The 56,820-nt window shown below is 68.8% G+C and carries 49 protein-coding genes and 3 pseudogenes (2 of these 52 cut by a window edge); 26 read left to right on the forward strand and 26 right to left on the reverse strand.

The features are described from left to right. Both ACZ7EG_RS10950 and ACZ7EG_RS10955 read right to left on the reverse strand, forming a co-directional pair. Positions 1-38 carry the 5' portion of an ABC transporter permease gene (locus ACZ7EG_RS10950; RefSeq protein ID WP_471075372.1) on the reverse strand. It extends 880 nt beyond the left edge of the window, so the window shows 38 of its 918 coding nt (coding positions 1-38); the start codon lies at positions 36-38; its stop codon lies beyond the left edge, outside the window. Beyond that, positions 28-996, reverse strand: coding sequence for an ABC transporter ATP-binding protein (locus ACZ7EG_RS10955; protein WP_471077039.1), 969 nt, complete (start codon positions 994-996; stop codon positions 28-30). The genes ACZ7EG_RS10950 and ACZ7EG_RS10955 overlap by 11 nt, the downstream gene beginning before the upstream one ends. A 168-nt stretch (positions 997-1,164) precedes the next feature. Between ACZ7EG_RS10955 and ACZ7EG_RS10960 the strand changes: the two genes are divergently transcribed. The 4 genes from ACZ7EG_RS10960 to ACZ7EG_RS10975 all read left to right on the forward strand — a co-directional run bounded on the left by ACZ7EG_RS10960 (position 1,165) and on the right by ACZ7EG_RS10975 (position 5,736). Then, positions 1,165-2,922 (forward strand): SDR family oxidoreductase, encoded by a 1,758-nt coding sequence (locus tag ACZ7EG_RS10960; protein ID WP_471075375.1) that lies wholly within the window; start codon positions 1,165-1,167, stop codon positions 2,920-2,922. 174 nt (positions 2,923-3,096) lie between these two features. After that, positions 3,097-3,645: an RNA 2'-phosphotransferase gene (locus tag ACZ7EG_RS10965; protein WP_471075378.1), complete on the forward strand. Its 549-nt coding sequence runs from the start codon at positions 3,097-3,099 to the stop codon at positions 3,643-3,645. 110 nt (positions 3,646-3,755) lie between these two features. Further along, entirely contained in the window at positions 3,756-4,658 is a 903-nt protein-coding gene (locus tag ACZ7EG_RS10970) for an LLM class flavin-dependent oxidoreductase (protein WP_471075380.1), read from the forward strand. 208 nt (positions 4,659-4,866) lie between these two features. Beyond that, positions 4,867-5,736, forward strand: a complete 870-nt coding sequence (locus ACZ7EG_RS10975; protein WP_471075382.1) for a Cof-type HAD-IIB family hydrolase — start codon at positions 4,867-4,869, stop codon at positions 5,734-5,736. Positions 5,737-5,755: 19 nt separating this feature from the next. On the opposite strand, the gene ACZ7EG_RS10980 is transcribed toward ACZ7EG_RS10975, so the two are convergent. From ACZ7EG_RS10980 to ACZ7EG_RS10995, 4 genes are all read right to left on the reverse strand, one after another. Continuing rightward, positions 5,756-6,823, reverse strand: coding sequence for a M23 family metallopeptidase (locus tag ACZ7EG_RS10980; protein ID WP_471075386.1), 1,068 nt, complete (start codon positions 6,821-6,823; stop codon positions 5,756-5,758). A gap of 101 nt (positions 6,824-6,924) precedes the next feature. Then, positions 6,925-10,440 (reverse strand): thiol reductant ABC exporter subunit CydD, encoded by a 3,516-nt coding sequence (gene cydD / locus ACZ7EG_RS10985; protein ID WP_471075389.1) that lies wholly within the window; start codon positions 10,438-10,440, stop codon positions 6,925-6,927. A 12-nt stretch (positions 10,441-10,452) separates the two neighbouring features. Beyond that, positions 10,453-11,457 carry a cytochrome d ubiquinol oxidase subunit II gene (gene cydB / locus ACZ7EG_RS10990; protein WP_471075392.1) on the reverse strand — a complete coding sequence of 335 codons (1,005 nt, stop codon included), beginning with the start codon at positions 11,455-11,457 and terminating at the stop codon, positions 10,453-10,455. 20 nt (positions 11,458-11,477) lie between these two features. Beyond that, on the reverse strand, positions 11,478-12,986 hold the full coding sequence (locus ACZ7EG_RS10995) for a cytochrome ubiquinol oxidase subunit I (protein ID WP_471075395.1): 1,509 nt from the start codon (positions 12,984-12,986) through the stop codon (positions 11,478-11,480). Positions 12,987-13,137: 151 nt separating this feature from the next. Here ACZ7EG_RS10995 and ACZ7EG_RS11000 point away from each other — a divergent pair. Continuing rightward, positions 13,138-13,600 (forward strand): annotated as a pseudogene (locus tag ACZ7EG_RS11000) (cyclophilin-like family protein). A 52-nt stretch (positions 13,601-13,652) separates the two neighbouring features. Here ACZ7EG_RS11000 and hisC read toward each other — a convergent pair. After that, complete coding sequence (gene hisC / locus ACZ7EG_RS11005; RefSeq protein WP_471075398.1) at positions 13,653-14,732, reverse strand: histidinol-phosphate transaminase; 1,080 nt, start codon at positions 14,730-14,732, stop codon at positions 13,653-13,655. A gap of 432 nt (positions 14,733-15,164) precedes the next feature. On the opposite strand from hisC, the gene ACZ7EG_RS11010 reads away from it, so the two are divergent. From ACZ7EG_RS11010 to ACZ7EG_RS11020, 3 genes are all read left to right on the forward strand, one after another. After that, the gene (locus ACZ7EG_RS11010) at positions 15,165-16,277 is read left to right on the forward strand and encodes a LacI family DNA-binding transcriptional regulator (protein ID WP_471075401.1); all 1,113 of its coding nucleotides are present in this window, start codon (positions 15,165-15,167) and stop codon (positions 16,275-16,277) included. Between the two features lie 276 nt (positions 16,278-16,553). Then, positions 16,554-17,642, forward strand: coding sequence for a metallophosphoesterase (locus ACZ7EG_RS11015; RefSeq protein ID WP_471075404.1), 1,089 nt, complete (start codon positions 16,554-16,556; stop codon positions 17,640-17,642). Positions 17,643-17,825: 183 nt separating this feature from the next. Next, entirely contained in the window at positions 17,826-18,689 is an 864-nt protein-coding gene (locus tag ACZ7EG_RS11020; RefSeq protein WP_471075407.1) for a hypothetical protein, read from the forward strand. Between the two features lie 113 nt (positions 18,690-18,802). Here ACZ7EG_RS11020 and ACZ7EG_RS11025 read toward each other — a convergent pair. After that, positions 18,803-18,922 (reverse strand): annotated as a pseudogene (locus tag ACZ7EG_RS11025) (thiamine biosynthesis protein ThiC); the annotation flags it as partial. Between ACZ7EG_RS11025 and ACZ7EG_RS11030 the strand changes: the two are divergent. Further along, positions 18,899-19,561: a protein kinase family protein gene (locus ACZ7EG_RS11030; protein ID WP_471075410.1), complete on the forward strand. Its 663-nt coding sequence runs from the start codon at positions 18,899-18,901 to the stop codon at positions 19,559-19,561. The pseudogene ACZ7EG_RS11025 and the gene ACZ7EG_RS11030 overlap by 24 nt on opposite strands. 673 nt (positions 19,562-20,234) lie before the next feature. On the opposite strand, the gene ACZ7EG_RS11035 is transcribed toward ACZ7EG_RS11030, so the two are convergent. Both ACZ7EG_RS11035 and thiC read right to left on the reverse strand, forming a co-directional pair. Continuing rightward, a complete protein-coding gene (locus ACZ7EG_RS11035; protein ID WP_471075413.1) occupies positions 20,235-20,945 on the reverse strand; it encodes a hypothetical protein in 711 nt (236 codons plus the stop codon). Between the two features lie 317 nt (positions 20,946-21,262). Next, complete coding sequence (gene thiC, locus ACZ7EG_RS11040) at positions 21,263-23,065, reverse strand: phosphomethylpyrimidine synthase ThiC (RefSeq protein WP_471075416.1); 1,803 nt, start codon at positions 23,063-23,065, stop codon at positions 21,263-21,265. 530 nt (positions 23,066-23,595) lie between these two features. Here thiC and ACZ7EG_RS11045 point away from each other — a divergent pair. Further along, positions 23,596-25,119 carry a YibE/F family protein gene (locus tag ACZ7EG_RS11045; RefSeq protein ID WP_471077042.1) on the forward strand — a complete coding sequence of 508 codons (1,524 nt, stop codon included), beginning with the start codon at positions 23,596-23,598 and terminating at the stop codon, positions 25,117-25,119. A 127-nt stretch (positions 25,120-25,246) separates the two neighbouring features. Here ACZ7EG_RS11045 and ACZ7EG_RS11050 read toward each other — a convergent pair whose 3' ends face one another. The 4 genes from ACZ7EG_RS11050 to ACZ7EG_RS11065 form a co-directional block, all read right to left on the reverse strand. Further along, positions 25,247-25,681 carry an SsgA family sporulation/cell division regulator gene (locus ACZ7EG_RS11050; protein WP_033309865.1) on the reverse strand — a complete coding sequence of 145 codons (435 nt, stop codon included), beginning with the start codon at positions 25,679-25,681 and terminating at the stop codon, positions 25,247-25,249. Between the two features lie 98 nt (positions 25,682-25,779). Then, positions 25,780-26,517: an IclR family transcriptional regulator gene (locus ACZ7EG_RS11055; RefSeq protein ID WP_471077045.1), complete on the reverse strand. Its 738-nt coding sequence runs from the start codon at positions 26,515-26,517 to the stop codon at positions 25,780-25,782. Positions 26,518-26,834: 317 nt separating this feature from the next. After that, positions 26,835-27,047 (reverse strand): DUF5326 family protein, encoded by a 213-nt coding sequence (locus tag ACZ7EG_RS11060; RefSeq protein ID WP_020271174.1) that lies wholly within the window; start codon positions 27,045-27,047, stop codon positions 26,835-26,837. 165 nt (positions 27,048-27,212) lie between these two features. After that, a complete protein-coding gene (locus ACZ7EG_RS11065) occupies positions 27,213-27,530 on the reverse strand; it encodes a cupin domain-containing protein (protein ID WP_053670113.1) in 318 nt (105 codons plus the stop codon). A 60-nt stretch (positions 27,531-27,590) separates the two neighbouring features. Here ACZ7EG_RS11065 and ACZ7EG_RS11070 point away from each other — a divergent pair, with 60 nt between their 5' ends. From ACZ7EG_RS11070 to ACZ7EG_RS11090, 5 genes are all read left to right on the forward strand, one after another. Beyond that, positions 27,591-27,968, forward strand: a complete 378-nt coding sequence (locus ACZ7EG_RS11070; protein WP_471075420.1) for a phage holin family protein — start codon at positions 27,591-27,593, stop codon at positions 27,966-27,968. Positions 27,969-27,974: 6 nt separating this feature from the next. Continuing rightward, entirely contained in the window at positions 27,975-28,466 is a 492-nt protein-coding gene (locus tag ACZ7EG_RS11075; RefSeq protein ID WP_471075423.1) for a low molecular weight protein-tyrosine-phosphatase, read from the forward strand. Continuing rightward, complete coding sequence (locus ACZ7EG_RS11080; RefSeq protein WP_471075426.1) at positions 28,463-29,686, forward strand: cystathionine gamma-lyase; 1,224 nt, start codon at positions 28,463-28,465, stop codon at positions 29,684-29,686. Before ACZ7EG_RS11075 ends, ACZ7EG_RS11080 begins: the two co-directional genes overlap by 4 nt. Before the next feature lie 194 nt (positions 29,687-29,880). After that, entirely contained in the window at positions 29,881-30,777 is an 897-nt protein-coding gene (locus tag ACZ7EG_RS11085; RefSeq protein ID WP_471075429.1) for a LysR family transcriptional regulator, read from the forward strand. Positions 30,778-30,908: 131 nt separating this feature from the next. After that, positions 30,909-31,391: an NUDIX domain-containing protein gene (locus ACZ7EG_RS11090; RefSeq protein ID WP_471075432.1), complete on the forward strand. Its 483-nt coding sequence runs from the start codon at positions 30,909-30,911 to the stop codon at positions 31,389-31,391. 9 nt (positions 31,392-31,400) lie between these two features. Here the strand turns inward: ACZ7EG_RS11090 and ACZ7EG_RS11095 are convergent, their stop codons facing one another. Next, entirely contained in the window at positions 31,401-33,038 is a 1,638-nt protein-coding gene (locus tag ACZ7EG_RS11095) for a globin domain-containing protein (RefSeq protein ID WP_471075435.1), read from the reverse strand. Between the two features lie 570 nt (positions 33,039-33,608). Between ACZ7EG_RS11095 and ACZ7EG_RS11100 the strand changes: the two genes are divergently transcribed. Then, complete coding sequence (locus ACZ7EG_RS11100) at positions 33,609-34,472, forward strand: GNAT family N-acetyltransferase (RefSeq protein ID WP_471075438.1); 864 nt, start codon at positions 33,609-33,611, stop codon at positions 34,470-34,472. A 70-nt stretch (positions 34,473-34,542) separates the two neighbouring features. Here the strand turns inward: ACZ7EG_RS11100 and ACZ7EG_RS11105 are convergent. Together ACZ7EG_RS11105 and ACZ7EG_RS11110 are read right to left on the reverse strand one after the other, a co-directional pair. Further along, positions 34,543-34,626 (reverse strand): annotated as a pseudogene (locus ACZ7EG_RS11105) (heme-binding protein); the annotation flags it as partial. A 68-nt stretch (positions 34,627-34,694) separates the two neighbouring features. Beyond that, positions 34,695-35,903 (reverse strand): MFS transporter, encoded by a 1,209-nt coding sequence (locus ACZ7EG_RS11110; protein WP_471075441.1) that lies wholly within the window; start codon positions 35,901-35,903, stop codon positions 34,695-34,697. A gap of 143 nt (positions 35,904-36,046) precedes the next feature. Here ACZ7EG_RS11110 and ACZ7EG_RS11115 point away from each other — a divergent pair, with 143 nt between their 5' ends. Both ACZ7EG_RS11115 and ACZ7EG_RS11120 read left to right on the forward strand, forming a co-directional pair. Beyond that, positions 36,047-36,511: a MarR family winged helix-turn-helix transcriptional regulator gene (locus ACZ7EG_RS11115; protein WP_471075443.1), complete on the forward strand. Its 465-nt coding sequence runs from the start codon at positions 36,047-36,049 to the stop codon at positions 36,509-36,511. A gap of 61 nt (positions 36,512-36,572) precedes the next feature. Beyond that, the gene (locus tag ACZ7EG_RS11120) at positions 36,573-37,025 is read left to right on the forward strand and encodes a GNAT family N-acetyltransferase (RefSeq protein WP_471075446.1); all 453 of its coding nucleotides are present in this window, start codon (positions 36,573-36,575) and stop codon (positions 37,023-37,025) included. A gap of 57 nt (positions 37,026-37,082) precedes the next feature. Here ACZ7EG_RS11120 and ACZ7EG_RS11125 read toward each other — a convergent pair whose 3' ends face one another. Then, positions 37,083-38,468 carry a serine hydrolase domain-containing protein gene (locus tag ACZ7EG_RS11125; protein ID WP_471075449.1) on the reverse strand — a complete coding sequence of 462 codons (1,386 nt, stop codon included), beginning with the start codon at positions 38,466-38,468 and terminating at the stop codon, positions 37,083-37,085. 71 nt (positions 38,469-38,539) lie between these two features. Then, complete coding sequence (gene dnaB / locus ACZ7EG_RS11130; protein WP_471075452.1) at positions 38,540-40,021, reverse strand: replicative DNA helicase; 1,482 nt, start codon at positions 40,019-40,021, stop codon at positions 38,540-38,542. A 460-nt stretch (positions 40,022-40,481) separates the two neighbouring features. On the opposite strand from dnaB, the gene ACZ7EG_RS11135 reads away from it, so the two are divergent. Next, on the forward strand, positions 40,482-41,819 hold the full coding sequence (locus tag ACZ7EG_RS11135) for an MATE family efflux transporter (RefSeq protein WP_471075455.1): 1,338 nt from the start codon (positions 40,482-40,484) through the stop codon (positions 41,817-41,819). Between the two features lie 168 nt (positions 41,820-41,987). Here ACZ7EG_RS11135 and rplI read toward each other — a convergent pair whose 3' ends face one another. The 4 genes from rplI to rpsF form a co-directional block, all read right to left on the reverse strand. Then, complete coding sequence (gene rplI, locus ACZ7EG_RS11140; RefSeq protein WP_062927880.1) at positions 41,988-42,434, reverse strand: 50S ribosomal protein L9; 447 nt, start codon at positions 42,432-42,434, stop codon at positions 41,988-41,990. A gap of 18 nt (positions 42,435-42,452) precedes the next feature. Beyond that, positions 42,453-42,689 (reverse strand): 30S ribosomal protein S18, encoded by a 237-nt coding sequence (rpsR, locus tag ACZ7EG_RS11145; RefSeq protein WP_003949403.1) that lies wholly within the window; start codon positions 42,687-42,689, stop codon positions 42,453-42,455. A gap of 44 nt (positions 42,690-42,733) precedes the next feature. Next, on the reverse strand, positions 42,734-43,324 hold the full coding sequence (locus ACZ7EG_RS11150; RefSeq protein WP_471075458.1) for a single-stranded DNA-binding protein: 591 nt from the start codon (positions 43,322-43,324) through the stop codon (positions 42,734-42,736). 71 nt (positions 43,325-43,395) lie between these two features. Then, complete coding sequence (gene rpsF / locus ACZ7EG_RS11155) at positions 43,396-43,686, reverse strand: 30S ribosomal protein S6 (protein WP_030847098.1); 291 nt, start codon at positions 43,684-43,686, stop codon at positions 43,396-43,398. 262 nt (positions 43,687-43,948) lie between these two features. Between rpsF and ACZ7EG_RS11160 the strand changes: the two genes are divergently transcribed. The 3 genes from ACZ7EG_RS11160 to ACZ7EG_RS11170 all read left to right on the forward strand — a co-directional run bounded on the left by ACZ7EG_RS11160 (position 43,949) and on the right by ACZ7EG_RS11170 (position 46,656). Beyond that, positions 43,949-44,254 carry a hypothetical protein gene (locus tag ACZ7EG_RS11160; protein WP_471075461.1) on the forward strand — a complete coding sequence of 102 codons (306 nt, stop codon included), beginning with the start codon at positions 43,949-43,951 and terminating at the stop codon, positions 44,252-44,254. Positions 44,255-44,421: 167 nt separating this feature from the next. Continuing rightward, positions 44,422-45,543, forward strand: a complete 1,122-nt coding sequence (femX, locus tag ACZ7EG_RS11165) for a peptidoglycan bridge formation glycyltransferase FemX (protein ID WP_031137685.1) — start codon at positions 44,422-44,424, stop codon at positions 45,541-45,543. 81 nt (positions 45,544-45,624) lie between these two features. Continuing rightward, positions 45,625-46,656: an alanine racemase gene (locus tag ACZ7EG_RS11170; RefSeq protein WP_053670130.1), complete on the forward strand. Its 1,032-nt coding sequence runs from the start codon at positions 45,625-45,627 to the stop codon at positions 46,654-46,656. Between the two features lie 102 nt (positions 46,657-46,758). Here ACZ7EG_RS11170 and ACZ7EG_RS11175 read toward each other — a convergent pair whose 3' ends face one another. Both ACZ7EG_RS11175 and ACZ7EG_RS11180 read right to left on the reverse strand, forming a co-directional pair. Continuing rightward, positions 46,759-48,270, reverse strand: a complete 1,512-nt coding sequence (locus ACZ7EG_RS11175; RefSeq protein ID WP_471075466.1) for a glycosyltransferase family 87 protein — start codon at positions 48,268-48,270, stop codon at positions 46,759-46,761. A 165-nt stretch (positions 48,271-48,435) separates the two neighbouring features. After that, on the reverse strand, positions 48,436-51,087 hold the full coding sequence (locus ACZ7EG_RS11180; protein WP_471075469.1) for a transglycosylase domain-containing protein: 2,652 nt from the start codon (positions 51,085-51,087) through the stop codon (positions 48,436-48,438). Between the two features lie 415 nt (positions 51,088-51,502). Here ACZ7EG_RS11180 and ACZ7EG_RS11185 point away from each other — a divergent pair, with 415 nt between their 5' ends. From ACZ7EG_RS11185 to ACZ7EG_RS11200, 4 genes are all read left to right on the forward strand, one after another. After that, positions 51,503-52,186: a PadR family transcriptional regulator gene (locus ACZ7EG_RS11185; protein ID WP_402704911.1), complete on the forward strand. Its 684-nt coding sequence runs from the start codon at positions 51,503-51,505 to the stop codon at positions 52,184-52,186. Between the two features lie 44 nt (positions 52,187-52,230). Continuing rightward, entirely contained in the window at positions 52,231-53,313 is a 1,083-nt protein-coding gene (locus tag ACZ7EG_RS11190) for an inositol-3-phosphate synthase (protein WP_471075474.1), read from the forward strand. A gap of 89 nt (positions 53,314-53,402) precedes the next feature. Beyond that, the gene (locus ACZ7EG_RS11195) at positions 53,403-54,665 is read left to right on the forward strand and encodes an MFS transporter (protein ID WP_471075477.1); all 1,263 of its coding nucleotides are present in this window, start codon (positions 53,403-53,405) and stop codon (positions 54,663-54,665) included. A gap of 121 nt (positions 54,666-54,786) precedes the next feature. Continuing rightward, on the forward strand, positions 54,787-55,299 hold the full coding sequence (locus ACZ7EG_RS11200; RefSeq protein ID WP_471075480.1) for an LppU/SCO3897 family protein: 513 nt from the start codon (positions 54,787-54,789) through the stop codon (positions 55,297-55,299). Between the two features lie 119 nt (positions 55,300-55,418). On the opposite strand, the gene ACZ7EG_RS11205 is transcribed toward ACZ7EG_RS11200, so the two are convergent. Then, positions 55,419-56,820, reverse strand: the 3' portion of a protein-coding gene (locus tag ACZ7EG_RS11205) for a CCA tRNA nucleotidyltransferase (protein WP_471075482.1). Its footprint extends 44 nt past the window's final position; only the last 1,402 of its 1,446 coding nucleotides appear in the window; its start codon lies beyond the right edge, outside the window; the stop codon is at positions 55,419-55,421.

Below are 56,820 nucleotides of genomic sequence, written 5' to 3' on the forward strand. Positions count from 1 at the left end.
GCCGGGGCGGCTGCCCCCGTGCGGTGCTCAACCGCCATGGCCGACCGCCTCCTTCCGCTGTTCGCGCTCGTCGCTGCCGGTGAAGACCTCGGAGATGTGGTGCCGGCGCTGCTCCATGCGCACCAGGCCGAGTCCGAGGTCCGCGATCACGTCCCGGACCACGTCGTACGTCTCCTCGCCCTGCGCGGTGAGCAGCAGGACATGGCCGGCGCCCGGCAGACCGCTGCCGTCCTCGACGCTCACCCCGCGCGCGTGCAGCGCCTCGCGGACCGCGCGGGTGCCGTCCGGGTGCTCGTCGGTGTCCGTGACCTCGATGGCGAGGGTCGTGGTGGTCTGCGTGAAGTCCGTGGTGGAGCTGGAGCGCAGGAGCTTGCCGCCGTCCACGACGACGACGTGGTCGCAGGTGCGTTCCAGCTCGCCCAGCAGGTGGGAGGTGACCAGGACCGAGATGCCGAAGTCGGTGTGGATCCGGCGGATCAGGCCGAGCATCTCGTCGCGGCCGACGGGGTCGAGACCGTTGGTCGGCTCGTCCAGGAAGACCAGCTGCGGGTCGTGGACGAGGGCCTGCGCGAGCTTGACGCGCTGCTTCATGCCGGTCGAGTAGCCGCCGATGGGGCGGTAGCGCTCCTCGTACAGGCCGACGTGGCGCAGGGTGTCGGCCGTGCGCTCGCGCGCGGCGGTGGGCGGCAGACCGGACATGCGCGCCATGTGGACGACGAACTCGGTGGCCGAGACGTCCGGCGGCAGGCAGTCGTGCTCGGGCATGTAGCCGACCCGCTCGCGGATGGCGGCGCCCTTGGTGGCGACATCGAGACCGAGCACTTCGGCGCGGCCCTCGGTGGCGGGGGACAGACCCAGCAGGATCTTGATCAGTGTGGACTTGCCGGCTCCGTTTGCTCCGACGAGTCCGGTCACACCGGGCCCGACGTCCACGGAGAGCCGGTCAAGCGCGGTCACCCGGGGGAACCGCTTGCTCAGGCTTTCGGTCGCGATCACAGTCACCCCTCGAAGGTAGGGGCCGTGCGCGTGGCGGGCATCACTCCGCAGAGCTGTCTTCGGATCAGCCCTGAGTATTACGGGCCCCTAGGGGAGCTGCCTCTTGAGAGTTACCACCACCGGGCAGCTCCTATTGACGAACTCTCTAACAACTGCCAGATTCGCCGGATGACGTTGCTGACGGGCGCGCGGGAGCGCAGGGTTCGGACCGGCGAAGTCGAGCTGTGCGTGGTCGAGATGGGTGATCCGGGGCGGCCGACGGTCGTCCTGGTGCACGGTTACCCGGACAGCAAAGAGGTGTGGTCCGAGGTCGCCGGGCGACTCGCCGGACGCTTCCACGTGGTGGCGTACGACGTCCGCGGACACGGCCGGTCGACGGCGCCGCGGCCGTTGCGGGGCGGGTTCACGCTGGAGAAGCTGACGGACGACTTCCTGGCCGTCGTGGACGCGGTGAGTCCGGACCGGCCGGTGCATCTGGTCGGGCACGACTGGGGCTCGGTGCAGGCCTGGGAGTTCACCACCGTGCAGCGCACCAGGGGGCGCATCGCCTCGTTCACCTCGATGTCCGGGCCGTCCCTCGACCACTTCGGCCACTGGATCGGCCAGCGCGTGAAGCGGCCCACCCCGCGCCGGGTCGGACAGCTGCTCGGGCAGGGCGCCAGGTCCTGGTACGTGTACCTGCTGCACACGCCCGTGCTGCCCGAGCTGGCCTGGCGCGGCCCGCTCGGCAAGCGCTGGCCGCGGGTGCTGGAGCGCGTCGAGAAGGTGCCACGGGGCGACTACCCCACCGCCTCCCTGCCGTCGGACGCGGCGCACGGGGCCTGGTTGTACCGGGACAACGTCCGGCCCCGGCTGCGCGCGCCACGCCCCGACGCGCACGCCCACGCACCCGTGCAGATCATCACGCCCCTGGAGGACCGGTTCCTCTCGGAGCGGCTCCACGACGAACTGGAGCAGTGGGTTCCGCAGTTGACCCGCAGGACGGTCCAGGCGGGGCACTGGATCCCGCGGACCCGCCCCGACCGACTGGTCTCGTGGATCGAGGAGTTCGTGACGTCCGTCGAGAGCGGGCGGTCCCCGGTGGCGGCGAGCGGGGCGCACGCCCAGCGGTTCGGCGGGCAGCTCGTGCTGGTCACCGGGGCGGGCAGCGGTATCGGGCGGGCGACCGCGCTCGCGTTCGCCGAGGCCGGCGCGCGCGTGGTGGCCGTCGACCGGAACGCGGAGGCAGCGGCCCGCACAGCCGAGTCCTGCCGCCTGCTGGGCGCCCCCGAGGTCTGGGCGGAGACGGTCGACGTCTCCGACGAGCAGGCCGTGGAGAAGCTCGCCGACAAGGTCACCGCCGAGTACGGGGTGGTGGACGTCCTCGTGAACAACGCCGGGATCGGACTGTCCGGTTCCTTCTTCGACACCACCCCGGAGGACTGGAAGAAGGTCCTCGACGTCAACCTGTGGGGTGTCATCCACGGATGCCGGCTCTTCGGCCGGCGGATGGCCGAACGCGGGCAGGGCGGCCACATCGTCAACGTGGCATCCGCCGCGGCGTACCAGCCCTCCCGGGCCCTGCCCGCGTACAGCACGTCCAAGGCGGCCGTGCTGATGCTCAGCGAGTGCCTGCGGGCGGAGCTCGCCGGACGGGGGATCGGCGTGACGGCGGTCTGCCCCGGCATCGTGAACACCGCCATCACGTCGACGGCGCACTTCGCCGGGGTCGACGCCCTGGAGGAGAAGCGGCTGCAGAAGCGCGCCGCCCGTCTGTACGGGCTGCGGAACTATCCGCCGCAGAAGGTCGCCCGTGCGATCCTGCGGGCGGTCGCGCGCAATGAGGCGGTGGTGCCGGTGACACCGGAGGCACGGGGTGCGCGGTGGCTGTCACGGTGGGCACCGGGGGCACTGCGGGGCCTCGCGCGGATGAAGCCGCCGGTATGACGCCGAGTCCCCTCGGATCGAAGGCTTGCGACCGGTTCCCCAAAACCCGTGCGGTGAGGGCCAGTTGTCCACAGAACCGCCAATTCTCCTGTGGATAACCATACTTGGTTGTGGATCAAACCTCGGAAGTGAAACTCGATCGCGTGATTCACGTCTCTCCCGCACTCTGGTGGGATGGACGAAAGACGCACCGTGAAGGTGTCGAAGTACCTGTCGAAGCATCTGCGCCACCAGCCGGAACGTATCGGGCTCACGCTCGACGAGGCCGGCTGGGTCGAGATCGACACCTTGATCGCCGCGGCCGCCGCGCACGGATTCCGGTTCACCCGCGACGAACTGGACCATGTCGTCGCCACCAACGACAAGCGGCGTTTCGCCGTCGAGGGCACCCGGATCCGCGCCAGCCAGGGCCACAGCGTGGAGGTCGACCTCGGGCTCGCGCCGGCCACCCCGCCCGCACACCTCTACCACGGCACTGTCGCCGCCTCCTTGGACGCGATCCGCGCCGAGGGACTCCGGCCCATGCGCCGGCACGCCGTGCACCTTTCACCCGACCGGGAGACGGCGACCCGTGTGGGCGCCCGCCGGGGACGTCCGATCGTGCTGGTGGTGGACGCGGACGCCATGCACCGTGACGGCCATCTCTTCCAGGTGAGCGCGAACGGGGTGTGGCTGACCGAGGCCGTCCCGGCCCGGTACCTGCGTTTCCCCGGACCGCGTTGACCTGCCGCATCCGGCCGACTGCGCACCGCACCCGTACCTACCCGGACGCGCACGGTGACGGTTTCACGTGAAACAGGGGAGACCGCCGGCGCTCCCTTAGGCTCGATGTCATGAGTCTGCGTCTGAGCACCGTGATCCTCCCGTACCGCCGCTGGCACGAAGGCGGCCGCGCGGCCTGGACGCGCGCCGAGCAGCTCGGCTTCCACACCGCGTACACCTACGACCACCTGTCCTGGCGCACCTTCCGGGACGGCCCGTGGTTCGGCGCCGTGCCGACACTCACGGCCGCCGCGAGCGTCACCGACCGGCTGCGGCTGGGCACCCTGGTGACCTCTCCGAACTTCCGGCACCCCGTGACGCTCGCCAAGGAGCTGATCTCCCTCGACGACATCTCCGGCGGGCGGGTCACGCTGGGCATAGGCGCGGGCGGCTCCGGCTTCGACGCCACCGCGCTCGGCCAGGACCCCTGGACCCCGCACGAGCGTGCCGACCGCTTCGCCGAGTTCGTCCCGCTGCTCGACCGGCTGCTCTGCGAGGACGCCGTGTCGTACGAGGGCGACTTCTACTCCGCCCACGAGGCACGGAACATCCCCGGCTGTGTGCAGCGCCCCAGGCTGCCGTTCGCGGTGGCCGCGACAGGGCCCCGCGGGATGCGGCTTGCCGCCCGTTTCGGGCAGGCGTGGGTGACCACCGGCGACCCGAAGCTGTACGAGAACGGCACGCCTGAGCAGTCGGTTCAGGCCATTCGCGGGCAGGCGGAGAGGCTCGACGACATCTGTGCCGAGGTCGGCCGGGACATGACCGATCTCGACCGGGTGCTGCTCACCGGTTTCACGCCGGACCGTGTCGGCCCGCTCCAGTCCCTGGACGCCTTCGTGGAGTTCGCCGGACGGCATGTGGAGCTGGGCTTCACGGAGATCGTGATCCATTGGCCGATCCCCGACTCGCCCTTCGCCGCGGACGAGAAGGTCTTCGAGCAGATCGCGATGGAGGCGCCGGCGCAGCTGCGCTGAGGCGGACGGATGCCTCGGGGCTCTGCAGGGGCCTGCGTCGGGGGCTCTGCCGGGGCCTTGCAGGGGCCTGCGTCGGAGGCTCTGCAGGGGCCTCACCGCGGGGCCCCTGCGGAGCGACTGCTCATGTGGGGCTCCTGGTGGCAGCGGTATTCACTCACCTGTGCGGAGCCCCGCACGCCCGTGCAGGCATGTGCGGGACAATGGCCGGGTGACCTCAGCGACCCGACAGCCCGAGACCGCGGCCGAGACCCTCCCGCCGCGACTGATCGCCACCGACCTCGACGGCACTCTGCTGCGCGACGACAAGTCGGTGTCCCCGCGTACGGTCGCCGCGCTGGCCGCCGCCGAGGAGGCGGGCATCGAGGTCTTCTTCGTCACGGGCCGCCCGGCCCGCTGGATGGACGTCGTCAGCGACCATGTGCACGGCCACGGCCTGGCGATCTGCGGCAACGGCGCCGCCGTGGTCGACCTGCACGGCGGCCCCGGCGCCCACCGGTTCGTGAAGGTGCGGGAGCTGGCCCGGGAGAACGCCCTGGACGCCGTACGGCTGCTGCGCGACGCGGCGCCGGGCACCGTGTACGCGGTGGAGCAGACGTACGGCTTCTACCAGGAGCCGGCGTACCCGAAGCTGCACATGGAGATCCCCGACAGCCTCGCCCCGGCCGAGGAGCTGCTGGGACCGGACCACCGGGCCGCCGCGGAGCCGGTGCTGAAGATCCTCGCCTACCACCCCGAGATCGACCCCGACGCCTTCCTGACCCTGGCCCGCCTCGCCATCGGCGACCGCGCCAACGTCACGCGCTCCAGCCCCAGCGCGCTGCTGGAGATCAGCGGCCCCGGGGTGTCGAAGGCCAGCACCCTCGCCCTGTGCTGCGCCGAGCGCGGCATCTCGCACGAGCAGGTCGTCGCCTTCGGTGACATGCCGAACGACGTGGAGATGCTGACCTGGGCAGGCCGGGGGTACGCGATGGGCAACGCGCACCCCGACGTGATCGCCGCCGCCTCGGGGCGGACGGTGGCGAACAACGAGGACGGGGTGGCGGTCGTGATCGAGCAGTTGCTGACGGAACTGCCGTAGCCGCCGGAGCCGGGGTGTCTCAGAGGGACACCCCGCGCGTCGCCAGCCACGAGACCGGGTTCACCGACGAGCCCGACTCCGCTGTGATCCGGGCCTCGAAGTGCAGGTGCGGCCCGGTGGAGTTGCCCGTGGTGCCCGACTGGCCGATCCACTGTCCGGGGCTGACGTGCTCCCCCTGGCCGACCGCGAGAGAAGCGAGATGGGCGTACTGCGTGTAATAGCCGTCCGCGTGCTCGAGCACGACCTCCATGCCGAAGGCACCGCCGCAGGACACCCTCACCACCCGGCCCGCGCCCACGGCCCGCACCGGCGTGCCGATCGGCACTGCGAAATCCTGGCCGGTGTGCCGGTTCGACCACCGCTCACCGCCGCTGCCGTAGGACGCCGACAGCTCGTACGTCTCGACCGGCGCGACCCAGCCGCCCTCGGCGAGTCCCGTCTCCGGCTGGTCGAGCCGGACGGCTCCGCGACACGCCCCGGCGGCGACCGCGGCGTCCGCCTGCCCCTGGAGTTGTGAGCGCGCCGACTCCAGCTTCTGCTCGATGTCCGCCTTCAGGCCGGCGAGTTGGGTGTTGCGCCGCTCCAGCGCCTGCCACCGGTCGGCGGCCCTGGCCTCGTCCGTCGCCAGCCGTGCCTCGGCCCGCCGGTTCTTGGAGATCGCGTTGCTCACGGCGAGATCCGCCTGGGAGAAGGCGTGCTGACCTCGCATCAGGCTGTCGGGGCTGTCGGCGAGGAGCATGTGCGCTGCCACCGGCAGGCCACCGCTGCCGCGGTACTGCGCCCGGGCGATCCGGCCGAGGTCCTCGTGCAGAGCGGCGATGTGCCGCCGCTGCGCGTCCAGGAGTTCCTCCGCCCGCCGGACCTCGGCCCGCTGCTCCTCTGCCTCCTTGCGGCCGGCCTCGTACTGCTGCGTCGCCACCGCGGCCTCCTCGTACAGCCGCGCCACCTCGGCGCTGAGGCCGGTGTCCGCGCCGGTACCGGTGCCGCTGCCGGGCTCCTCGGGCGCTGCCGTCGGCCGGGCCGCGAGTACGGTCAGCGCGCACAGCAGGACCGGAACCAGCAGCCGAAGGCGGCGATATGAGCGCATGTCAGCGATCGTCGCCCAGCACTGCGTATCCGGTCCTGTTCAGGTCGCACGGCTGGGGGACCGGCTGCGCCGAACGGCCCAGTCCACACCGTTCCCGGCCGCTACCGCGCTCCCACCAGTGACTCCGTGGCCGCTTCCCGCTCCGCCATCTCCCGCAGCGGCCCCTCCACTGCCAGCAGGTCCGCATACCGGCCGCGCTGCACGGCCCGCCCCCGGTCCAGCACGATCACCTCGTCGACCGCTTCGAGGCCCGCCAGCCGGTGGGTGATGAGCAGCGTGGTCCGCCCTTCGGTGACGGCCAGCAGATCGGTGGTGAGCGCGTCGGCCGTCGCCAGGTCGAGGTGCTCGGCGGGCTCGTCCAGCACCAGGACGGGGAAGTCGGCGAGAAGTGCCCGGGCCAGCGCCAACCGCTGCCGCTGGCCTCCCGACAGCCGCGCCCCGTGCTCGCCGACGAGCGTGTCCGGACCGTCGGGCAGGCTGTCCGCCCACTCCAGCAGCCGGGCGCGGCCCAGCGCGGCACGCAGCTGCTCCTCGGTGGCGTCCTTCCTGGCGAGCAGCAGGTTCTCGCGCAGCGAGCTGTCGAAGAGATGCGCGTCCTGCGCACACAGCCCGACGAGCTTCCGCACGTCGTCACCGTGGAGCGCGTACGCGTCCACACCCCCGAGGGTGTACGACCCCGCCTCCGCGTCGAGGAACCGCAGCAGCACCTGTGCCAGCGTGGTCTTGCCGGAGCCGGAGGGTCCGACCACGGCGATCCGGCGCCCCTCCTCGAGGGTCAGGTCGAGCCCATCGAGTGCCTCCCGCTCCTGCCCGGTGTGCCGGGCGGTCAGCCCCCTGACGACGACCGGGAACGGCGACGCGGGCGCCTGCCGGGGCCGCTCCGGCTCCCGCACGGGCTCCGGGGCGTCCAGCACCTCGTACACCCGCTCCGCGCTGCGGCGCACGCGCTGCCGGTACCGCACGGCGAGCGGCATCCCGAGCACGGCCTCGAAGGCGGCGAGCGGAGTGAGGACGACAACGGCCATGGCCACGCCGTCGAGCCGCCCGGCGGCGACCGCCTGCGCGCCCGCCAGCGCCGCGACCGTGACGGTCAGCCCTGAGATCAACGCCGTGAGACCGTCACCCAGAGCCGTGGCCGTGGCGGCCCGCGCGGCGATCCGTGTCAGCGCCCCGTCGGCCTCGCGGGTCTGGGCGGTCCGCGCGGGCAGCGCACCGGTGACGGTCAGTTCCGCGGTGCCGGTGAGCAGATCGGCCACCCGCGTCGCGAGCACCCCACGGGCGGGCGCCAGTTTGTGTTCGGCCCGACGGGCCACCGCGCCGGTGATCAGCGGCACACCGACCCCCGCCGCCAGAAGCCCGGCCGCGAGCACCGCCCCGGCCTCGGGCAGCAGCCACGCGGTGAAGCCGATGGACGCGGCCGACACGACCAGGGCCGCCCCGGCCGGCAACAGCCACCGCAGCCAGTAGTCCTGCAGCGCGTCCACGTCCGCGACCAGCCGGGAGAGCAGATCGCCCCGGCGGACCCGGAGCAGTCCGGCCGGTGCCAGCCGCTCCAGCCTGCGGAACACCGCCACCCGGGTGTCCGCCAGCATCCGCAGCACGGCGTCGTGCGACACCAGCCGCTCGGCGTACCGGAACACGGCCCGCCCGATCCCGAACGCCCGCGTCGCGGTGACGGCCATCATCAGATACAGCACGGGCGGCTGCTGCGAGGCTCGCGAGATCAGCCACCCCGAGGTGGCCATGAGACCCACCGCACTCCCCAGGGCGAGACTCCCGAGCAGCAGCGCGAGTCCCAGCCGCCCGCGCCGGGCACCGGACATTCCGCGGACGCGCATGAGGACACCGCCCCGAGCCGACCGCCCGACGGACTCGGCCGGGGCGGGCGGCTCGACCTCGGCGATCCGGGTGCCGGCCGACCGGGTCACGGCAGACGCCAAAGGCAGGGCGGCGGCGGTCCCGGGCTCCGCCGGCCGCGCCGCCCGGTCCGTGCCCTCCAGCCGCACCACCCGGTCCGCGACGTCCAGCAGCGCCGGCCGGTGCACCACCAGCAGGACCGTCCGGCCGGCCGCGAGCCGCCGCACCGCCGCGACGACCTCGGCCTCGGTGGCCCCGTCCAGCCCCGCCGTCGGCTCGTCGAGCAGCAGCACGGGCCGGTCGGCGAGGAACGCGCGGGCCAGTGCGAGGCGCTGCCGCTGCCCGGCTGACAGCCCGGCGCCGTCCTCGCCGAGCACGGTCTCCACGCCCTCGGGCAGGGCGTCGACGAACTCCAGCGCCCCGGCATCCCGCAGCGCCCACCGTACGGAGTCGTCGTCGGCGCCGGGCCGCGCCAGCCGTACGTTCTCGGCGATCGTCCCGGCGTAGAGATGCGGCCGCTGCGGCACCCACGCGATCCGGGAGCGCCACTGCTCCAGGTCGGCGTCGACGAGGTCGACACCCCCGACCCGCACCTGTCCCTCGGCCGGTCGCACGAACCCCAGCAGGACGCTCAGCAGCGTCGACTTGCCGGCGCCGCTCGGCCCCACCAGCGCGACCGTCTCCCCGGGCTCGACGCCGAAGGACACGTTCGAGACGGCGTCCGCCGACCGCCCCGGGTACCGGACGGTGACACCCTCGAACGACAGCGCACCCTCCGGAACGGCCTTTGATCCGGACGCCGGTACGGGCGTCTCCAGGACCTCGAAGATCTCCTCGGCGGCGGCGAGCCCCTCCGCCGCCGCGTGGTACTGCGCCCCGACCTGCCGCAACGGCAGATACGCCTCGGGCGCGAGGATCAGGATGACCAGACCGATGTACAGGTCCATCTCGCCGTGCACCAGCCGCATGCCGATCGTCACGGCGACCAGTGCCACCGAGATCGTCGCGAGCAGTTCCAGGGCGAACGAGGAGATGAAGGCGATCCGCAGCGTCCGCATGGTCGCCCGGCGGTACTCACCGGTGATGCGCCGGATCGACTCGGCCTGCGCCTTGGCCCGTCCGAAGACCTTCAGCGTCGAAAGGCCCGCAACGACGTCCAGGAAGTGCCCGGACAGCCGCGACAGCAGCCGCCACTGACGGTCCATCCGGGACTGGGTGGCCCAGCCGATCAGCACCATGAAGACCGGGATGAGCGGCAGGGTGCCCACGATGATGGCCGCGGAGACCCAGTCCTCGGTGACGATCCGCGCCAGCACCGCCACCGGCACGACCACCGCGAGACCCAACTGCGGCAGATAGCGCGAGAAGTAGTCGTCGAGGGCGTCGACGCCCCGGGTGGCCAGGGCGACCAGCGAACCGGTCCGCTGCCCGCCCAGCCGACCCGGTCCCAGCTCGACTGCACGCGCCAGCAACCGCCCCCGCAGCTCGGACTTCACGGCCGCGCTCGCCCGGTGCGCGGCGAGCTCGGTGAGCCATCCGACCAGCGCCCGGCCGACCGCGACGGCCGCCAGCAGCAGCAGGGGCGTGCCGAGTTCGGACACCGCCATGCGGTGCTGGAACGCGCCGACCACCACCTCGGCGATGAGCATCGCCTGAGCGATGACCAACCCCGCGCCCACCGCCCCCAGGGCGACGACCGCCACGAGGAAGACACGGGTGGCGCGGGCGTACCGGAGCAGACGCGGATCGATCGGTTTCACGTGAAACACACCTCAGTGCGCGGTCTCGGCGATGTGCTGCGTACCGATCCGCTTGCGGAACACCCAGTACGTCCAGCCCTGGTAGAGCAGGACGACCGGCGTGGCGATCCCGGCACACCAGGTCATGATCTTCAGTGTGTACGGGCTGGACGAGGCATTGGTGACCGTGAGGCTCCAGTCCGGGTTCAGCGTCGACGGCATGACGTTCGGGAAGAGCGTCAGGAAGAGCATGGCCACCGTGGCCACGATGGTGAGCCCCGACAGTGCGAACGCCCAGCCCTCACGCCCGGCCCGTGCCGCGACCAGGGCCACGAGGAGCGACGCCACGGCCATGACCATCGCCACGAGGGACGGACCGTCGCCCCGGTCGGCCTGCGTCCACAACAGGAAGGCGAGCGCCAGCAGGGCGGTCACCGATCCGACGCGCAGCGCCAGCTTCCGCGCCCGCTCGCGAATCTCCCCGACGGTCTTGAGCCCGACGAACACCGTCCCGTGGAAGGTGAACAGCGACAGCGTGACCAGTCCGCCGAGCAGCGCGTACGGGTTGAGCAGGTCCAGGACGCCACCGGCGTAGTTGAAGTCCTGGTCGATCTTCACGCCCCGCACGATGTTGCCGAAGGCCACGCCCCACAGGAACGCGGGCAGCAGCGAGGCCCAGAAGATCGCGGTCTCCCAGTTGCGCTGCCAGTTCTCCTCGGGCCGCTTCACCCGGTACTCGAAGGCCACACCCCGGACGATCAGACAGACCAGGATGAGCAGCAGCGGCAGGTAGAAGCCGGAGAAGAGCGTGGCGTACCACTCGGGGAAGGCGGCGAAGGTCGCGCCTCCCGCCGAGAGCAGCCACACCTCGTTGCCGTCCCAGACGGGGCCGATCGTGTTGATCAGTACCCGCTTCTCGGGCCGGTTCCGGGCGAGCAGCTTCGTGAGAACCCCGACCCCGAAGTCGAAGCCCTCCAGGAAGAAGTAGCCGGTCCACAGGACGGCGATCAGAACGAACCAGACGTCGTGCAGTTCCATGACTGTGCAGCTCCCTCGGCCTAGTACGAGAAGGCCATCGGCTTGTCGGCGTCACGGGAGTCGCCGCCGATCTTCGTGGGCGGGTTGAGGTCGGCCTCGGTGAGCTCCGGCGGGCCCGCCTTGACGTACTTGACCAGCAGCTTGACCTCGACGACGGCGAGGATCGCGTACAGCGTGGTGAAGACGACCATGGAGGTGATGACCTCGGCCTGCGACACACCGGGGGAGACCGCGTCGCGCGTCTGGAACAGGCCGTAGACGACCCACGGCTGACGGCCCATCTCGGTGAAGATCCAGCCCCAGGAGCTGGCGATCAGCGGGAAGCCCAGGGTGAGGATCGCGATGCGCCAGTACCACTTGGTGAGGGTCGGGCCGAGCGCCTTCTTCGGCAGCAGGACGAGATGCGGCACCTCGTCGTCGCCCACCCGCAGGTGCCGCGGCAGCATGAACTTCTTGCGGGTCAGCCACAGCCCGGCCAGACCGATGGCGAACGACGTCATGCCGAAGCCGATCATCCACCGGAAGCCCCAGTAGGCGACGGGGATGTTGGGCCGGTAGTCGCCGGGCCCGTACTTCTCCTGCTCGGCCTTGTTGACGTCGTTGATGCCGGGCACGTACGAGGTGAAGTCGTCCTTCGCGAGGAAGGACAGGAGGCCGGGGACCTCGATGGCGACCTTGTTGTGCCCCTTGTCGACGTCGCCGACGGCGAAGACCGAGAAGGGAGCCGGCTTCTCGCCGTCCCACAGCGCCTCGGCCGCGGCCATCTTCATCGGCTGCTGCTGGTACATGATCTTGCCGAGCACGTCACCGCTGATCGCGGTGAGGAGACCGCCGATGACGACGGTGACCAGGCCCAGCCGGAGCGAGGTCTTCATCACAGGGACGTGCTTCTTGCGGACCAGGTGGAAGGCGGCGATGCCGACCATGAAGGCGCCGCCGGTCAGGAACGCCGCGGTGAGCGTGTGGAAGACCTGGGCGAGCGCGGTGTTCTGGGTCAGCACGAGCCAGAAGTCGGTGAGCTCGGCCCGGCCCTTCGCCTCGTTGATCCGGTAGCCGACCGGGTGCTGCATCCAGGAGTTGGCCGCGAGGATGAAGTAGGCCGACAGGATCGTGCCGATGGAGACCATCCATATGCAGGCCAGGTGGATCTTCTTCGGCAGCTTGTCCCAGCCGAAGATCCACAGGCCGATGAAGGTGGACTCGAAGAAGAACGCGATCAGTGCCTCGAAGGCGAGCGGCGCACCGAAGACGTCACCGACGAAGCGCGAGTAGTCGGACCAGTTCATGCCGAACTGGAACTCCTGCACGATGCCGGTGACCACACCCATCGCGATGTTGATCAGGAAGAGCTTGCCCCAGAACTTGGTCGCCCGGAGGTACTTCTCCTTCTCCGTCCGCACCCACGCCGTCTGCAGACCGGCCGTGAGCGCGGCCAGGGAGATCGTCAGGGGGACGAACAGAAAGTGGTAGACGGTGGTGATTCCGAACTGCCATCGCGCCAGGGTCTCCGGCGCCAAAGCCAGGTCCACGTCGCCGCTCCTTACATACGCTTGTGAAAGCGTTCACATTCACAAGCCATTATGCAGCACGGGCTTTCGAGCATCTTGAGGGGGTCCCTGTCTCCCCCATCACAGTCCGCGACCCCTGGCTCGAACTTCAACACATTGTTGAATCGGCGGCATGCAGATACCGCTACAGATACGGATCTGCCGACCCGCGGGTCATCTCACCGCGTCACTTGACGACACTCCGACCAGCCAGGCTCCCACCAAGGCGCCTGCCGCGCGCGGCCCGCGTGCGAGGGCGGACGCGGTGACCGCGGCCGGGCCCAGGACGACGGTCACTGCCGCTCGTCTCCACGGCCCGCACCTGGGGCACGGAGGTGTACGGAGGTGTACTTCGACACGGGGGTGTCGGTTTCACGTGAAACAGCCACCCGAGAGGTCGTCGAGCCGGGCACCGTCGCCTTCTGGACCGACGGCGATGCCCTCGCCCTCCCCTACGGACCCACTCCGATCTCACGGGCGATGAGTGCCGCCTCGCCGGCCCGTGCAATGTCCCGGGCCGCGTCCACGGCGACCCCGGGCTGCTCGCGACCGTGCGGGACGGAGATCCCCTCCGCGTGGAACTCGTGGACGCCTGACCAGGCTGGCGGAGAGTTGCCGCTCCTTGCCGCCTGGCGGGCGCACGAAGCCCTACTGCTCCTTGCGGAACCCTTCCGACACCTTCAGGAAGATGTCGTTCGCCTCGACCTCCCCCACCGTCACCCGCACACCCTCGCCCGGGAACGGCCGGATCACCACACCCGCCTGCTCGCAGGCCTGCGCGAACGCGACCGTGTGCTCCCCCAGTCGCAGCCACACGAAGTTGGCCTGGGTCTCGGGCACCGTCCAGCCCTGCGAGCGCAGCCCCTCGACCACGCGCGTGCGCTCACACACCAGCGAGCCGACCCGGCCGAGCAGTTCGTCCTCGGCCCGCAGTGAGGCGATCGCCGCCTCCTGCGCGAGCTGGCTCACGCCGAACGGCACCGCCGTCTTGCGCAGCGCCGCGGCCACCGGCTCATGGGCGATGGCGAAACCGACGCGCAGGCCGGCCAGGCCGTAGGCCTTGGAGAAGGTCCGCAGGACACAGACGTTGGGCCGGTCCCGGTAGATCTCGACGCCGTCCGGCACCTCCGGGTCGCGGATGAACTCGCGGTACGCCTCGTCGAGGACCACCAGTACATCGCGCGGGACCCGGTCGAGGAAGCGCTCCAGCTCCGCTCGCCGCACCACCGTGCCGGTCGGGTTGTTGGGGTTGCAGACGAAGATCAGCCGGGTCCGATCAGTGATCGCGTCGGCCATCGCGTCGAGGTCGTGCACATCCCCGGGCGTCAGCGGCACCTGGACCGACGTCGCGCCGCTGATCTGCGTGATGATCGGGTACGCCTCGAAAGAGCGCCAGGCGTAGATCACCTCGTCACCGGGGCCTGCGGTCGCCTGGATCAGCTGCTGGGCGACACCGACCGAGCCGGTGCCGGTGGCCAGGTGGGCCAGAGGCACCCCGAACCGCTCGGACAGCTCGTTCATCAGCCCTGTACAGGCCATGTCCGGGTAGCGGTTGAAGTTGCAGGCCGCCGCCGTCACGGTCTCCATCACGCCCGGCAGCGGCGGATAGGGGTTCTCGTTGGAGGACAGCTTGTAGGCCACCGGACCACCTGCCGCGGCGGGCTTGCCCGGCTTGTAGGTGGGGATCCCCTCCAGCTCGGCGCGCAGCTTGGGGCTCGTCTCGCTCACCGCAGTCCTCCTCGTGAAGACCGGCGGCCCAGGACCGCCGCCGACATCCAATACTCCTCACCTTATGAGGATTCGGCGCCGCTGCGTATAGCCACGACCAAGCGGCCGGCCCCGCCCTCCCCCCGTCCCACCGGCATCTGGGGCATCACCGCACCAAGGCGTACGAACCCGGGGGCGCGCCGTACATATATCTATGCGCCGGTGGTGCACTCCGTGGCGCGCATCCCCCGTGCAGGTGAGTTGAGACCTCTTCGCAACCTCGGCCAGTTGGCAGGCACGTGCGCTCCGACAGGACACGTACTGTAAAGAAAGCGCTCAACACCCATGACTTCCAAGGCAATTGGGCTTAATTGATCATGCAGAAACGTGCCTGTCAACGCGTGCATATGCGTCCGCACTACCCCACGGCATGAGCCCTACTATCGGCTCGCCATGACAGCAGCAGGGAAGCACCAGGTGAGCCGCGCGGAAACCTCACGACGAGGCAGTCGGCCGAGTCGGGCCGGCATCAGAGACGTGGCCGCCGCCGCCGGAGTCTCCATCACGACCGTCTCCGACGCCCTCAACGGCAAGGGGCGACTCCCGGACGCCACCCGGCGCCATGTCCGGGAAGTCGCCGACCGCCTGGGCTACCGGCCCTCGGCCGCCGCCCGGACCCTCCGTACCGGCAAGTCGGGCCTCATCGGCCTGACCGTGACCACATACGGGGATGAACCTTTCACCTTCACGGAGTTCGCGTACTTCGCCGAGATGGCACGAGCCGCCACCTCCGCCGCGCTCGCCCGCGGCTACGCGCTCGTCATCCTGCCCGCGACCTCCCGCCACGACGTGTGGTCGAACGTCGCCCTGGACGGCACAGTCGTCATCGACCCCTCCGACCAGGACCCGGTCGTCAGCGAGCTGGTCCGGCAGGGTCTGCCGGTGGTCTCCGACGGCCGCCCGGCCGGTGCGCTGCCGGTCACGGCCTGGGTCGACAACGACCACGAGGCCGCCGTCCTCGGCATCCTCGACCACCTGGCCGATGCCGGCGCCCGCCGCATCGGCCTGCTGACCGGCACGACGACGGACACCTACACCCACCTGTCGACCACCGCTTACCTGCGCTGGTGCGAGCGCGTCGGCCAGGATCCGGTGTACGAGGCCTATCCCGCGCACGATCCGTGCGCGGGCGCCGTCGCCGCCGACCGGCTCCTCGCCCGGCCCGACCGGCCCGACGCGGTCTACGGACTGTTCGACCCGAACGGCACCGACCTGCTCGCCGCCGCCCGCCGCTACGGTCTGCGCGTCCCCGACGACCTGCTGCTGGTCTGCTGCAGCGAGTCCACGGTGTACGCCAACACCGAGCCGCCCATCACCACGCTCTCCCTGAAACCCCGCCGCATCGGCACAGCGGTGGTGCAGCTCCTCATCGACGCCATCGAGGGGGTGGAATCCGACCACCCGGTGGAGCAGGTGATACCGACGGAGCTGATCGTGCGCACCTCGTCCCAGCGACGCCCGCCGCGCACGACGGTCAGCCCTCCGCGATCATCCGAGGACACGTAGCTCCCGCACGAGCAAGAGGAAGGTCGCCCTCCTGGGGAGAAACAGGGCCGGTCCCCCGGAGAGAAGGGATCGTTCTCGCGAAGAGAAGAAGAGCGCGGGCGGTCACACGGTGGTCAAAGCCCGGCCCAATCGGGGCGAAAGCCGCAGTGAACTGGACTCTTGCTCTGATTCACCACCCCTGGGTCATCACATGGCGCGATCCGCATTCCTATGATGGGCCCACGACACCCGCGGGCCGCTACGACCAGGCAGTCCGATGCGGTGCAATGCGGCGCGATGGTGGAGGGGTCGATGACTCAGGGGGCCGGTCAGGGACCCGAGGTGGAGCGCACGGCGACGTTGCGCGACTTCCGGGTGCCCGCGTACGTCCACGAGGCCGGTCCGTACGTCCACAGCGTTCACCCCGGCGAGGTCGCCCCGCCGCCCGAGGAGGCCTACCCCGAGGGATACACGCCGACCCAGCGCGACCTTCCCGTCGTGAACCGGGGTGACACTGTTCAGGTGACCGTGGATCCCGAGACCGCCGCCCCGCAGTCCACCTCCGGGCAGGGCCCGCTGTACGTCGTGGGTGACGTGCACGGCTACCTCGACCAGCTGGTGTCGGCCCTCCAGGAGAAGGGCCTGCTCGACGCGGCCGGCAGCTGGTGCGCGGGCACCGCCCGGCTGTGGTTCCTCGGCGACTTCACCGACCGCGGCCCGGACGGCATCGGCGTCATCGACCTGGTGATGCGGCTGTCCGCCGAGGCCGCCGCGGCCGGCGGCTACTGCAAGGCGCTCATGGGCAACCACGAACTGCTGCTGCTGGGTGCGAAGCGATTCGGCGACACCCCCGTCAACTCCGGCGCGGGCACCGCCACCTTCCAGGCGGCCTGGCTGCTCAACGGCGGCCAGAAGACCGACATGGACCGCCTCCAGGACCACCACCTGCAGTGGATGTCCCGCCTGGACGCCGTCGAGGAGGTCGACGGCCACCTCCTCGTCCACTCCGACACCACCGCCTACCTGGACTACGGCCGCTCCATCGAAGAAGTCAACGACACCGTCCGCGAGACGATCACCCGCAACGACGCGGACGAGGTCTGGGACCTGTTCCGCAAGTTCACCAAGCGGTTCTCCTTCCGCGACGAGGGCGGCGCGGACGCCGTACGCACGCTGCTCGATACGTACGGGGGCAACCGCATCGTTCACGGGCACAGCCCGATCCCCTATCTGCTGGGCGAGGTCGGCTCCGAGGACGACGAGGACGACCGCGACCCCGTGATCGAGGGACCGCACGTCTACGCCGGCGGACTCGCCATCGCGATGGACGGCGGCGTGACCATGGCCGGAAAACTGCTGGTCCAGCAACTGCCGCTGGATACGTGAACGTTCACCGGGCAGGCGTTCCCGGCCGGAGAACCGGGCCGGTGAGGGGTCAATTTCGGTAAACCCCCTGTCACCGCATACCGTCACCGCTCTACCATCGGCTTATCCGTAGCAGGCTCCCCTCCGTTTCTGCCCGACGGCTCGTCAGCATGCCGAGCCCCAAGCCCTACGGAGCATCGGGGGATGCACATGAACAGCGTTCCGCAGCACCTGCTGAGCGAGGACCGCCAGGAATACGAGCGGATCCTCGATGAGGCGCTGCGCTCCGCACCACACCGTCCGGAACTGGCCGCTGTCGGACAGCGGCTCAACCCCGAACAGCTGCGCACCATGGCGCTGAGCGCCACCGCGCTCATCACGGCGGCCGCCTCGACCGAGTACCAGCACTACGTCAAGGTCCGCGACGAACTGCGTCAGCCGGCATCGGCCGGCTCACCGGTGCGCGGCTCCAACTCCTCGGAGCCGGGCACGGGCGCGTCGGGGCTGGCCGCCACTGTGGGAGGGGTCGCCGAGACCACCGGCGCGGGCGCCGTCGCCGTCGTCGCCGTCCTCGCACCCGTCCTGGCCGGCACCGCCGCGGCGATCTTCCTGCTCGTCGGCTACATCCTGCGGATGCTCGACCCCGAGCAGGGGTTCGCCCGGACCATGCTCACCACGGGCTGGGTGTTCGGTGCCGTCACCGCGGTCGCGATCCTCGTCGCCGCGGTGGGGCTGCTGCTCACCGCTCTGCGCAACAAGCCCACGGCCGAGGGCGGGCCGTTCGGCGAACTGCAGGGCGAGGTGGCCCAGGCCAAGGAGGCCTGGCACGAGGCCCTGCTGGAACGCGGCATCCTGCCCTTCCTGCGGGAGGCACTCGCCGACCCCGGCGCGGCCGCCGCGCTGCACCACACGCCCTCGTCCACTCCGGTCAGCCGCATGCCGCACCTCGGCTACGGCCGCCCGGGGTTCACCAGCCCGGACGACGGCGACCGCGGCTCACGCCCCAGCTTCAGCAGCCCGGACTACACCAGCCCGGACTTCGGAGGACCGGAGCACCAGCCGGAGTAACCGTCGGATCCCCTCCGGGCACCCCGCCCTCCACGGACGGCGAGACCCGGGCGGCTCCTCGCACGGCACCTCCCACAGGCCGGGGCCCGTCGGCCCCGGCCTGCGCGCGGCGGTCAGTCCGCGATGGGCAGGTACACGCGGTTCCCGCTCGCCGCGAACTCCTTCGACTTCAGGGCCATGCCCTCCTCGACCTCGGTCCGTGTTCCGCCGTGTTCAAATTTGCAGTCAAGCGAGCCAAGAAGGACCTGAGTGAACGAGATCTCCATCGCTTTCGGCAGGAGTTCAACATACTCAAGCGCCTGAGTTTTCCCTACGTTGTCCAGGTCTACCAGTACGACGAGACTGGCCACGAATATAAGATGGAATTTTGCGAGGATACCCTTCGCACCTATATCAAGCGGCGCAATAGCACACTACGGTTTGCGTCACGGAAGCGCATTGCTCTTCAATTTTTGTATGGTATCAATTACATCCACAACGAGAACTTACTCCATCGCGACATTAGCCTCCAGAATGTCCTTGTAAAAACGTTCGCTGGCGGAGCAGTTCTGGTGAAGCTCTCGGACTTCGGTCTAGTTAAAGACAAGAAGTCCGAATATACTCGAACTAAGACGGAGATGCGCGGCACGATTCGCGACCCATTGCTTTCCAGCTTCAAGGAATATGACATACGCAACGAGATCTATGCGGTTGGGCACGTACTTTCTTATGTATTCAGCGGCAGAGAGGCGCTGATGTCCGGAACGGAAGCAGCAAGCCGGATCGTCCGAAAATGCACAGCGCACGATCTTGCCGATAGATATCAGAACGTGCTTGAGCTCATCAATGAGGTTGAGAAGCTTGACGCGACCCCAACCGATGCGCCTGCTTGACGAGATCCAGGTCGTCACCAAGGGGTTCGCAGCGGACCAGATGGGAGTGGCCATACTCGCCGTCGGGCGTAACGCCAGTGGAGTACTAGCCTGTCTACGTCGGCAACATCGACGTGGGTGCGAGCGTGGACTGCGGGGCGTTCCGGTAAACACCGGGACGCCCCGCAGTTACACTCGCGCCGCTACTGTCCGGCTGTAAGGGACCAGCGGACTGTTGAGGGAGCCGCAATCTTAATAGAAGACGAATCGCGGTCGCGTTTCAGGTCTATTTGATTATAAGTGGTGCTGGCTTTCCCTTCGGCGCATTCCAAGGGGAAGGTTATGTCCTGGGGCGTCAGCGAGACGGTCAGGGTTCCCTTTCCCTCGCATGTCACCATGACGGCCAGCGGATCCCCGGCAACAAGCTTCTCTACGGGCAGAGTGCTGTTTCCCAAGCGGTTCTCTGCCTGAGCAAGCACATGCCCATCAGGGAGCTTCGGCGCTTTCGACGCAGACCCGCTTGATGCAGGTTCTTCACGACTCGTTGTCTCAGGGCCCGGGCTTCGCGTCGTGGAAGAGGTCGATGACTGCGCGCTCGTCGGTTTTTCCTCCGAGCATCCCCCTGCGCCTGCGGCGATCAGAATGATGCCCGCGAGCGAAACCACTCGACGTCGGTTTCGGCGTGCGGCCAGCCCTAGCGCTCCCATACGTGCCAACCCACGTACCAGGGCGTGTAACTGGTGACGGTCTTCTTCGCGGACGTCTGGCAGTTGCTGTAGATCGTGTAGCTGGTGCCGGTGTTCTTCATGCGCCATACCCCGTACTTGCCGAAGGAGGTTTTCTTCGGGGGCGTCTTGACCTCGATCCAGTTTCCGATCTTGGCGTTCATCTTCAGGGAGAGCTCGACACCGTACTTCGCCTCGATCTCGCCGACCATGGCCTTCACGGACGTCTTGAGCTCACCGCTGATGGCCACGCCTGCTTCTCCGCCTGCCTCGGCGATGAACTTCGAGGTGGCAGTGCGAGAACCCTGGTTGTAGTTGGACTGGGTAGGTCCGATTCCCTTGATCTTCCTCCCCTTGTTCCCTGTGGGTCGGTAGACGTTCTTTGTCGGCCCGCAGTACTCCGCAGGGGGAACTCCGGTAGGAGGCTTTCCTCCCGGGAGCGGCTCCTCCGGAACATCAGGCGTCTTGTCGACGTCCCCCGCCGGGATCTCCGTTACGTCCTCTTCCTCAGGTGTCGGCGGCCCTGGCTGGAGAACCGTGTCATCGGCCGGCGTGCTTGCCTGGCTGGTTTCGGTACCCGTCGGCAGAGGGTTATCGGCACATGCCTGGGTGGTCAGCCCGGCCAGCATTGCCATGGTCGCGGCGGAGACTGCGAAGCCTCTCCTCGCGGTGATGCGCACGTATGTACCCCGTTTCAAGTATCGCTCCGTCTGAGCGCTTGACTGGGTGTGATCCTATGATCACCACGCCGCTTATGTGACCGGCCAGTAGGAATGTTGAGCGAAACATGAGGTTGCGGGTCTCCGAGCGCGATGGTTGGCCAAGGCTGCAGCACAGGCGTTCCGAGCACTGGGGGGTCATGCAGCGCCGACTACAGCGCTGCACTTGCGGCCAGTAGTACACGGTGTCAGCGTGGGCCGGAACCAAGCTGCGGTTCCGGCCCGTCGCTTCGCAGTGGTAGTACTTCCCGCGAGTCGTTGACTCCAGCGCTTCAGGCTCAGTCGGCGATCGGCAGGTACACCCGATTGCCCGCCTCGGCGAACTCCTTCGACTTCTGGAGCATCCCCTCAGCGATCTCCTCCGACGAGGCCCCCTCAGCCGCCGCACCGCCGAACCGCTCTGTGATGCTTTGGCTAATCTTCATGCTGCAGAACTTGGGACCGCACATCGAGCAGAAGTGAGCCGTCTTGGCGGGCTCCGCGGGCAGGGTCTCGTCATGGAACTCCCGTGCCGTGTCCGGGTCGAGGGCCAGGTTGAACTGGTCCTCCCACCGGAACTCGAAACGAGCGTCCGACAGCGCGTCGTCCCACTCCTGTGCACCCGGGTGGCCCTTGGCGAGGTCGGCTGCGTGGGCGGCGATCTTGTAGGTGATGACGCCGGTCTTGACGTCGTCACGGTTCGGCAGGCCCAAGTGCTCCTTGGGCGTCACGTAGCACAGCATCGCCGTGCCCCACCAGGCGATCATCGCGGCACCGATGCCGGAGGTGATGTGGTCGTACGCCGGGGCGACGTCCGTGGTCAGCGGGCCGAGCGTATAGAACGGAGCTTCATCGCAGATCTCCTGCTGAAGGTCGATGTTCTCCTTGATCTTGTGCATCGGGACGTGGCCCGGGCCCTCGATCATGGTCTGGACATTGAAACGCTTCGCGATCCGGTTGAGTTCCCCGAGTGTGCGCAACTCCGCGAACTGCGCCTCGTCATTGGCGTCCGCGATCGAACCGGGCCTGAGGCCGTCCCCGAGCGAGTACGTGACGTCGTACGCTGCGAGGATCTCGCACAGCTCCTCGAAGTTCTCGTACAGGAACGACTCCTTGTGGTGCGCGAGGCACCAGGCAGCCATGATCGAGCCGCCGCGGGAGACGATGCCGGTCTTGCGGTTCGCCGTGAGCGGCACGTACGGCAGGCGCACACCCGCGTGGACCGTCATGTAGTCCACGCCCTGTTCGGCCTGTTCGATGACCGTGTCCTTGTAGATCTCCCAGGTCAGCTCCTCGGCCCGGCCGTCGACCTTCTCCAGGGCCTGGTAGAGCGGCACGGTGCCGATGGGCACGGGGGAGTTGCGCAGCACCCACTCACGCGTGGTGTGGATGTTGCGACCGGTGGACAGGTCCATGACCGTGTCGGCGCCCCAACGGGTCGCCCAGGTCATCTTCTCGACCTCCTCCTCGATGGAGGAGGTCACCGCCGAGTTGCCGATGTTGGCGTTGACTTTCACCAGGAATCGCTTGCCGATGATCATCGGCTCGATCTCCGGGTGGTTGACGTTGGCCGGCAGCACGGCCCGACCTGCGGCGATCTCGTCGCGGACCACCTCGGGCGAGACGTTCTCCCGGATGGCCACGTACTCCATCTCGGGCGTGATCTCGCCGCGGCGGGCGTACGCGAGTTGGGTGACTGCCACTCCGTCCCTGCCGCGGCGCGGCTGGCGGGGCCGGCCGGGGAAGACCGCGTCCAGGTTGCGGAGACCGCCACGGGGCGAGGTGTGCTTGATGCCGTCGTCCTCGGGACGGACGGGGCGGCCCGCGTACTCCTCGGTGTCGCCGCGGGCGATGATCCAGTTCTCGCGCAGCGGTGACAGACCCCTGCGGACGTCGGTGTCGACGAGTGGATCGGTGTAGGGGCCTGACGTGTCGTACAGCGTGACCGACCGGCCGTTGGTGAGGTGCACCTGGCGGACCGGCACGCGCAGGTCGGGGCGGCTGCCCTCGATGTACGCCTTGTGCCAGCCGATGGACTTCCCGGCCTCCTCGGACGTCTCGTCCTGAACGGAGGCAGGCGTGCGTGCGTCCTTGTTGGTCATGAGACCTACTCCCTACGCCGGCATTACCCGGTAACAGGTTCGGCGGTCGACGCAGCCGTTTCCGTCCGGCGATGCTTCGTGTGAAACATCACTCGACTCCGGCGATGTTTCATGTGAAACATCGCTGGGACGGAGGTCAGCGCCCTCTCAGCCCGGTGCTCCGAGCTCCCGCGTGTACAAAAGGTGCCCCCACGCTAGCGGGGATTCTGGCGCGGTGAACAGAGGGCCCCCCTCGTTCTTGCGATGATCGGGCGGTGACCACGACGCAGCGTCCCTCCTTCCCACCGCCCGAGCCGCCCCGCGGATCCGGCGCCGGAAACGGCAACGGCCGTGGTGACGGCCATGATTTCGCCGCCGGAGCCGGGCAGGGACCGGCCAGAGGACAGGGACCGGCCAGAGGGCAGAGCCCTGAACTCGGGTACGGGCAGGACACGGAGTTCGGCCCTGGGGACCGTGGTGAGTACGGCCCGGGCTCCGGCGGCGGCCGACGCACCGGTTCTCCGGGCGGTCATGCCGACCGCGGTGTTCCCATCGGCGGGCAGGGCCCCGGACATGGCACCGGTGGTGGGTATGGATCAGGGCCCACCGGAGGTGGCGGGCACGGACACGGCGGAGGCGACGGGCACGGTCCCGGCGGAGGCGACGGGCACGGTCCCGGCGGAGGCGACGGGCACGGCCGCGGTCCCGGCGGAGGCAGCGGACAGGGCCACGGTCAGGGCGGTGGCGACGGGCACGGCCCCGGTTCCGGATCGGGTGGCGGGCACGGGCATTCTCACAGTCACGGTCCGGCCACGCCTGTCTCCCTGCATCTGCGCAAGGTCATCGCGGCGATTTTGATCCCGTTCGCCGCTGCCGTGCTGGTCGGCCTCGCCGTGCTGTGGCCGGGGGGCGCTCCGGCGCACGAGCGCACCGGCGTCGGTTTCGACCGGCAGACGCAGGACGCCACCGTCACCAAGGTGGTCGAGGTGAGCTGCAAGGAGGCCGGCGCTTCGGGCGTGCCGCCGACCGGTGACACCTCCACGGCCGAGGGTTCCTCCGCGGTGCAGGAGGAGAAGGGCACCTGCAAGCGGGCGACCATCCGGGTCGACAGCGGCGACGACAAGGGCCGTACGTTCACCGAGATCGTCCAGCCCGACCAGTCCCGCCAGCTGCACGAGGGTCAGGAGGTCGTGGTCGCCTACGAGCCCTCGGCGCCGAAGGACCTGCAGTACTCGGTCACCGACATCAACCGCCGTCTGCCCATGGCGCTGCTCGCGGGCATCTTCGCCCTGGCCGTGGTGGCCGTCGGGCGGATGCGGGGTGTCATGGCGCTGGTCGCCCTGGCCATCAGCTTCATGGTGCTGAACTTCTTCATCCTGCCCGCGATCCTGCAGGGCTCCAACCCGCTGGTCGTGGCGGTGGTCGGCGCCAGCGCCATCATGCTCATCGCCCTGTACCTGTGTCACGGCCCGTCCGCCCGGACATCCGTGGCGGTGCTCGGCACCCTCATCTCACTGCTGCTGATCGGCATCCTCGGCTCGGTGTTCATCGACTGGGCCGCCCTGACCGGGAACACCGACGACAACACCGGGTTGATCCACGGCCTCTACCCGACGATCGACATGAGCGGTCTGCTGCTGGCCGGCGTCATCATCGGCTCGCTCGGCGTACTCGACGACGTGACGGTCACGCAGACCTCGGCGGTCTGGGAGCTGCACGAGGCCAACCCGTCGATGGGCTGGCGGGGGCTTTACCGCGCGGGCATCAGGATCGGCCGCGACCACATCGCCTCGGTCGTCAACACCCTCGTCCTCGCCTACGCGGGTGCCGCGCTGCCCCTGCTGCTGCTGTTCTCCATCGCGCAGAGCAGTGTGGGGACGGTCGCCAACAGCGAGCTGGTCGCGGAGGAGATCGTGCGCACGCTGGTCGGTTCGATCGGCCTGGTCGCCTCGGTGCCGGTCACCACCGCCCTGGCGGCGCTCATGGTCTCGGCCGACCGCCCCGGCACGGAACCCGCCCCGGAGGCCTCCGCGGTTCCGGCGCGCGGGGGAAGGGGCAGGCGCCGCAAGCGCTGACGCCTGACAGCCCGAGGCGTCTCGCCCGGCTGGAGGAAGGACGTAGGGCGATCGCGGGAAGAAGCGTTCCTGTACAGCTCGGCGGCGCCCGGCGAAGCGTTACTCCACCGTGCCGCCGGGCCATGTCTCAGCCGGCGCCCTGCTCGGCGAGGATGCGGTCCAGAGCCTCGTCGAGGTGCGCGTCGAAGTCGGCGAGCGAGCCCTCCTGGCCCAGCGGCACCAGCTTGTCCGTACGGTCGAGAAAAGCGACGAGCGGTGCCGTCGACGAACGGAACAAGGCCTGGTCGCTGCCCACCTGAAGCCGGATCAACACCTCGCCCAGCGCATCGGGTTCGACGGGCGTGACGCGCACATCGCCCTCCCCGCACGGTCGGCCGACCCCGTCGATCAGCAACTCCCGCCCAAAAGCCCACGTCACCGGGGCATCACCGGGCAAGTGGAATGTCAGCCGGACGGCATAGGGATCACTGGACTCATAGCGCAGCTCCACCGGAATGCGGAAGGAGAGTTCCTCGGACACGAGAAAGCTCATCATGACCTCTGCTTGTACGGACTCGCGCATCGATAACCCCGTCAATCGCCGTTACTGGCCGGGAACGAACCTCTGACACTTGGTGGAATCTTGCTGAACGTACACAGCAGATCACAAGGAGTGAGTTTTCACATACTGATAGAGAGCGCGAGTGAGCCGAGCAGCCGCCCCATCTCGGCCTGCAACTGCCGGGCCGCGGGCAGCAGCCGGTCGGCCTGGTGTGCGGGGAGTGAGATGGCCATCGTCGCTGCCGTGGTGCCGAGGGTGAGGGGGATCGCGGCACAGACCGCGCCCAGGGCGTACTCCTGGCGCTCGGTCACCGGTTCCATCCGCCGGATCCGCTCCAGGCGCCTGAGCAGGCTGTGGTTGTCGCGCACCGTGTAGGGCGTGAGGGGCTGCACCGGATAGCGGTCGAGGTGGTCACGGCGGGTCTCCTCGTCCAGTTGGGACAGCAGGCACTGCCCGACGGCGTGCGCGTGCCCGGTCTCCCGGAAGTCGGCCCATTCCTCGACCGCCGGGTTGACGGGTGTGTCGGAGACGCACATGACCTCGATCTCGCCCTCGCGGTAGACCGCGTAGTAGACGGGCACGCCCAGGGCGTCCCGCCAGTGCGCCAGGGCGTCGACGATCGTGCTGCGACGTTTCTGCCGCGCCCCGCTGCTGCTCAGCCGCTCGGCCGCGTCCCCGAGGAAGAACAGGCCCCTGTCCCGGCGCAGATAGCCCTCGTGCACGAGCGTGCGCAGCAGGTGGTACGTCGTGGGCAGCGCCAGCCCGGTCTCACGCGCCAGTTGCTTGGCCGGGGCGCCGTACTCGTGCGCGGCGACGGTCTCCAGCAGCCGCATCGCGCGCCGCACGGACCCGATCAGGGTCGGCGGAGGCGGTGCGGCAACGGGAGACGGTGGCCCGGAGGGCGCCGCCGAGCGGGGTTGCGCGGGGACGGTGCGGAGGTGGACGGGTGCGGTGTCAGCCGGGACCAAGGGGCTCTCCCGAAGCGCGAGGGGGCAGGCCCGTGCGGAGAACACGGGTGGGGGTGAATGCCGCTCGCGGGGAAGTCCCCGCGTCGAGTTCCGGACTCTATTCGCCTGCCACCGCGTGCAGACGGCCCAGCCGGGAAACTTCCCCCGCCCGAGGGAACCGGTGATTCCAGGCGTGTCCCGCTACCCCCACCGGTTTCCCACTGGTCTCACCAGTCGCTGCGCGACGAGGAGCTCGACGTGAACTTACGTACGACGTAGATCAGTCCGCCGACCAGGGCCACGAAGACCAGCACCTTGAAGAGCAGTCCGATGACGAAACCGACCACGCTGGCGATCAGCCCGCCGAACACGACCAGGGCGATGACCGGCACCGCGATCCACTTCACCCACCACGGCAGTCCCGTGAAGATCTCTCGCATCGCCCTCGTCCTTGCCTCTCCGCCCGTTCGAGTGCCGGGTCCTGTCGGTCCTGTCGGATCTCTGATGTCCTGCACTCGATGCTAGGTCCGCAAGGGGGTCGAACGGGCGCCTCGCATCCCTTGTCCTCCCCTGACCGACCCCCTAGGGAACCCTGAGACTCCGCGTCAGCTCTCGGGCGGAGAGAAGACCACCAGCACCCTCAGGTCCTCGGTGATGTGGTGGAACTTGTGGGCGACGCCCGCCGGCACGTAGATCACGCTGCCACGCGCCACTTGGGTCGTCTCCAGGCCGACGGTGATCGCGGCCCGGCCGCTCACAATGAAGTAGACCTCGTCCTGATTGTGCGGCTTCTGCGGATCCTGTTCGCCCGCGTCGAGGGCGTACAAGCCGACCGACATGTTCTGCTCCCGCAGAAACTGCAGGTAGGCGCCCTCGTTGGCGGCGCGCTCCGCCTCCAGTTCGTCCAGCCGGAATGCTTTCATCGCCTTGTCCGCCCCTGCCTCTTGTGCCCGTGTCCGATCAGGTCTGCCACGATCAGACACATGATGAATTTCCTAGTCAAGACGATCGCGAACGCGGGCGCCCTGGCGGTCGCCGTATGGCTGCTCGACAAGATCACCCTGACCGGTGACAGCACGGGCAGGGAGTTCGCCACCCTGATCATCGTGGCGCTGCTCTTCGGCCTGGTGAACTTCCTGGTCAAGCCGGTGGTCAAGCTCCTCAGCCTGCCGTTGCTGATATTGACCCTCGGTCTGTTCACGCTGGTCGTCAACGCGTTGATGCTGCTGCTCACCTCGTGGCTGGCGGACAAGCTCGACCTGAGCTTCCACGTGGACGGCTTCTGGACGGCCGTCGTGGGAGGCCTGATCATCTCGGTCGTCTCCTGGGCGCTGCACGTCATCCTGCCCGACGGGGACTGAGCGGACATGACGTACCGGGTGTGTTTCGTCTGCACGGGCAACATCTGCCGCTCGCCGATGGCCGAGATCGTGTTCCGCGCGCGGGTGGCGGAGGCCGGTCTCGACGAGCTGGTGGAGGTCGACAGCGCCGGTACGGGCGGCTGGCACGAGGGCGACGGCGCCGACCCGCGCACCGTGGCCGTCCTGGAGGACAACGGATACCCGGGCGGCCACACGGCCCGGCAGTTCCAGTCGTCGTGGTTCTCCCGCCTCGACCTCGTGATCGCCCTCGACTCCGGCCATCTCGGGGCTCTGCGCCGTCTCGCGCCCACCGAGCAGGACGCGGGGAAGGTACGGCTGCTCCGCTCGTACGATCCCGCCGCCGGCGACGACCTCGACGTACCGGACCCCTACTACGGGGGAACGGACGGCTTCGAGGAGTGCCTTGAGATGGTGGAGGCGGCGAGCACGGGTCTGCTTGCCGCGGTGCGCGAGGACGTGGAGGGACAGGCGGCATGAGTGATTCCGCGACGGGTGCCGAAGGCCGCGGGGCAGATGCCGCAGATGACGTGACGGGGGCCGCGGGCGAGGTGACGGGCACTGCCGGCCTGCCCGTGGGCGCCGCTGACGGCACGCGCGCGGTGCGGGCCGGGCTGCCCGAGCCGGTCAAGCACGAGCCCACCCTGCCCGGCCCGGTGTTCGCGGCCCACTTCCATCTCCCGGGCGACCCGACGGGTCCCTACACGTACGGCCGCGACGAGAACCCGACGTGGACGCTGCTGGAACGCGCCGTCGGCGAGCTGGAGGCGCCCGGCCGGGACGGCGCGGAGACGCTCGTCTTCGCCTCGGGCATGGCGGCGATCTCGGCGGTGCTCTTCTCCCAGCTGCGCACCGGCGACGTGTGTGTCCTGCCCGACGACGGCTACCAGGCGCTGCCACTGGTCCGCGCTCAGCTGGAGGCGTACGGCATCGAGGTGCGCACGGCGCCCACCGGCGGGGACGCCCAGCTCGACGTCCTCGACGGTGCGAGGTTGCTGTGGATCGAGACCCCTTCCAATCCCGGGCTCGACGTGTGTGACATCAGGCGGCTCGCCGAGGCGGCGCACGCGCGTGGTGCCCTGGTGGCCGTCGACAACACCCTCGCGACACCGCTCGGCCAGCGTCCGCTGGAGCTCGGCGCCGATTTCGCCGTGGCCAGCGGCACCAAGCAGCTCACCGGCCACGGCGATGTCCTCCTCGGCTATGTGGTCGGCCGGAACGCCGAGGCCATGGCTGCCGTGCGCCGCTGGCGCAAGATCGTCGGTGCGATTCCCGGGCCCATGGAGGCCTGGCTCGCACACCGTTCGATCGCGACGCTCCACATGCGGGTCGACCGGCAGAGCGCGACGGCCCTGGCGGTCGCGCAGGCGCTGCGCGAGCGGCCCGAGGTGGCAGGGCTGCGCTACCCCGGCCTGCCCGACGACCCCTCCCACGAGATCGCCGCGCGGCAGATGCGGCGCTTCGGCTGCGTCGTGTCGTTCACGCTGCCCACCCGCGCGCGTGCCGACCGGTTCCTCGGCGCGCTGCGCCTTGTGGACGACGCGACGAGCTTCGGCGGTGTGCGGTCCACGGCCGAACGACGTGGCCGCTGGGGCGGAGACGCGGTGCCGGAGGGCTTCATCCGGCTGTCGGTAGGCGCCGAGGATCCCGAGGACCTGGTGGCGGATGTGCGGCGCGCGCTGGACGAGTCGGCCGTCTGACCACCCCCACGGACGGTCCGAGCCTCCCCCCTCGTGGCTCGGACCGTCCTCCGGTTCCGCGCGCAAGAACCGCGCGACCAAGGCTAGTTGACTCTCTGTCAGTGTCCAATCACAGTAGCGACAGAGACCTATCGACTTATTTATAGTTGGGCACGGCCGGGGCAGGGAGCAGGGGCCGAAGAGGGGAGTGCGCGGTGGATCTGGCCTTGCTGCGGACCTTCGTGACCGTGCACCGGGCCGGCTCCTTCACCCGCGCCGCCGCCCTGCTCGGCCTCTCCCAGCCTGCTGTCACCTCGCAGATACGGACGCTGGAACGGCAACTGGGCCGCCCTCTGTTCCTGCGGCAGGCCCGTGGCGTGACCCCGACCAGCATCGGCGACGAACTCGCCCACAAGGCCGCACCTCATCTCGACGCCCTGGTGGAGATCACCGAGACCGGCCTCGACGACGACTCCTCCTTACGGACGCTGCACCTCGCGGGGCCTCCGGAGTTCACCGCCGAACGAGCACTGCCCGCCCTCACCGAGCTGACCGGCGAGGACGGCCAGGGCTTCGCCTTGCGTGCTTCCTTCGGGACCGCCGAGGAAACGCTGGAAGGGCTTTCCGCCGGGCATCATGATCTGGCCATCAGCACGGCCCAGCCGCGCGGTGCCCTGCTCACGGCGACTGCGCTCTGCGACGAGGAGCACGTTCTGGTCGCTGCCCCGCGCTGGTCCGAGCAGATCGGGACCGGGCACAGGCCGGAAGGGGCTCTCGGGAAGGTGCCGCTGGTGGAGGTGCACGAGTCGCTGCCGTTCGTCTCCCGCTACTGGGCCTCCGTCTTCGACGCGCACCCGGCCGCCCCGGGCACCGTGATCGTCCCCGACCTTCGTGCGGTCCTGGCCTGCGCGGTCGCGGGCGCCGGCCTGGCGGTGCTGCCCCGCTATCTGTGCGCGGCGGCGCTGGAGCGGGGCGATGTCGTCGCGCTGCACGAGCCGGCGGTGCCGCCGCTGCGGACGTACTTCCTGGTGGTCCGGACCGGGACGCTGGCGATGCCCCATATAGCCCGGGCCCACGACTGGTTGCTGCGATCCTCGGCCGACTGGTGCTGAGGCGTCCGCAGACGCGTGCCGGGTCGCACTGACGTGAGGTGTGGGCGCGCGGGGCCGTGCCTCACTCTGGGAGCTCGACCGGTGACGTTTCGCGATGTTTCACGTGGAACCAGCCGGGCCACATTTCACTCATGACCGTCCGACCCGTGGTCAAGCGCACCGCCCGCGCCGTTCTGCTGGACGGTGCCGACCTGATCCTGATCAAACGCACCAAGCCGGGTGTGGATCCCTACTGGCTCACCCCCGGTGGCGGGGTGGAGCCCAAGGACTCGACCGTCGTCGATGCCTTGCACCGCGAGGTGTACGAAGAACTCGGCGCGAAGATCACCGATGTGGTGCCCTGCTTCGTGGACACCATGGAGCACATAGGGGAGGACGGCGGTGCGACCGGGGTGAAGGTGCAGCACTTCTTCGTCTGCCGTCTGGAGTCCATGGACCCCGCCCTGCGCCACGGCCCCGAGGTGGACGAGCCGGTCGGCGAGTACGAGATCGTGCGCGTGCCCTTCACCCGGGTCGGAATCGCCTCCGTCCATCTCGTGCCGTTGTCACTGCGGCACTACCTGGACGGCAACATCGAGGGCGTCCTCGCCATGCACGCGCCCGACCTGGGCTGAGACGCCTGATCAGCTTCCGGCCGCGACCAGTTCCTCCACGGAGTCGTGCCGTATGCGGTCCGAGGGGATACCGATGTCCCGCAGGGCGTCCACACCGCTGCGGATCATCCCGGGCGGGCCCGAGAGGTAGGCGTCGAACTCGTCCCACGGGCCGTAGGTGCGTATGGCGTCCGGCAGCTGCAGATGCGCCTGCTGGTCGATGATCGCGCGGACCGAGAGCCAGGGATGGGTCTGCTGGAGGCGGAGCATGGTGTCGATGTCGTACAGGTCGTGGTCGGTGCGGGCACCGTAGAAGACCTCGACCGACCGGCGGTCCCCGTGCTCGGCGACATCCTCGACCAGGGCCTTGATGGGCGCTATGCCCGTACCACCGCCCAGGCAGAGCAGTCCGCTGTCGGTGGTGTGGTCGACGGTCATGGAACCCGCGGGCGGGCCGAGCCGGATGATGTCGCCGGGACGGGCGCGGTGCACCAGGGCGTTGGAGACCCAGCCGGCCGGTACGGCCTTGACGTGGAACGACAGCAGACCGTCGGACCGGGGCGCCGACGCGAAGGAGTAGTGCCGCCAGATCCGCGGCCACCAGGGCGTCTCCACGCTCGTGTACTGCCCGGCGAGGAAGGGGTACGGCTGGTCGGGTCGGACGGTGACCACCGCGACGTCCGGCGTTCTCAGGTCGTGCGTGACGATCTCGGCGTACCACCAGGCCGGGGCACGTAGTTCGTCCGCGGCCGCTGCGTCGATCATGACCTGGGAGATCGTGGTGTAGGCCCGGATCCAGGCCGCCTCCGTCTCCGCGTTCCACACCCCGGCGGCGTACTTGCTCAGCGCGCCGATGAGGCACTCGCCGACGGCCGGGTAGTGCTCGGGCCGCGTCCCGTACTTGCGGTGGCCCCGGCCGAGTTTTTGCAGATAGTCGACGAGGACGTCCTTGTTGTCGATGTGCTCGGCGGCTGTGAGCAGGGCTCGGAGCAGTCGGTCCCGCTGGGTGTCCATCGCGGCCGGGAACAGCGACCGCAGGTCGGGGTGGCGGACGAAGAGCAGGGCGTAGAAGTACGACGTGACCTTGTCGGCAACCGGCGCGACCTCGGCCATGGTGCGGCGGATGAGGAGGGCGTCAGGAGAGCCCTCTTCGGCCGGTGCGGAGGCGGCCCGGCTCGAAGGTGGCACCGATGCGTGTTCCTGGACGGGAGCCCGCTGTTCGGGGGGAGTGCGGGGCGGAGCCACGGTGGAGGCGAAGGGCGTCGGGGTGAGCGTCGTGGGTGCGGGGCCCGGCGACGAGACGGTGGTGGGGCCGGAAACCGCGGCGGGGGACGGAGCGTGCTGTGCGACCGGTGGGGCGGGCGTGGACAGCGCGTCCGACTGTTCACGTCCTCGGTCGCGCGCACCGGCGCCCGGACTGCCGGATGTCGAGCCGGGGGGCCCGGATGTGGCGTCTGCCGGTGCTTCCGGGACGGCTCCCGGCCTGCCCACCGGGCGTATCGTGGCCGGTCGACGCCCTTCCCCGGTGCTGTCCGGCGTCCGGGCGTCGCCTTCCGGTGCTGTCGTCGGGTTCTTGCGGGGTGTGAACCAGTCGCCCCCGCCGCCAGAAGTGCCGTTGTCGGCCGACGTGGTGGTCGGAGCGTCCATGGTGTGCCTCGCCTCGAGCATCTTTCGGTCGGTCTGCGCACTTCCGAAGTCGGAAGGTGCCTGCTTCCCCCGTGGACGGTCTCGTTCCCGTCCATGTCGCGGCCAATGCGGCCACATTCAACCTGTATTCCGGCTCCGTACGGACAAGTAAGGCGAGAGTGTGACATTGGCCGCAGTGACTCTCATCGAGCTTCCCACCCGCCTGGCCGCTTCCGACGCATACCCGGAAACACGGGTCTTAGATCTCTCCGTCCCGTTAGGCTGCATTGCCCTGCACCACCCCATACGGGACAGGACGTCCCGTCCCGGATGCGAACCGGACTCGACCCTACCGGCCACTGCCCTGCACACAAGTCCCCCCTCCTCTCGTCACGAATGCGGGCGCGACGCGAAGCGCCAAGTCCGTCAACGATGAGGCCGGGCAGCCCCGTTCAGCGTCTCGTCCGGACGCCCGGTGTTTCTTACCTGTTTCACGTGAAACATCCGGCACCGGTCCGGGTCCTGTGCGGGCGGCGACAACTGGCCAAAAGCTCGTGCGTCTCCGCTGAAACAGGTGGACGTCAGGGGCTCTCGTCGGACAGCCTGACCTGCGTGCCGACTCCTTCCCTTGCCTCATTGCCCATCCGTCGTCTGACGCTCCACGATCAAGCCGCCTGCGCAGACTTGTCCGAGGACCGGGGGTGGCCACGGGAGGAGCACAAGTGGGGCTTCCTCCTCACGGCCGGGAAGGGCTACGGCATCGACGACCCCGAGGGTGGCCTGGTGAGCGCCTGCGTCGTCACCGAGTACGGACCGCAGGAGCCCGCCCTCGCCGCGGTCGGCATGGTCCTGGTCGCCGGACGGCATGCCCGGCAGGGCGTGGGACGCCGGCTGATGCGTCACGTGGTCTCGGCGATGGGCACCACGCCCCTCACTCTGCACGCGACGCCGAACGGCCGCCCCCTCTACGAGGAACTCGGCTTCAAGGTCACAGGGCAGGCCGAGATGGTCTCTGGACGCTTCACTCCCGGTGGACCGGAGCCGGAGGTGGCCACACGCGCCGCGACCGCCGAGGACCTGACCGCGATCCTCCGCCTCGACGAGCAGGTGTTCGGCAGCGACCGCACACACATCGTCACCCGGCTGCCGGCCTTCGCCGACCAGTTGCGCGTGGCCGAGGACGGCGGGCGGATCGTCGGGTACGCGGCCGCCTGGCCCAACATGGACACCCACGTCGTCGGGCCGCTCATCGCTCGCGACACGTCGGTGGCCCGGGCTCTCATCGCCTCCCTCGCCGCCCACACCGACCGTCCCCTGCGCACCGACATCGACGTGCGGCACGAGGAACTCCTCGCGTGGGTCAAGGAGCGTGGCCTGCGATCCGTCGCCTTCAACTCGGTGATGGCGTACGGGATCGCCGAGTTGCCGGGCGACTGGAGCCGGCGGTTCGCGCCGGTCACGGTCGCGGCGGGCTGACGAGCCTCGGTACGACGACGCCGGCTCCCCGGGAACAGGGAACCGGCGTCGTCGCGGTGCAGGGACCGGGTCAGGCGAGAGCCTCCACGGCGGCTGTGCCGAAGCCGTGGTCCCGCTCCGGGGCGCCGCCGCCGACGCCGATCGCGCCGATCAGAAGGCGGTTCTCCTGAAGGACTTGCGGTCGCTTCGGGCCATGGGGCAGGTGGGGGGTGGTTCGGCCGCTCAGTGATGGACAGCAGCGCGCTGCTCGGCTGGTGCGGCTCCCGTGACGACGGTGCTGGGGCCACCGGCGCGGCGCTCCAGGGCGGCCGAGAGGAAGGCCAGGACCAGAGCGCCGGCGGCCAGGGCGGCACCGACCCAGTTGGGGGCGGTGTAGCCGAGGCCCGCCGCGATCACCAGGCCGCCGAGCCAGGCGGAGAGCGCGTTGCCGAGGTTGAAGGCGCCGATGTTCACGGCGGAGGCCAGTGTCGGGGCGCCGTGTGCCTGGTCGAGAACGCGCTTCTGCAGCGGCGGCACGGTGGCGAAACCCAGGGCACCGATCAGCGCGATGGTGATCGCAGAGAGCAGCTTGTCGTGGGCGGTGAGGGTGAACAGGGCCAGGACGACGGCCAAGGCACCCAGGGAGACGTACAGCATGGGCATCAGGGCGCGGTCGGCGAACTTGCCGCCGACCAGGTTGCCGCCGACCATGCCGAGGCCGAAGAGGACCAGCAGCCAGGTGACGGAGCCGTCGGCGAAGCCTGCGACACGCGTCATCATCGGCGCGATGTACGTGATGGCCGCGAAGACACCGCCGAAGCCCAGGACGGTCATGGCCATCGCCAGGAGGACCTGCACGTTCTTGAACGCGGCCAGCTCATGGCGCAGACGCACGCCCTCCGCCTTGGGCATGTCGGGGACGAGCCGGGCGATGCCGGCCAGGCCGACGACTCCGAGGGCGGCGACTATGCCGAAGGTCACCCGCCAGCCGACGGACTGCCCGACGAGCGTACCCAGCGGGACACCGACGACGTTGGCGACGGTCAGGCCGGTGAACATCATCGCGATGGCGCCGGCCTTCTTGTCCGGAGCGACGAGGTCCGCCGCGACGACCGAACCGATGCCGAAGAAGGCGCCGTGGGCCAGCGAGGCGACGATCCGGCCGATCAGCATGACGGAGAAGGCGGGGGCGAGTGCCGAAAGCAGGTTCCCCAGGATGAAGAGGCCCATCAGCAGCATCAGCATCCGCTTACGGGAGATCTTGGTGCCGAGCACGGTCATCAGCGGCGCGCCGAACATGACGCCGAGCGCATAGCCGGTCACCAGGTAACCGGCGGTGGGGATGGAGACCCCGTAGTCGGCCGCGACCTGCGGCAGCAAGCCCATGATCACGAATTCTGTCGTTCCGATCCCGAAGGCCCCGATCGCGAGGGCCAGAAGCGCGAGAGGCATGGAGGGGTTACCTTCCCAGACGATTGCAGGAGCGCTTAGCGTGCGCCCACAATAGTTGCAGACGCGGGCTACATGCAAACGCCGTCAATTGCGGTTCTGCTCTATCCTGGATGTCAGCCGCTCCGGGACGGAGGAAACGCCACATGACAGCGACGGACCCCGCGCTCACCGCTCTCGCCCAGAGCTGGTGCGCCCTCTCCCTGCTCCACGGAAGGATCGAGGCCAGCATCGAGCGCGCCCTACAGGCCGGGCACGACCTCAGCGCGCGCGAGTACTCCCTGCTGGACGTACTCAGCCGGCAGCACGACGGCGACGGGGGCCATCTACAGATGAAGCAGGTCGCCGACGCGGTCGTCCTCAGCCAGAGCGCCACCACGCGCCTGGTCACCCGACTCGAAGACCGCGGCCTTCTGGAGCGCTACCTGTGCCCCACCGACCGCCGGGGCATCTACACCAACGTCACCGCGGCGGGCCTCGAATTGCTGGAAGCGGCGCGTCCCACCAATGACGCCGCCCTGCGGGAGGCGCTCGACGAAGCGGCGAAGAACCCCGAGCTGGCACCGCTGGTCCGGGTCGTGGAGACACTGAAGGCTCCGGTGCCCGCATAGGGTGCCCGAGCACAGGCCGACGCGCGGCATCTGCGCCGCCGACCGTGCGTAAGGTGCGTCCATGGGAGATCTTGAGATACGTGCCGCCGCCGCCGACGACGTCCCCGCGATCGTCGCCATGCTCGCGGACGACCCACTGGGCGCACAGCGCGAGTCGCCGGACGACCTCGCCCCGTATCTGGCCGCGCTGGAGCGGCTCAGCACCGACCCGAACCAGCACCTGGTCGTGGCGGTCCGGGAAGGCAGGGTCGTGGGCACGCTCCAGCTCACGATCATTCCCGGGCTCTCCCGGCGCGGTGCGACCAGGTCGATCGTCGAAGGGGTGCGCATCCATGCGGACGAGCGCGGCAGCGGCCTGGGGACCCAGCTCATCGAGTGGGCGATCGAAAAATCCCGGGACGAAGGGTGCCAGCTGGTCCAGCTGACCTCTGACAAGACCCGCTCCGACGCCCACCGCTTCTACGAACGGCTCGGGTTCATGGCCTCTCACACGGGCTTCAAGCTCCAGCTGTGACCGATGGGCGTGGGCGTCCTGTTTCACGTGAAACAGGACGCCCACGCATCCCACCGCCTAACCGATTCCGCGCCATCCCTCTGGGTCGACACCACCCGGCACAGGAGCACCCTCGTCGTACGGCTGACGCGTGAACACGAACGAGCCGAGGTCCAGGTGACTCACGGACCCGTCCGGCCGCCGTACGGCCCTCAGAAGCTCGCCGGCGTAGTAGCCCTCGAGACCCGTCCAGGTGCCGTCGCCGTTCGCGCGGAAACGAGAGCGACGGCCCCCGCCGGTCAACGGCCCCAGCGATACAAGTCCGTCGGCCGTCAGTCGCAGAGCGAAGGCGTTCGTCCCCCAGTACCACTGCCCCGTCAGCTCGAGCAGCGACGGATCGACATCACGGAGCGGCTTCCACGGGGCGGGGATACGCGGCTCCGCCTCGGCGACGATACGGACCAGGTCGGCGGCGAGAGGGAACAGCAGCGGTCCTGACGTGGAGTTGGCCAGGGCGACAGCCGCCACATCGTCCTCGACGCTGATCATGAGACACGCGAGGAATCCGGGCAGCGAACCGGTGTGGCCGATAAGGGACCGCCCGTTCCGTCGCCGGATCTCCATGCCGAGGCAGTACGCGTAACCGCTCGCCACGTCCGCCGCCTCGTGGGGCGCGGCCGGTGTCCTCATCTCTTTCAGTGACCCGGCGCTCAGCACCCGTTCGTCGCCGTTGAGCAGGAAAGCCGCGAACCGCGCCAAGTCACCGGTCGTCGACCAGAGTTGACCGGCCGGCGCCATGCGTCCCAGATCCTCGGTGGGCTCGGGAAGCATCACGTCGGCCCAGGGATGCACGGCCCAGCCACCCGCGTGGGGCGCCCGCGGCCGCACACTCGTACGCCGCAGACCCAACGGGTCGAGCACCTCACGCCGAAGGACGTCCTCCCAGGAAGCCCCGCGGAGCTTCTCGACGAGCGCGCCGAGCAGGGCGTAGCCCGGGTTCGAATAGTGGAACCGGCGGCCTGGCGGGGTCAGCAGGGGGCGATCACCCAGTACGTCGGCCAGCTCGGGCCGCAGGGATCCGGGGCTCCGCTCCCACCACGGGCCCGGTGTCTCGGCCGCCAATCCCCCTGAGTGCGCGAGGAGTTCGGCGATGGTCGCCTCCCCCACGCCGGTGCCCGGCAGATGCTTCTCGAGCGGATCGCCCAGTCCCAGAGCACCCTCGTCGCGCAGCCGTAGTACGAGAACCGCCGTGAAGGTCTTGGTGATCGAACCGATCCGGTACTGCACGTTCTCGTCCGGCGCATGCCCCTCCACCGAGGTCCGTGCGCCCGTCCACACCGTCGCACCGTCCCGCACGACGGCCGCGACGAGCGACGGCGCCCGCCCCTCGGTCTGCGCGACGGCGATCCGGTGCAACAGAGCGCGACGGGTGCCGGGAAGCAGCTCTCCCTGAGATGTCGTCATGGGCCCAGTCCACCCGGCCGGGCAGCCCCGCGTCGAGCACATTCGGGCAGAGCCCGTGAGACCTGGTCGGATCAGGTCTGGGCCATGTCCACGAACCGTGAGTAGTGCCCCTGGAAGGCGACCGTGATCGTCGCCGTCGGGCCGTTTCGGTGCTTGCCCACGATGATGTCCGCCTCACCCGCCCGCGGCGACTCCTTCTCGTACGCGTCCTCGCGGTGCAGAAGGATCACCATGTCGGCGTCCTGCTCGATGGAGCCCGACTCACGCAGGTCGGACACCATCGGCTTCTTGTCCGTGCGCTGCTCGGGACCACGGTTGAGCTGGGAGAGCGCGATCACCGGAACCTCCAGCTCCTTGGCCAGGAGCTTGAGGTTCCGGGACATGTCCGAGACCTCCTGCTGACGGCTCTCGGAGCGCTTGGACCCCCCGGCCTGCATCAGTTGCAGATAGTCGATGATCACGAGCCTGATGTCGTTGCGCTGCTTCAGCCGACGGCACTTCGCGCGAATCTCCATCATCGACAGGTTCGGGGAGTCGTCGATGTAGAGCGGCGCGGACGAGACCTCGGGCATCCGGCGCGCCAGACGCGTCCAGTCCTCGTCCGTCATGGTGCCGGACCTCATGTGGTGAAGGGCGACGCGGGCCTCCGCGGACAGCAGGCGCATCGCGATCTCGTTGCGCCCCATCTCGAGGGAGAAGATGACGCTCGGCAGGTTGTGCTTGATCGACGCGGCCCGGGCAAAGTCCAGGGCCAGCGTCGACTTGCCCATGGCGGGACGGGCCGCGATGACGATCATCTGCCCCGGGTGCAGGCCATTGGTGAGCGAGTCGAAGTCCGTGAACCCGGTCGGGACACCGGTCATCTCGCCGCTGCGCGAGCCGATGGCCTCGATCTCGTCGAGCGCGCCCTCCATGATGTCGCCCAGCGGGAGGTAGTCCTCGCTGGTGCGCTGCTCGGTGACCGCGTAGACCTCCGCCTGGGCGCGGTTGACGATCTCGTCGACGTCGTCGTCGGCCGCGTATCCCATCTGCGTGATGCGCGTACCGGCCTCGACCAGGCGCCTCAGGACGGCCCGCTCGTGAACGATCTCCGCGTAGTACGCCGCGTTGGCCGCTGTGGGCACCGTCTGGACGAGGGTGTGCAGATACGAGGCCCCGCCGACCTTGTTGATCTCGCCACGCTTGGTCAGCTCGGCGGCGATCGTGATGGGGTCGGCCGGCTCGCCCTTTGCGTAGACGTCGAGGACGGCCTGGTAGATCGTCTCGTGGGCCGGCTTGTAGAAGTCGTGGCCCTTGAGGATCTCGACGACGTCGGCGATGGCGTCCTTGGACAGGAGCATGCCGCCGAGGACGGACTGCTCGGCGTCGATGTCTTGCGGCGGTACCCGCTCGAACGACGGGGACGATCCACCGTCCCACGCCCCGTTGTCCCTGCCGCGCTCGTGCTGTTCGTCGCGGCCCCGGCCTCCGTCCCCACGTCGGCGGGAAGCGGGCAGACGATCACTGGGACCGCTGTCGGCCCAGGGGTCGTCCAAGGGCTCGGAAATGCTCACCGAGCCACCTCCTCCCGTCCGCCGAAGCAGACCTAGCCGTGCCCCTCTTTTCTACGGCACGGCACTGACAAGTAAGAGGCCCAACTCCGGTTGGCTCACGCCGGTTTTGTGGCGTTTTGGAAACCAGCGGACGGAGCGGGCGCCGGACTACCGTAGGCCTGTCGGCGACGTCAGCCAATCTGGTTATCCACAGGCCATGTGGACGACGGCCCAGATGCTGTGGAGAACTACGCAAAACCTGTGCACGACCCGGTGGACAGGCCTGTGAACAAGCCGCGACTCTCAGCAGAGCAAGTGCACTGACCTGCAGCTTTGCCGTCCACGGGCTGTGCAGAAGAAAAACTTTCCCAACCGGCCCAAGATCACCTCGAACAGTGCACAGCAGTGCGCACACCGAGACGAAACGTAAGGGTCTCAAATCCTTTGCATCTCTTACCTGTGGACGATTAGATTGGTGCACATGACACAGGCCCCCGCGCGCCACCCCTCCGGCCGGAGACAGCACGATCGAGAGATCATCGCGCTGGCCGTGCCTGCCTTCGGTGCCCTCGTCGCCGAGCCTCTCTTCCTCATGGCCGACACCGCGATCGTGGGCCATCTGGGCACGGCTCAACTCGCCGGTCTCGGCGTCGCCTCGGCCCTGCTGATAACCGCCGTCAGCGTCTTCGTCTTCCTGGCCTACGCCACAACAGCCGCGGTGGCCCGTCGTGTCGGCGCGGGCGACCTCCAAGCCGCCATCCGACAAGGCATGGACGGCATCTGGCTGGCTCTGCTCCTCGGCGCTGCCGTCGTCGCCGCCGCGCTGCCCACGGCACCCCACCTCGTGGGCCTCTTCGGCGCTTCGGACGCCGCAACTCCCTACGCGATCACGTATCTGCGCATCTCCGTGCTCGGCATACCCGCCATGCTCGTCGTCCTGGCCGCAACGGGCGTCCTGCGCGGGCTGCAGGACACGAGAACCCCGCTCTATGTCGCCATCGCGGGCTTCGTCGCCAACGGTGCCCTCAATGCCGGGCTCGTCTACGGTGCCGATCTGGGGATCGCCGGTTCCGCGTGGGGCACCGTCATCGCTCAGTGCGGCATGGCCGCGGTCTACCTCGTGGTGGTGCTGCGAGGGGCACGCAAGCACGGGGCTTCGCTGCGCCCGGATGCCGCTGGGATCAGGGCCTCCGCCCAAGCCGGTGTCCCCCTGCTGGTGCGCACCCTGTCGCTGCGGGCGGTCCTGATGATCGCCACGGCGGTCGCCGCCCGTCTCGGGGATGCCGACATCGCCGCCCACCAGATCATCCTCTCGCTGTGGAGCCTGCTGGCCTTCGCCCTCGACGCCATCGCCATTGCGGGGCAGGCCATCATCGGGCGCTACCTCGGAGCCGGTGACAGCCAGGGCGCACGGGAAGCATGCCGCCGCATGGTGGAGTGGGGTCTCGCCGTTGGCGTCGTCCTCGGCGTGCTGGTGGTTCTCGCCCGCCCGGCATTCTTGCCCTTGTTCACCAGCGACCCGGCCGTCAAGGACGTGGCGCTGCCCGCCCTGGTCATCGTTGCCCTCTCCCAGCCGATCTCCGGCATCGTCTTCGTCCTGGACGGCGTACTGATGGGCGCCGGTGACGGCCCCTACCTCGCTTGGGCGATGCTGCTCACCCTGGCGGTGTTCACGCCGGCCGCTCTGCTGGTACCGGTACTGGGTGGTGGACTCACAGCCCTCTGGGCCACGATGACGCTGATGATGACTGTGCGGATGCTGACTCTGTGGCTTCGCACCCGTTCGGGCCGATGGATCGTGACGGGCGCGACCCGCTGACCGTTTCACGTGAAACGCTGCCTGTTTCACGTGAAACAGGGAGTGCTCCACAGAACCGGTGTTTCACGTGAAACGTGGAGTCACCCGGCAGGTCGGCGCCTGCAGACACGAATGGGGCCGCACCCCTGAGAGGGTGCGGCCCCATCGCTTACTGCTTCAGCGCGGCACTCAGGCCGCGACGACCTCGATGTTGACCTTGGCGGCAACCTCGGGGTGCAGACGCACGGACGTCTCGTGAGCGCCCAGCGTCTTGATCGGCGAGCCGAGCTCGATGCGGCGCTTGTCGACCTCGGGACCACCGGAGGCCTTGATCGCCGAAGCGATGTCGGCCGGCGTGACGGAACCGAAGAGCCGACCGGCGTCGCCGGAGCGAACGGCCAGACGGACCTTGACGCCCTCGAGCTGGGCCTTCACAGAGTTGGCCTGCTCGATGGTCTGGATCTCGTGGATCTTGCGAGCACGACGGATCTGCTCGACGTCCTTCTCGCCACCCTTGGTCCAGCGGATAGCGAACTTCCGCGGGATCAGGTAGTTGCGAGCGTAACCGTCCTTGACGTCGACGACGTCGCCCGCGGCACCGAGGCCGGAGACCTCGTGGGTGAGGATGATCTTCATGAGTCGGTCACCCTTCCCTTATCGCGCGGTGGAGGTGTAGGGCAGCAGCGCCATCTCACGGCTGTTCTTCACGGCCGTGGCGACGTCACGCTGGTGCTGCGTGCAGTTGCCGGTCACGCGGCGGGCACGGATCTTGCCGCGGTCGGAAATGAACTTCCGCAGCATGTTCGTGTCCTTGTAGTCCACGTACGTGACCTTGTCCTTGCAGAATGCGCAGACCTTCTTCTTCGGCTTGCGCACAGGCGGCTTAGCCATGGTGTTTCTCCTGTGTGATCAAGAAGTGTGAGTGCGAACCCGCCCTAGAAGGGGGGCTCGTCCGAGTAGCCGCCGCCACTGCCGCCGCCGGAGTTTCCACCCCAGCCGCCGCCACCGCCCTGGTTGCCACCGGCGGGAGCGCCGGTCGCCCACGGGTCGTCGGCGGGAGCGCCGCCGCCCTGCTGGCCGCCACCGGGGCCGCCGCCCCAGCCGCCGCCCTGGGCGCCGCCACCGCCGCCGTAGCCACCCTGGCCACCCTGTCCACCACGACCGGTGGTCTTGGTGACCTTGGCCGTGGCGTTGCGCAGGCTGGCGCCGACTTCCTCGACGTCCAGCTCGTAGACCGTGCGCTTGACACCCTCACGGTCCTCGTAGGACCGCTGCTTCAGCCGGCCCTGCACGATGACGCGCATGCCTCGCTGGAGCGACTCGGCGACGTTCTCCGCCGCCTGACGCCAGACCGAGCAGGTCAGGAAGAGGCTCTCGCCGTCCTTCCACTCGTTCGTCTGGCGGTCGAAGGTGCGGGGGGTGGACGCGACGCGGAACTTCGCGACCGCCGCACCGGAGGGGGTGAAGCGCAGCTCGGGGTCGTCGACAAGATTGCCGACAACCGTGATGACGGTCTCGCCTGCCATGGGGGAACCTCTCGGCGGGTTTGCTCTGGCTGCTTGCTACTCGAATCCCGGAATCAGCTGAGCTGGGAAGCTCAGTGGGTCTCGGGGCGGAGGACCTTGGTCCGGAGGACCGACTCGTTCAGGTTCATCTGGCGGTCGAGCTCCTTGACGACCGCAGGCTCGGCCTGCAGGTCGATGACCGAGTAGATGCCCTCGGGCTTCTTCTTGATCTCGTACGCGAGACGACGACGGCCCCAGGTGTCGACCTTCTCGACCTTTCCGCCGCCGTCACGGACGACAGAGAGGAAGTTCTCGATCAGCGGAGAGACAGCGCGCTCCTCGACCTCGGGGTCGAGGATGACCATCACCTCGTAGTGACGCATGTGGAACCCACCTCCTTTGGACTCAGCGGCCACGGTCGTTCCGTGGCAGGAGGGTTGTGATGCGTAGCAACGGTATCGGCCACCACTGACAGTCGGGGTTCTGACGAGAAGCCCTTGCCATGACGTGGGCAGACACCGGTGCGGACGGTACAGAGTACCCGCACAGCGGCTTGCGGTTGAAATCCGGCCGTCAGGGCAGCCAATCTGTACCCATCGGGTGTGTATGGCGCTACGATGCGCCGACTTTCGCAGGAGGTGCCCTATGGCACAGGCATTGCGACCCAACCCCGCCGGCGGCCTCTTCGCCACGGACGGCAAGCCCCATCCCCTCCAGGACGCCCTGCTCGCGGTGACCCTGGTCCTGGGCCTCTTGTCGTTCCTCACGGCGATCATCGAAGAAGACCTGCATGTGCTCAGCTCCTGGGCCGGCCTGGTGGGCATCCTCACGGGTGCGTACGGCCAGTGGATCTCGGAGACGACCCGGGAGCGCTTCGGCCTGATCCTGGGCCTGGGCGCATCGGGGGTCGGGTTCTTCCTGGGCATGGCGCACGGCGGCCTCATCGGCTGACGCCAGGACACCCCTCATCTGAACACCGGATCACGCCCCGGTCGGCCTCGGGCCGGGGCGAAGGTCCCGTACGCCCAACCGGCGCGCTCCCAACGCGCAGTAGGCTTCGCGCGAGAGCCGGAGCCCCTGTACCCATGGGGACACACCAGCCCGAGGAGCGCCCCTAAATGAGCCTGACCCTGAGGACCATCAGTCGCGAGCAGCATCTGGCCTACATCCAGAGCCTGCCGTCGGCGAGCCACATGCAGGTCCCGGCCTGGGCTGACGTCAAGGCGGAGTGGCGCTCCGAGAACCTTGGCTGGTTCGACGACCGCACCGGCGAGATGGTCGGTGCCGGTCTGGTTCTCTACCGGCAGCTTCCCAAGATCAAGCGCTACCTCGCCTACCTGCCCGAGGGCCCGGTCATCAACTGGTTCGCGCCGAATCTGCAGGAGTGGCTCGAACCGATGCTGGCGCACCTGAAGCAGCAGGGCGCGTTCTCCGTGAAGATGGGCCCGCCGGTGATCATCCGGCGCTGGGAGGCGCCCTCGATCAAGCAGGGCATCCAGAACCCGGACGTCAAGCGCCTGCGTGACATCGAAGCCGACCACATCGAGCCGCGCGCCTTCGAGGTGGCCGACAAGCTGCGCCGCATGGGCTGGCAGCAGGGCGAGGACGGCGGCGCCGGCTTCGGTGACGTCCAGCCCCGCTACGTGTACCAGGTGCCGCTGGCGAACCGCTCCCTGGAAGAGGTCCACAAGAACTTCAACCAGCTGTGGCGCCGCAACATCAAGAAGGCCGAGAAGGCCGGCGTCGAGGTCGTCCAGGGCGGCTACCAGGACCTTGAGGAATGGCAGCGGCTGTACGAGATCACGGCCGTGCGCGACCACTTCCGACCGCGCCCGCTGTCGTACTTCCAGCGCATGTGGACGGCCCTCAACACCGAGGACCCCAACCGCATGCGGCTGTACTTCGCCCGGCACAACGGCGTGAACCTGTCGGCCGCGACGATGCTGATCGTCGGCGGGCACGTCTGGTACTCCTATGGCGCCTCCGACAACATCGGCCGAGAGGTCCGGCCCTCGAACGCGATGCAGTGGCGGATGCTGCGCGACGCCTACGCGCTCGGCGCCACCGTCTACGACCTGCGCGGCATCTCCGACTCGCTGGACGAGACCGACCACCTCTTCGGCCTGATCCAGTTCAAGGTGGGTACCGGCGGCCAGGCGGCCGAGTACCTCGGCGAGTGGGACTTCCCCCTGAACAAGCTGCTGCACAAGGCGCTCGACATCTACATGTCGCGCCGCTGATGTCCCGTTCAGTGCTTCTATACCCCTGATACACGGCAACCGCCGATACACGGCACCACGAGAAAGGTTCCAGGTCCGGCCATGGCGCTCACGCTCTACGTCGACACCGCGCGCTGGCGTGCGCACCACAAGCACGTGCAGGAACAGTTCCCGGGCCTCGTACCGGTCTGCAAGGGCAACGGCTACGGCTTCGGGCACGAGCGGCTGGCGGAGGAGGCCACGCGGCTGGGTTCGGACGTCCTGGCCGTCGGCACGACGTACGAGGCCGCCCGCATAAAGGACTGGTTCGGCGGGGACCTGCTGGTGCTGACGCCGTACCGGCGGGGCGAGGAGCCCGTGCCGCTGCCCGACCGGGTCATCCGCTCCGTCTCGTCGATAGACGGTGTCTACGGTCTGGTCGGCGCCCGCGTGGTGATCGAGGTGATGTCCTCGATGAAGCGGCACGGCATCAGCGAGCAGGACCTGGCGCAGCTGCACGCCGCCATCGAGAACGTCCGCTTGGAGGGCTTCGCCATCCACCTCCCGCTGGACCGCACCGACGGCTCGGACGCCGTCGAGGAGGTCATCGGCTGGATGGACCGGCTGCGTGCCGCCCGGCTGCCCCTGCACACCATGTTCGTCAGTCACCTGAAGGCCGAGGACCTCGCCCGGCTCCAGCAGCAGTTCCCGCAGACCCGCTTCCGGGCCCGCATCGGCACGCGGCTGTGGCTGGGGGACCACGACGCCACCGAGTACCGCGGCGCGGTCCTGGACGTCACGCGCGTCGCCAAGGGCGACCGTTTCGGCTACCGGCAGCAGAAGGCGGCCTCCGACGGCTTCCTGGTGGTCGTGGCGGGCGGTACGTCGCACGGGGTGGGTCTGGAGGCCCCCAAGGCCCTGCACGGCGTCATGCCGCGCGCCAAGGGAGTCGCCCGCGCCGGCCTCGCGACGGTGAACCGGAACCTTTCTCCGTTCGTCTGGGGCGGCAAGCAGCGCTGGTTCGCGGAGCCGCCGCACATGCAGGTCTCGATCCTGTTCGTCCCGGCGGACGCGCCCGAGCCGAAGGTCGGCGAAGAGCTGGTGGCCCATTTGCGGCACACCACCACGCAGTTCGACCGGATCGTGGATCGCTGACCGTCGCGGCGCACCGTCCCTCGCAGTTCAGCAGGAAGGCCGTACACGGTTTCCCGTGTACGGCCTTCGTCGTTCCCGGCTACGGCGTCTCGCGCCGTTCGCTCAGAGCGAACTGCCCGTTGGACCCGGCCTGCCCCACTCGACCGGTGTCCCGTCGAACTGGGCGGTCACGTGCCGGCGGGGGCGAGCCGCTGGGCCGAGGACGAAAACGTCCTCGGCGCCGTCGAGGACTCCGCCCGAAGGATCGTCGTCACCGGACCGGCGCACGGGATCCCGCTCCGGCATGAAGATGTCGCGGACGACCATCACACACAGATACAGCGTCCCCAGCAGGTGCAGGCCGATGGCCCAGTGGTAGCCGTCGGTGGGCAGACCCTTGTGAGCGTCTCCGCTGGTCGTGTACGCGAGGTACAGCCAGATCCCCAGGAAGTACGCCACCTCGCAGGCCTGCCAGATCAGGAAGTCCCGCCATTTCGGACGGGCCAGAGCGGCCAGCGGCACCAGCCACAGGACGTACTGCGGCGAGTAGACCTTGTTGGTGAGGATGAAGGCCGCGACGATCAGGAAGGCGAGCTGAGCGAACCGCGGGCGGCGCGGGGCGGTCAGCGCGAGGGCCGCGACGGCCGCACAGCACACCAGCATCAGCAGCGTCGCCAGTGTGTTGACGGTGTCTGTGCTCAGCGGGTCGTCCGAGTTCTGGGCCATGATCAGCCAGAAGGAGCCGAAGTCGACGCCCCTTTCCTGGCTGAACGTGTAGAACTTCGACCAGCCCTCGAATGCGAAGAGCATCACCGGCCCGTTCACGACGACCCAGGCGATGATCGCGCCCCCCAGAGCCGTCCCGAACTCGCGCCACCTGCCCGCGCGCCAGCACAGCACCATCAGTGGCCCGAGGAGCAGGAAGGGATAGAGCTTGGCGGCCGTGGCAAGCCCCAGCAGGACGCCGAAGGCGAGGGAGCGGCCACGTGACCACATCAGCATCGCCGCGGCCGTCAGGGCCACCGCGAGGAGGTCCCAGTTGATGGTCGCCGTCAGTGCGGCGGCGGGCGCCAGAGCGACGAGCAGGCCGTCCCAGGGGCGCCGGGCGTGGGTGCGGGTCACGCAGACGGCGATGACGGACGCACACACCATGAGCATTCCGGCGTTGACCATCCAGTACCACTGCTCCTGGTCCTGGATGGGGCCGCTGCCGGGCGTGAGCCAGGAGGCAACCTCCATGAAGACGCCGGTGAGCACCGGGTACTCCAGGTACTGCATATCGCCGGGAAGCCGGTCGAAGTACGGCACGAGCCCGTCGGCGAAGCCGCGCCCCTGGTACAGGTGCGGGATGTCCGAGTAGCACGCGTGCGTGTACTGGGAGCTGGCGCCGAAGAACCAGGCGCCGTTGTAGCACGGCGCCTTCTGGATAAGGCCGAGGGCGAACATGCCGATCGCCACCAGCGCTATCACCCGCACGGGCGTCCACCAGGACGACCCGAGCAGGGCATGCCGCCCGAGCGGTCCGCCGATCAGCTCGCTGCCGGCCGCGGCGACCTCGTCCTCCTTGGTCGGCCGCACCGGCTCCCGCTCATGGACGCTCGCTTGCGTCGATTCTGCACTGGGCATGCCGCACATCCTGCCGTACGCGCCTGGGAATACGCCGAGGGCCGCCGTCCCCCCGGGGGGCGGCGGCCCTCGTTTCACGTGAAACACCCTCGCGTTTCACGTGAAACACCCTCGCGTTTCACGTGAAACACCCTCGCGTTTCACGTGAAACACCCAAGCCGGGCGATTGGTCGGCTATCCCTCGGGGCCTCCGAAGATTCCTCCATTGCCGTTGCCTCTGCTGTTGCCGCCATCCAGATTCGTATCGGTTGGCGTGGGCTCGGGGGAAACCCCTCCGTCTGTGCCTCCATTGTCGGTGCCGCCGTTCTGCGCGCCACCGTTGTCCTCACATCCGAAGAACCCGCAGGTGTCACTCGGCGACGGCGACGGAGACGGGCTCTCGGTCGGCGTCGGGCTCGGCGACTCGGTCACGGTCTCGCTGGGCTCCACGCTGGGCGTCGGCTTCGGCGTCGGAGCACCCACCTCGTCCTGGATCTCACCGATCTTCTCGGCGGCCGGGAAGCCGAGGTCGGGCTCGCCCTTCAGCGCGGCCTTCATGTACTCGGTCCACACCAGCGTGGGGACGTCTCCACCGTGGATGGACTTCTCACCCGCCGTGCCGTTCATGGAGAGCAGCTTGGCGCTCTTGGGGTCCTCACGGAACATCGCGACCGAGGTCGACAGCTGCTGGGTGTAGCCGACGAACCAGGCCGACTTGTTCTCGTCAGTGGTACCGGTCTTGCCGGCCGCCTTACGGCCCAGGGAGAGGGCTTTCTGGCCCGTACCGTTCTGGATGACGTTCTCGAGAACGTCCGTGACGTTGTTGGCCACCTGCTCGGACATCGCCCGCGTGACCCTCGGCTTCTCGAAGCCCTCGACCTCCTGGCCGTTGGACTTGACGCTGGTCACCGAATACGGGGCGGCCTGCTTGCCCGCCGCGGCGAACGTCGCGTAGGCATCGGCCATACGGATCGCACTGGGAGTCGACGTACCGAGCGCGAACGAAGCGTTGAGACCGGCGAAGCTGCTGTCCAGGATGCCGGACTTCTCGGCCAGGTCGGCCACGTTCTTCATCCCCACGTCCATGCCGAGCTGCACGAACGGTGTGTTCACGGACTGCTCCATCGCCTTGCGCAAGGAGATGTAGCCCCAGGGGTAGTTGCTCTCGTTCTCCTGGAAGAACGGCGTGTTGTCCTTCTTCAGAACGTAGGTTCCGTCGTTGTTCTTGACCTTGAGGTGGTCGTTGCCGTTGTACTTGCTCAGCGGCGAGAGAGGACCCTTTTTCCGGTACGTGCCATGCTCCATCGCGGCGGCGAGCACGAACGGCTTCCACGTCGAACCGACCGGCACACCCGAGGTGTCCGCGTTGTTGTTGAAGTGGCCGTTCTCGTACCCGGCGCCGCCGTAGAGCGCGACGATCGCGCCGTCGTTGGGCTTCACCGACGCCGCACCGAACTGGACGTGCTTGTCCAGCTCCCGGTTCTCCGGGTCGAGCTTCTCCTTCTCGACCTTCTTGACGGCCTTCGCCAGCGCCTCGACCTTGTCCTTGTCGAAGGTCGTCCTGATCTGGTAGCCGCCCAGGTCGAACTGCTTCTCGGAGATGTTCGAGTGGTTCAGGACGTACTTCTTGGCCGTTTCCGCCAGATACCCGATCTGGCCGGTCATGCCCTTGGACGCTTTGCGGGGGTCGGGCATGGGGTACTTCTTGACCGCGTCCTGGTACTGCTTGTCCGTGATCCTCTTGTCGTTGTGCATCTGCTCGAGGATCCAGGCCCAACGTTCCTTGGACCGCTTGGTGTTCTTGCTCTTGCTGGCGTTGGTGTCGATGCCTTCGTTGCCCGCGGGGTCGTAGTACGTCGGACCCTTGAGAAGGGCGGCGAGGAAGGCGCACTCACTCGGGGTGAGGTCCTTCGCCTCCTTGCCGTAGTAGGCCTGGGCTGCGGCCTGGATGCCGTACGCACCACGGCCGTAGTACGAGGTGTTGAGGTACCCCTGGAGGATCTCGTCCTTGGAGAGCTTCGTGCCCACCTTGATCGAGATGAACATCTCCTTGAACTTGCGGCTGATCGTCTGTTCCTGGCTCAGGTAGGTGTTCTTGACGAACTGCTGGGTGATCGTCGAACCACCCTGCGTGTCACCACCCCGGGCCATGTTCGCCAGGGCCCGGGCGATACCCATGGGGTCGACACCGGAGTCGTCGTAGAAGCTCTTGTTCTCGGCCGAGATCACCGCCCACCGCATCTCCCTGGGGATCCGGTCGATCGTGACGTTCTGCCGGTTCTGACCACTGCCCGCCGCGACCATCTGGGTGTTGTCGGACCAGTAGTAGACGTTGTTCTGCGACGACGCCGCAGCGTTCTCCTCGTTGGGGACGCCCACCATGGCGTAGCCGATGCCCGCCACGGCCACCAGGCTGCCGAAGAAGGCGATGCACAGTCCGGAGACAAGCTTCCAGGACGGCATCCAGCGCTGCCAGCCGTACTTGCCGGCTCGCGGATAGTCGATGAGCCGCTTCTTGTCGGGGAAGGCGGCCGCGCGTCCTCTGCCCCGCCCGGACCCGTTCGGCCCAGCAGGGGCGGCACGCCGGCCACCTCGGGTCGGTTCGGCGCCTCTACGGCGGCCGCCGCCCGTACTTCTCTGCGTCGCACGGCGGGCCTCGGCACGGCCGCCGTACTGACGTTCCTCACCCCCGGAGTCGTAGGAGTCCGACCCATAGGAGTCGGACGGAGACCCGGTGGCGCCTCGCGGTGCCGCGCGGCGGCCGGAGGACGAGCCGGACTGGCCGCGTCGGGCCGCGGCACGTCCGCCTCCCTGCGGCTGCGGCGGTTTGCGACGGTGCTCGCTCATCGAACGACTACTCCTCGGGCAGGCGCACCCTTGCGCGCCTGGAAACGGCGGCTGGTTTCCGGTCCCCCCGAAGTACGGATGCGGTCGGCTCCGCATTCATCGGTCCCGCATGCACCCGTACTACACCGAAGACGACGACGCTCTCAGGCGTCCCTCGGTTCCCGGTGATGTGCATGGCGCACAGACTACGCACCGCCAAAACCTGCCGAGCCCAGAAGTTCACCTCAAATCAGGCAACTCGCATCGGATGAATCGGTGATGTGATCCCGTTCACCCACCCCCCTCTTGTCGCATCCGGAAGGCCGTTCTATCGTCGTGATGTATCGACTCGATACATCAGCTCGACACATCAGCTCGACACATCGGCCCGACACATCGGACTGATACACGCGCACAGCGGCGAGAGGAGGCGACGATGAGCCGGCGTTCCGGGATCCTCGAGTTCGCCGTACTCGGCCTGCTCCGCGAATCTCCGATGCACGGCTATGAGCTGCGCAAACGGCTCAACACATCGCTGGGTGTGTTCCGTGCGTTCAGCTACGGGACGCTCTACCCCTGCCTCAAGACGCTGGTCGCCAACGGCTGGTTGATCGAGGAAACGGGCAGCACCACCGAGGACGCCCTCGCCGCCCCCCTCACGGGGCGCCGCGCCAAGATCGTCTACCGGCTGACGGCGGAGGGTAAGGAGCACTTCGAGCAGCTGCTCTCGCAGACCGGGCCCGACGCGTACGAGGACGAAACCTTCGCAGCCCGTTTCGCCTTCTTCGGGCAGACCTCACGCGATGTCCGCATGCGCGTGCTGGAGGGCCGTCGCAGCCGGCTGGAGGAGCGGCTGGAGAAGATGAGCGCTTCCCTGGCCCGGACCCGGGAGCGTCTCGACGACTACACGCTCGAGCTCCAGCGCCACGGGATGGAGTCCGTGGAGCGCGAGGTGCGCTGGCTGAACGAGCTCATCGAGAGCGAGCGGGCGGGGCGGGACCTCAAGGGCCCGGCCACCGGAGAGCCCGCTTCGCGTGACACCACATCTGGAACGTCGGGCGTCCTGCCCCGGCCGGGGGACGACCCCCGGCCGGATACGCCCGACGACACCGCCACGTGAGAGCCCACTCAGGGCCTCACTCGTACACACAGGGAGCAACCGGAATGGGTTCGGTTCGCGTAGCCATCGTCGGTGTGGGCAACTGCGCCGCATCGCTGGTGCAGGGAGTCGAGTACTACAAGGACGCCGACCCGGCGTCCAAGGTGCCGGGCCTGATGCACGTCCAGTTCGGCGAGTACCACGTCCGCGACGTCGAGTTCGTCGCCGCGTTCGACGTGGACGCCAAGAAGGTCGGTCTCGACCTGGCGGACGCCATCGGCGCCTCCGAGAACAACACCATCAAGATCTGCGACGTGCCCAGCACGGGCGTCACGGTGCAGCGCGGCCACACCCTCGACGGTCTCGGCAAGTACTACCGCGAGACCATCGAGGAGTCCGCCGAGGAGCCGGCAGACGTCGTCCAGGTCCTCAAGGACCGGCAGGTCGACGTCCTCGTCTGCTACCTGCCCGTCGGCTCCGAGGACGCGGCGAAGTTCTACGCGCAGTGCGCCATCGACGCCAAGGTCGCCTTCGTCAACGCCCTTCCGGTCTTCATCGCCGGCACAAAGGAGTGGGCTGACAAGTTCACCGAGGCGGGTGTCCCGATCGTCGGCGACGACATCAAGTCCCAGGTGGGCGCCACCATCACGCACCGTGTGATGGCGAAGCTGTTCGAGGACCGGGGTGTCATCCTGGACCGCACGATGCAGCTGAACGTCGGCGGCAACATGGACTTCAAGAACATGCTCGAGCGCGACCGCCTCGAGTCGAAGAAGATCTCCAAGACGCAGGCCGTCACCTCTCAGATCCGCGACCGCGAACTGGGTGAGGGCAACGTTCACATCGGCCCGTCCGACTACGTGGCCTGGCTGGACGACCGCAAGTGGGCCTACGTCCGTCTCGAGGGCCGTGCCTTCGGTGACGTCCCGCTGAACCTGGAGTACAAGCTCGAGGTCTGGGACTCCCCGAACTCCGCCGGCGTCATCATCGACGCCCTGCGCGCCGCGAAGATCGCCAAGGACCGCGGCATCGGCGGTCCGATCCTCTCCGCGTCGAGCTACTTCATGAAGTCCCCGCCCGTGCAGTACTTCGACGACGAGGCCCGTGAGAACGTCGAGAAGTTCATCAATGGTGAGGTCGAGCGCTGACGCGCCACAACCAGTCGCTCCTGCCAGGGCTGTGAGGGTCCCCGGGTCGTACGACCCGGGGACCCTCCCCGTATGTGAGGCTGGGCTCCATGGCCGTCGTCCGTGACCTGCGCGTCCTGTTGCGCTTCCAGGGTTTCCGGCGCCTGCTCGCCGTGCGTCTGCTGTCCCAGGGGGCTGACGGCGTCTACCAGGTGGCGCTCGCCGCGTATGTGGTCTTCTCGCCGGAGAAGCAGACCTCGGCTGCCGGTGTCGCCTCCGCGATGGCGGTGCTGCTGCTTCCGTACTCCCTCGTCGGCCCCTTCGCCGGTGTCCTGCTGGACCGCTGGCGGCGCCGTCAGGTCCTGCTGTACGGGAGCCTGTTGCGCGCTCTGCTGGCCTGTGCCACCGCCGTGCTGATCCTCAGTCCGGCTCCGGACTGGCTCTTCTACGTCTCGGCTCTGTGCGTCACCGCCGTCAACCGCTTCGTCCTGTCAGGCCTGTCCGCCGCGCTGCCGCGTGTGGTCGACGCCGATCGCCTGGTCATCGCCAACTCCCTCTCCCCGACGGCCGGAACGCTGGCGGCGACCGCCGGCGGCGGACTCGCCTTCGTCGTACGCCTGGCGGTGGCGGACTCCGACGCCGCGGTGGTGCTCGTGGGCGCCGGGCTGTATCTGTGCGCGGCCCTGGCCTCGCTGAGCATGGCGCGGGAACTCCTCGGCCCCGACCGGCCCTTGCCTCGCGAACAGATCGGGACGGCCCTCACGGGCACCGCCCGCGATCTGGCGGCAGGCGTACGTCATCTGGCCGCTCCACAGCGCCGGGAGGCCGCCTGGGCGCTCGCGGCGATCTCGCTGATGCGGTTCTGCTACGGCGCCCTGCTGGTCATGTTGCTGATGTTGTGCCGGTACGCCCTCACCTCGACCACGGATGACGGACTGGCCCTGCTGGGGCTGGCGTTGGGCGTCTCCGGGGCGGGGTTCTTCGCGGCGGCCGTGGTGACGCCCTGGACCGCGGGGCAGATCGGGCCGGGCCGCTGGATCGTCGTGTGCGCGGGGGCCGCGGCTTTGCTGGAGCCCGCTCTCGGGCTGCCGTTCGCCACCGCCCCGCTGCTGGCCGCGGCCTTCGTTCTGGGGCTGACCACCCAGGGCGCGAAGATCGCCACCGACACCATCGTCCAGTCCTCGGTGGAGGACGGCTTCCGTGGCCGGATCTTCTCCGTTTACGACGTTCTCTTCAACGTCTTCTTCGTCGGCGCGGCCGCCGTCGCGGCCGTGATGCTGCCGCCGGACGGCCGATCCGCGCCCCTGGTGATCACGATCGCCGTTATCTACGCGACGGTAGCTGTGACTATGGCCCGTTTTGGCCGCCAGTAAGTGTCACATCAATGACACAGAGCCACTTCTGACTACTGCGTTGTCAGTGGGGACCGCTACCTTACGTGGGTCTTATTCGCGACATGTTCGCGTCACTCACCATGTTCAAGGGGGACCCTCAGTGACTACTCCGCCGCCCCAGGGCAATCCGTTCGCACAGAACCAGCCGGCGGCTGCACCCCAGGCTCCGTTCCCGCCCCAGGGCGGTTACCCGCAGCAGCCCGGGCAGCCCGGCTTCCCGCCCCAGGGCGCGGCTCCGTACGCTCCGGTTCCCCCGCAGCCGTCCGGCCGCAAGCTCAGCTTCAAGACGATCAAGAACATCGCCGTCGTCATCGCCGTGGCGACCATCGCCATCGTCGGCTACGTCACGAGCCGGGACGACGCCAACACGGCCGCCGTCGGCGACTGCATGCACCGCGGCAGCACCAGCGACAACAACCCGGACCTCGAAGTCGTGAAGTGCGACGACGCGAAGGCCCAGTACAAGGTGCTGGCCAAGATCGAGGGCTCGTTCCTCACCGAGACCCTGGCTTCGAGCAAGTGCGAGGCCCAAGCCAAGGACTTCCAGTACACGTACACCGAGAGTGGTGACGGCAAGGACTTCCTGCTCTGCCTGAAGGACTACAAGAAGTAGGCAGAGACGACGAGGGGCGGTGTTTCACGTGAAACACCGCCCCTCGGTCCGTCTCCAGCAAGCCGCCTGTCTCCAGAAGGGGTCATGTTTCACGTGAAACATGACCTCGTTCCACAGCCTCAGCTCTCCTGCCCGGCCCACCACTCCTTGAGCGCGGCCACCGCGGCGTCCCGCTCCATCGGCCCGTGCTCCAGACGCAGCTCCAGCATGTGCTGGTACGCACGGCCGATGACCGGACCGGGGCCCACGCCGAGGATCTCCATGATCTGATTGCCGTCGAGGTCGGGACGGATCGAGTCCAGCTCCTCCTGTTCCTGCAGCTTGGCGATCCGCTCCTCCAGCCCGTCGTAGGCCCGCGACAGAGCCGCCGCCTTGCGCTTGTTACGGGTCGTGCAGTCCGAGCGGGTCAGCTTGTGGAGGCGGTCGAGGAGCGGGCCGGCATCACGGACGTAGCGACGGACCGCCGAGTCAGTCCACTCGCCGGTGCCGTAGCCGTGGAAGCGCAGGTGGAGTTCGACCAGCCGTGAGACGTCCTTCACCAGCTCGTTGGAGTACTTCAGAGCCGTCATGCGCTTCTTGGTCATCTTGGCGCCGACCACCTCGTGGTGGTGGAACGAGACCCGGCCGTCCTTCTCGAAGCGACGCGTGCGCGGCTTGCCGATGTCGTGCAGCAGGGCGGCCAGGCGGAGGGTGAGGTCGGGACCGTTCTCCTCCAGCGCCATCGCCTGCTCCAGGACGATCAGCGTGTGGTCGTAGACGTCCTTGTGACGGTGGTGCTCGTCACGCTCCAGCCGCAGGGCCGGCAGCTCGGGCATCACGCGTTCGGCCAGGCCCGTCTCGACGAGCAGTGTCAGGCCCTTGCGCGGCTGCGGGGAGAGGAGCAGCTTGTTCAGCTCGTCCCGCACCCGCTCGGCCGAGACGATCTCGATACGCCCGGCCATCTCCGTCATCGCGGTGACGACCTCAGGGGCGACCTCGAAATCGAGCTGGGCTGCAAAGCGCGCGGCCCTCATCATCCGCAGCGGGTCGTCCGAGAAGGACTCCTCCGGGGTGCCGGGGGTGCGCAACACGCGCGCCGCGAGGTCCTCCAGCCCGCCGTGCGGGTCGACGAACTCCTTCTCCGGCAGCGCCACCGCCATCGCGTTCACCGTGAAGTCGCGGCGGACGAGATCCTCCTCGATGGAGTCCCCGTACGACACCTCGGGCTTGCGCGAGGTGCGGTCGTAGGCCTCGGAGCGGTAGGTGGTCACCTCGATCTGGTAGCCGCCCTTGTGGGCACCCACCGTGCCGAAGGCGATCCCGACCTCCCACACGGCGTCCGCCCAGGGACGAACGATCTTGAGGACGTCCTCCGGGCGCGCGTCAGTCGTGAAATCCAGGTCGTTGCCGAGCCGGCCCAGCAGCGCGTCCCGTACCGACCCGCCGACCAGGGCGAGTGAGAACCCGGCCTCATGGAAGCGGTGGGCGAGGTCGTCGGCGACAGGGGCGACCCGCAGCAGCTCACTCACCGCACGGTGCTGC

It is taken from the genome of Streptomyces sp. NPDC037100, assembly GCF_055606225.1.

Coding starts and splice junctions, on each gene's coding strand:
- ACZ7EG_RS11175 (WP_471075466.1), bottom strand. CDS start 48,270: ATGTGCGGCATGCCCAGTGCAGAATCGACGCAAGCGAGCGTCCATGAG.
- ACZ7EG_RS10965 (WP_471075378.1), top strand. CDS start 3,097: ATGGACGAAAGACGCACCGTGAAGGTGTCGAAGTACCTGTCGAAGCAT.
- thiC (WP_471075416.1), bottom strand. CDS start 23,065: ATGACCAACAAGGACGCACGCACGCCTGCCTCCGTTCAGGACGAGACG.
- ACZ7EG_RS11110 (WP_471075441.1), bottom strand. CDS start 35,903: ATGCCTCTCGCGCTTCTGGCCCTCGCGATCGGGGCCTTCGGGATCGGA.
- ACZ7EG_RS11180 (WP_471075469.1), bottom strand. CDS start 51,087: ATGAGCGAGCACCGTCGCAAACCGCCGCAGCCGCAGGGAGGCGGACGT.
- rpsR (WP_003949403.1), bottom strand. CDS start 42,689: ATGGCTAAGCCGCCTGTGCGCAAGCCGAAGAAGAAGGTCTGCGCATTC.
- ACZ7EG_RS11115 (WP_471075443.1), top strand. CDS start 36,047: ATGACAGCGACGGACCCCGCGCTCACCGCTCTCGCCCAGAGCTGGTGC.
- ACZ7EG_RS11015 (WP_471075404.1), top strand. CDS start 16,554: ATGGTGGAGGGGTCGATGACTCAGGGGGCCGGTCAGGGACCCGAGGTG.
- ACZ7EG_RS11050 (WP_033309865.1), bottom strand. CDS start 25,681: ATGCGCGAGTCCGTACAAGCAGAGGTCATGATGAGCTTTCTCGTGTCC.
- ACZ7EG_RS11135 (WP_471075455.1), top strand. CDS start 40,482: ATGACACAGGCCCCCGCGCGCCACCCCTCCGGCCGGAGACAGCACGAT.
- ACZ7EG_RS11070 (WP_471075420.1), top strand. CDS start 27,591: ATGATGAATTTCCTAGTCAAGACGATCGCGAACGCGGGCGCCCTGGCG.
- ACZ7EG_RS11010 (WP_471075401.1), top strand. CDS start 15,165: ATGACAGCAGCAGGGAAGCACCAGGTGAGCCGCGCGGAAACCTCACGA.
- rpsF (WP_030847098.1), bottom strand. CDS start 43,686: ATGCGTCACTACGAGGTGATGGTCATCCTCGACCCCGAGGTCGAGGAG.
- ACZ7EG_RS10960 (WP_471075375.1), top strand. CDS start 1,165: ATGACGTTGCTGACGGGCGCGCGGGAGCGCAGGGTTCGGACCGGCGAA.
- ACZ7EG_RS11170 (WP_053670130.1), top strand. CDS start 45,625: ATGGCGCTCACGCTCTACGTCGACACCGCGCGCTGGCGTGCGCACCAC.
- femX (WP_031137685.1), top strand. CDS start 44,422: ATGAGCCTGACCCTGAGGACCATCAGTCGCGAGCAGCATCTGGCCTAC.
- rplI (WP_062927880.1), bottom strand. CDS start 42,434: ATGAAGATCATCCTCACCCACGAGGTCTCCGGCCTCGGTGCCGCGGGC.
- ACZ7EG_RS11020 (WP_471075407.1), top strand. CDS start 17,826: ATGCACATGAACAGCGTTCCGCAGCACCTGCTGAGCGAGGACCGCCAG.
- ACZ7EG_RS11095 (WP_471075435.1), bottom strand. CDS start 33,038: ATGCTCGAGGCGAGGCACACCATGGACGCTCCGACCACCACGTCGGCC.
- ACZ7EG_RS11125 (WP_471075449.1), bottom strand. CDS start 38,468: ATGACGACATCTCAGGGAGAGCTGCTTCCCGGCACCCGTCGCGCTCTG.
- ACZ7EG_RS11090 (WP_471075432.1), top strand. CDS start 30,909: ATGACCGTCCGACCCGTGGTCAAGCGCACCGCCCGCGCCGTTCTGCTG.
- ACZ7EG_RS10970 (WP_471075380.1), top strand. CDS start 3,756: ATGAGTCTGCGTCTGAGCACCGTGATCCTCCCGTACCGCCGCTGGCAC.
- ACZ7EG_RS11075 (WP_471075423.1), top strand. CDS start 27,975: ATGACGTACCGGGTGTGTTTCGTCTGCACGGGCAACATCTGCCGCTCG.
- ACZ7EG_RS11190 (WP_471075474.1), top strand. CDS start 52,231: ATGGGTTCGGTTCGCGTAGCCATCGTCGGTGTGGGCAACTGCGCCGCA.
- ACZ7EG_RS11150 (WP_471075458.1), bottom strand. CDS start 43,324: ATGGCAGGCGAGACCGTCATCACGGTTGTCGGCAATCTTGTCGACGAC.
- ACZ7EG_RS11060 (WP_020271174.1), bottom strand. CDS start 27,047: ATGCGAGAGATCTTCACGGGACTGCCGTGGTGGGTGAAGTGGATCGCG.
- ACZ7EG_RS11195 (WP_471075477.1), top strand. CDS start 53,403: ATGGCCGTCGTCCGTGACCTGCGCGTCCTGTTGCGCTTCCAGGGTTTC.
- ACZ7EG_RS11120 (WP_471075446.1), top strand. CDS start 36,573: ATGGGAGATCTTGAGATACGTGCCGCCGCCGCCGACGACGTCCCCGCG.
- ACZ7EG_RS11080 (WP_471075426.1), top strand. CDS start 28,463: ATGAGTGATTCCGCGACGGGTGCCGAAGGCCGCGGGGCAGATGCCGCA.
- ACZ7EG_RS11065 (WP_053670113.1), bottom strand. CDS start 27,530: ATGAAAGCATTCCGGCTGGACGAACTGGAGGCGGAGCGCGCCGCCAAC.
- cydB (WP_471075392.1), bottom strand. CDS start 11,457: ATGGAACTGCACGACGTCTGGTTCGTTCTGATCGCCGTCCTGTGGACC.
- ACZ7EG_RS11185 (WP_402704911.1), top strand. CDS start 51,503: ATGAGCCGGCGTTCCGGGATCCTCGAGTTCGCCGTACTCGGCCTGCTC.
- ACZ7EG_RS11160 (WP_471075461.1), top strand. CDS start 43,949: ATGGCACAGGCATTGCGACCCAACCCCGCCGGCGGCCTCTTCGCCACG.
- ACZ7EG_RS10980 (WP_471075386.1), bottom strand. CDS start 6,823: ATGCGCTCATATCGCCGCCTTCGGCTGCTGGTTCCGGTCCTGCTGTGC.